51 protein-coding genes and 2 pseudogenes (1 of these 53 only partly in view) are annotated in these 57,522 nt (G+C 64.5%); 18 read left to right on the plus strand and 35 right to left on the minus strand.

Translation table 11 applies throughout. The annotated features are described in order from the left end of the window. Both GCT13_RS32105 and GCT13_RS32110 read left to right on the plus strand, forming a co-directional pair. Positions 1-407, plus strand: a pseudogene (locus GCT13_RS32105) (porin); the annotation flags it as partial. Positions 408-721: 314 nt separating this feature from the next. After that, positions 722-1,387 carry a ProQ/FinO family protein gene (locus GCT13_RS32110; protein WP_152765059.1) on the plus strand — a complete coding sequence of 222 codons (666 nt, stop codon included), beginning with the start codon at positions 722-724 and terminating at the stop codon, positions 1,385-1,387. A 125-nt stretch (positions 1,388-1,512) separates the two neighbouring features. Here GCT13_RS32110 and GCT13_RS50960 read toward each other — a convergent pair whose 3' ends face one another. Further along, positions 1,513-2,070 carry an acyltransferase gene (locus GCT13_RS50960; protein WP_152765061.1) on the minus strand — a complete coding sequence of 186 codons (558 nt, stop codon included), beginning with the start codon at positions 2,068-2,070 and terminating at the stop codon, positions 1,513-1,515. Positions 2,071-2,746: 676 nt separating this feature from the next. Between GCT13_RS50960 and GCT13_RS32120 the strand changes: the two genes are divergently transcribed. From GCT13_RS32120 to GCT13_RS32145, 7 genes are all read left to right on the plus strand, one after another. Then, positions 2,747-3,814, plus strand: a complete 1,068-nt coding sequence (locus tag GCT13_RS32120; RefSeq protein WP_152765063.1) for an LLM class F420-dependent oxidoreductase — start codon at positions 2,747-2,749, stop codon at positions 3,812-3,814. Between the two features lie 134 nt (positions 3,815-3,948). Beyond that, positions 3,949-4,671 (plus strand): NADPH-dependent F420 reductase, encoded by a 723-nt coding sequence (gene npdG, locus GCT13_RS32125; RefSeq protein ID WP_321574758.1) that lies wholly within the window; start codon positions 3,949-3,951, stop codon positions 4,669-4,671. Beyond that, positions 4,668-4,799, plus strand: coding sequence for a hypothetical protein (locus tag GCT13_RS50615; protein WP_265335312.1), 132 nt, complete (start codon positions 4,668-4,670; stop codon positions 4,797-4,799). Before npdG ends, GCT13_RS50615 begins: the two co-directional genes overlap by 4 nt. Beyond that, entirely contained in the window at positions 4,796-5,422 is a 627-nt protein-coding gene (gene cofC / locus GCT13_RS32130) for a 2-phospho-L-lactate guanylyltransferase (RefSeq protein WP_152765065.1), read from the plus strand. Before GCT13_RS50615 ends, cofC begins: the two co-directional genes overlap by 4 nt. Before the next feature lie 111 nt (positions 5,423-5,533). After that, the gene (locus tag GCT13_RS32135; protein ID WP_265335313.1) at positions 5,534-6,562 is read left to right on the plus strand and encodes an NAD(P)H-dependent flavin oxidoreductase; all 1,029 of its coding nucleotides are present in this window, start codon (positions 5,534-5,536) and stop codon (positions 6,560-6,562) included. A gap of 230 nt (positions 6,563-6,792) precedes the next feature. Then, positions 6,793-7,938, plus strand: coding sequence for an acyl-CoA dehydrogenase family protein (locus tag GCT13_RS32140; protein WP_152765069.1), 1,146 nt, complete (start codon positions 6,793-6,795; stop codon positions 7,936-7,938). A gap of 154 nt (positions 7,939-8,092) precedes the next feature. Continuing rightward, positions 8,093-9,661, plus strand: coding sequence for an AMP-binding protein (locus GCT13_RS32145; protein WP_321574759.1), 1,569 nt, complete (start codon positions 8,093-8,095; stop codon positions 9,659-9,661). 316 nt (positions 9,662-9,977) lie between these two features. Here the strand turns inward: GCT13_RS32145 and GCT13_RS32150 are convergent, their stop codons facing one another. From GCT13_RS32150 to GCT13_RS32175, 6 genes are all read right to left on the minus strand, one after another. Then, positions 9,978-10,976, minus strand: a complete 999-nt coding sequence (locus GCT13_RS32150; RefSeq protein WP_152765071.1) for a MurR/RpiR family transcriptional regulator — start codon at positions 10,974-10,976, stop codon at positions 9,978-9,980. Then, entirely contained in the window at positions 10,933-11,997 is a 1,065-nt protein-coding gene (locus GCT13_RS32155) for a C45 family autoproteolytic acyltransferase/hydolase (protein WP_152765074.1), read from the minus strand. Before GCT13_RS32155 ends, GCT13_RS32150 begins: the two co-directional genes overlap by 44 nt. A 10-nt stretch (positions 11,998-12,007) precedes the next feature. After that, positions 12,008-12,748: a glutamine ABC transporter ATP-binding protein GlnQ gene (gene glnQ / locus GCT13_RS32160; RefSeq protein WP_152765076.1), complete on the minus strand. Its 741-nt coding sequence runs from the start codon at positions 12,746-12,748 to the stop codon at positions 12,008-12,010. Next, on the minus strand, positions 12,745-13,401 hold the full coding sequence (gene glnP / locus GCT13_RS32165) for a glutamine ABC transporter permease GlnP (protein ID WP_152765078.1): 657 nt from the start codon (positions 13,399-13,401) through the stop codon (positions 12,745-12,747). The genes glnQ and glnP overlap by 4 nt, the downstream gene beginning before the upstream one ends. A 24-nt stretch (positions 13,402-13,425) precedes the next feature. Next, the gene (gene glnH / locus GCT13_RS32170; protein ID WP_152765080.1) at positions 13,426-14,172 is read right to left on the minus strand and encodes a glutamine ABC transporter substrate-binding protein GlnH; all 747 of its coding nucleotides are present in this window, start codon (positions 14,170-14,172) and stop codon (positions 13,426-13,428) included. A gap of 356 nt (positions 14,173-14,528) precedes the next feature. Then, the gene (locus GCT13_RS32175; protein WP_152765082.1) at positions 14,529-15,434 is read right to left on the minus strand and encodes a LysR family transcriptional regulator; all 906 of its coding nucleotides are present in this window, start codon (positions 15,432-15,434) and stop codon (positions 14,529-14,531) included. A gap of 132 nt (positions 15,435-15,566) precedes the next feature. Between GCT13_RS32175 and GCT13_RS32180 the strand changes: the two genes are divergently transcribed. From GCT13_RS32180 to GCT13_RS32190, 3 genes are all read left to right on the plus strand, one after another. Beyond that, positions 15,567-16,988, plus strand: coding sequence for a M20 family metallopeptidase (locus tag GCT13_RS32180; RefSeq protein WP_152765084.1), 1,422 nt, complete (start codon positions 15,567-15,569; stop codon positions 16,986-16,988). 10 nt (positions 16,989-16,998) lie between these two features. Continuing rightward, entirely contained in the window at positions 16,999-18,309 is a 1,311-nt protein-coding gene (locus GCT13_RS32185; RefSeq protein ID WP_152765086.1) for an MFS transporter, read from the plus strand. A gap of 73 nt (positions 18,310-18,382) precedes the next feature. Further along, positions 18,383-19,453 (plus strand): serine hydrolase domain-containing protein, encoded by a 1,071-nt coding sequence (locus GCT13_RS32190; protein WP_152765088.1) that lies wholly within the window; start codon positions 18,383-18,385, stop codon positions 19,451-19,453. Between the two features lie 93 nt (positions 19,454-19,546). Here GCT13_RS32190 and ppk2 read toward each other — a convergent pair whose 3' ends face one another. The 3 genes from ppk2 to ampC all read right to left on the minus strand — a co-directional run bounded on the left by ppk2 (position 19,547) and on the right by ampC (position 22,296). Beyond that, positions 19,547-20,662: a polyphosphate kinase 2 gene (ppk2, locus tag GCT13_RS32195; RefSeq protein WP_407670892.1), complete on the minus strand. Its 1,116-nt coding sequence runs from the start codon at positions 20,660-20,662 to the stop codon at positions 19,547-19,549. 139 nt (positions 20,663-20,801) lie between these two features. Next, positions 20,802-21,023 carry a YdcH family protein gene (locus GCT13_RS32200; protein ID WP_090872688.1) on the minus strand — a complete coding sequence of 74 codons (222 nt, stop codon included), beginning with the start codon at positions 21,021-21,023 and terminating at the stop codon, positions 20,802-20,804. 154 nt (positions 21,024-21,177) lie between these two features. Continuing rightward, positions 21,178-22,296, minus strand: a complete 1,119-nt coding sequence (ampC, locus tag GCT13_RS32205) for a class C beta-lactamase (protein ID WP_227747118.1) — start codon at positions 22,294-22,296, stop codon at positions 21,178-21,180. Between the two features lie 226 nt (positions 22,297-22,522). On the opposite strand from ampC, the gene GCT13_RS32210 reads away from it, so the two are divergent. Then, positions 22,523-23,476 carry a LysR family transcriptional regulator gene (locus GCT13_RS32210; protein ID WP_227747114.1) on the plus strand — a complete coding sequence of 318 codons (954 nt, stop codon included), beginning with the start codon at positions 22,523-22,525 and terminating at the stop codon, positions 23,474-23,476. A gap of 40 nt (positions 23,477-23,516) precedes the next feature. Here GCT13_RS32210 and GCT13_RS32215 read toward each other — a convergent pair whose 3' ends face one another. The 10 genes from GCT13_RS32215 to GCT13_RS48620 all read right to left on the minus strand — a co-directional run bounded on the left by GCT13_RS32215 (position 23,517) and on the right by GCT13_RS48620 (position 37,738). Next, positions 23,517-25,019: an MDR family MFS transporter gene (locus GCT13_RS32215; protein ID WP_152765092.1), complete on the minus strand. Its 1,503-nt coding sequence runs from the start codon at positions 25,017-25,019 to the stop codon at positions 23,517-23,519. Between the two features lie 210 nt (positions 25,020-25,229). Continuing rightward, positions 25,230-27,464 (minus strand): DEAD/DEAH box helicase, encoded by a 2,235-nt coding sequence (locus GCT13_RS32220; protein ID WP_152765094.1) that lies wholly within the window; start codon positions 27,462-27,464, stop codon positions 25,230-25,232. Next, positions 27,436-28,746: an ATP-binding protein gene (locus tag GCT13_RS32225; RefSeq protein ID WP_152765096.1), complete on the minus strand. Its 1,311-nt coding sequence runs from the start codon at positions 28,744-28,746 to the stop codon at positions 27,436-27,438. Before GCT13_RS32225 ends, GCT13_RS32220 begins: the two co-directional genes overlap by 29 nt. Next, positions 28,743-31,082 (minus strand): tellurite resistance TerB family protein, encoded by a 2,340-nt coding sequence (locus tag GCT13_RS32230; RefSeq protein WP_152765098.1) that lies wholly within the window; start codon positions 31,080-31,082, stop codon positions 28,743-28,745. The genes GCT13_RS32225 and GCT13_RS32230 overlap by 4 nt, the downstream gene beginning before the upstream one ends. 663 nt (positions 31,083-31,745) lie before the next feature. Beyond that, on the minus strand, positions 31,746-32,792 hold the full coding sequence (gene rarD, locus GCT13_RS32235) for an EamA family transporter RarD (protein ID WP_152765100.1): 1,047 nt from the start codon (positions 32,790-32,792) through the stop codon (positions 31,746-31,748). Next, positions 32,789-34,042: an aminotransferase class III-fold pyridoxal phosphate-dependent enzyme gene (locus GCT13_RS32240; protein WP_227747115.1), complete on the minus strand. Its 1,254-nt coding sequence runs from the start codon at positions 34,040-34,042 to the stop codon at positions 32,789-32,791. The genes rarD and GCT13_RS32240 overlap by 4 nt, the downstream gene beginning before the upstream one ends. Then, the gene (locus GCT13_RS32245) at positions 34,032-35,552 is read right to left on the minus strand and encodes a hypothetical protein (protein WP_152765104.1); all 1,521 of its coding nucleotides are present in this window, start codon (positions 35,550-35,552) and stop codon (positions 34,032-34,034) included. Before GCT13_RS32245 ends, GCT13_RS32240 begins: the two co-directional genes overlap by 11 nt. A gap of 8 nt (positions 35,553-35,560) precedes the next feature. Further along, on the minus strand, positions 35,561-36,556 hold the full coding sequence (locus tag GCT13_RS32250) for a heme oxygenase-like domain-containing protein (RefSeq protein ID WP_152765106.1): 996 nt from the start codon (positions 36,554-36,556) through the stop codon (positions 35,561-35,563). Further along, positions 36,556-37,545, minus strand: coding sequence for an iron-containing redox enzyme family protein (locus GCT13_RS32255; protein WP_321574760.1), 990 nt, complete (start codon positions 37,543-37,545; stop codon positions 36,556-36,558). Before GCT13_RS32255 ends, GCT13_RS32250 begins: the two co-directional genes overlap by 1 nt. Positions 37,546-37,591: 46 nt before the next feature. Continuing rightward, positions 37,592-37,738: a hypothetical protein gene (locus GCT13_RS48620; RefSeq protein ID WP_193727803.1), complete on the minus strand. Its 147-nt coding sequence runs from the start codon at positions 37,736-37,738 to the stop codon at positions 37,592-37,594. Between the two features lie 797 nt (positions 37,739-38,535). On the opposite strand from GCT13_RS48620, the gene GCT13_RS32260 reads away from it, so the two are divergent. After that, positions 38,536-39,942, plus strand: coding sequence for an aminotransferase-like domain-containing protein (locus tag GCT13_RS32260; protein WP_152765108.1), 1,407 nt, complete (start codon positions 38,536-38,538; stop codon positions 39,940-39,942). A 45-nt stretch (positions 39,943-39,987) separates the two neighbouring features. Here the strand turns inward: GCT13_RS32260 and GCT13_RS32265 are convergent. From GCT13_RS32265 to hpnI, 6 genes and pseudogenes are all read right to left on the minus strand, one after another. Continuing rightward, a pseudogene (locus GCT13_RS32265) lies at positions 39,988-40,701 on the minus strand (carbonic anhydrase). Between the two features lie 451 nt (positions 40,702-41,152). Beyond that, the gene (locus tag GCT13_RS32270; RefSeq protein WP_152765110.1) at positions 41,153-41,632 is read right to left on the minus strand and encodes a Fur family transcriptional regulator; all 480 of its coding nucleotides are present in this window, start codon (positions 41,630-41,632) and stop codon (positions 41,153-41,155) included. A 210-nt stretch (positions 41,633-41,842) separates the two neighbouring features. Then, positions 41,843-42,907: a lysylphosphatidylglycerol synthase domain-containing protein gene (locus GCT13_RS32275; RefSeq protein WP_321574764.1), complete on the minus strand. Its 1,065-nt coding sequence runs from the start codon at positions 42,905-42,907 to the stop codon at positions 41,843-41,845. A 4-nt stretch (positions 42,908-42,911) separates the two neighbouring features. Beyond that, entirely contained in the window at positions 42,912-43,757 is an 846-nt protein-coding gene (hpnK, locus tag GCT13_RS32280; RefSeq protein ID WP_152765114.1) for a hopanoid biosynthesis-associated protein HpnK, read from the minus strand. Continuing rightward, positions 43,754-45,178 (minus strand): hopanoid biosynthesis associated radical SAM protein HpnJ, encoded by a 1,425-nt coding sequence (gene hpnJ, locus GCT13_RS32285; RefSeq protein ID WP_152765116.1) that lies wholly within the window; start codon positions 45,176-45,178, stop codon positions 43,754-43,756. The genes hpnK and hpnJ overlap by 4 nt, the downstream gene beginning before the upstream one ends. Before the next feature lie 59 nt (positions 45,179-45,237). Beyond that, entirely contained in the window at positions 45,238-46,488 is a 1,251-nt protein-coding gene (gene hpnI / locus GCT13_RS32290) for a bacteriohopanetetrol glucosamine biosynthesis glycosyltransferase HpnI (protein ID WP_152765118.1), read from the minus strand. 141 nt (positions 46,489-46,629) lie between these two features. Between hpnI and GCT13_RS48625 the strand changes: the two genes are divergently transcribed. Next, positions 46,630-46,959, plus strand: coding sequence for a hypothetical protein (locus tag GCT13_RS48625; protein WP_193727804.1), 330 nt, complete (start codon positions 46,630-46,632; stop codon positions 46,957-46,959). 201 nt (positions 46,960-47,160) lie between these two features. On the opposite strand, the gene GCT13_RS32300 is transcribed toward GCT13_RS48625, so the two are convergent. Further along, the gene (locus GCT13_RS32300) at positions 47,161-47,700 is read right to left on the minus strand and encodes a cytochrome b (RefSeq protein ID WP_152765123.1); all 540 of its coding nucleotides are present in this window, start codon (positions 47,698-47,700) and stop codon (positions 47,161-47,163) included. Positions 47,701-47,871: 171 nt separating this feature from the next. Here GCT13_RS32300 and GCT13_RS32305 point away from each other — a divergent pair, with 171 nt between their 5' ends. Beyond that, entirely contained in the window at positions 47,872-48,531 is a 660-nt protein-coding gene (locus tag GCT13_RS32305) for a response regulator (RefSeq protein WP_152765125.1), read from the plus strand. Further along, positions 48,528-49,970 carry an ATP-binding protein gene (locus tag GCT13_RS32310; RefSeq protein ID WP_152765127.1) on the plus strand — a complete coding sequence of 481 codons (1,443 nt, stop codon included), beginning with the start codon at positions 48,528-48,530 and terminating at the stop codon, positions 49,968-49,970. The genes GCT13_RS32305 and GCT13_RS32310 overlap by 4 nt, the downstream gene beginning before the upstream one ends. A gap of 87 nt (positions 49,971-50,057) precedes the next feature. Here the strand turns inward: GCT13_RS32310 and GCT13_RS32315 are convergent, their stop codons facing one another. From GCT13_RS32315 to GCT13_RS32325, 3 genes are all read right to left on the minus strand, one after another. Continuing rightward, a complete protein-coding gene (locus GCT13_RS32315; protein ID WP_152765129.1) occupies positions 50,058-50,309 on the minus strand; it encodes a hypothetical protein in 252 nt (83 codons plus the stop codon). Positions 50,310-50,560: 251 nt separating this feature from the next. Continuing rightward, positions 50,561-51,013, minus strand: coding sequence for an SET domain-containing protein (locus GCT13_RS32320; RefSeq protein WP_152765131.1), 453 nt, complete (start codon positions 51,011-51,013; stop codon positions 50,561-50,563). 141 nt (positions 51,014-51,154) lie between these two features. Further along, positions 51,155-52,156: a nitrilase-related carbon-nitrogen hydrolase gene (locus GCT13_RS32325; protein ID WP_152765133.1), complete on the minus strand. Its 1,002-nt coding sequence runs from the start codon at positions 52,154-52,156 to the stop codon at positions 51,155-51,157. A 96-nt stretch (positions 52,157-52,252) separates the two neighbouring features. Between GCT13_RS32325 and GCT13_RS32330 the strand changes: the two genes are divergently transcribed. Beyond that, positions 52,253-53,131: a LysR family transcriptional regulator gene (locus GCT13_RS32330; RefSeq protein WP_152765135.1), complete on the plus strand. Its 879-nt coding sequence runs from the start codon at positions 52,253-52,255 to the stop codon at positions 53,129-53,131. Between the two features lie 55 nt (positions 53,132-53,186). Here the strand turns inward: GCT13_RS32330 and GCT13_RS32335 are convergent, their stop codons facing one another. The 5 genes from GCT13_RS32335 to GCT13_RS32355 form a co-directional block, all read right to left on the minus strand. Continuing rightward, entirely contained in the window at positions 53,187-54,518 is a 1,332-nt protein-coding gene (locus tag GCT13_RS32335; RefSeq protein ID WP_152765137.1) for an ATP-binding protein, read from the minus strand. Next, entirely contained in the window at positions 54,518-55,255 is a 738-nt protein-coding gene (locus GCT13_RS32340; RefSeq protein WP_321574766.1) for a response regulator, read from the minus strand. The genes GCT13_RS32335 and GCT13_RS32340 overlap by 1 nt, the downstream gene beginning before the upstream one ends. Positions 55,256-55,288: 33 nt before the next feature. Continuing rightward, the gene (locus GCT13_RS32345) at positions 55,289-55,660 is read right to left on the minus strand and encodes a GFA family protein (RefSeq protein ID WP_152765139.1); all 372 of its coding nucleotides are present in this window, start codon (positions 55,658-55,660) and stop codon (positions 55,289-55,291) included. Positions 55,661-55,857: 197 nt separating this feature from the next. Further along, positions 55,858-56,694, minus strand: a complete 837-nt coding sequence (locus GCT13_RS32350; RefSeq protein WP_227747116.1) for a hypothetical protein — start codon at positions 56,692-56,694, stop codon at positions 55,858-55,860. Positions 56,695-56,978: 284 nt separating this feature from the next. After that, positions 56,979-57,522, minus strand: the 3' portion of a protein-coding gene (locus GCT13_RS32355) for an EAL domain-containing protein (protein ID WP_321574767.1). Its footprint extends 275 nt past the window's final position; the window shows 544 of its 819 coding nt (coding positions 276-819); its start codon lies beyond the right edge, outside the window; its stop codon occupies positions 56,979-56,981.

The raw sequence follows: 57,522 nt of genomic DNA on the forward strand, positions 1-57,522 counted from the left end.
TCGACATCACGGCGACGTACACGAACGTGCAGTACATCCCCGGCGCCGGCTCGGCGTTCCACAGCGAGGCGATCTGGAACACGGGCGGCATCGTGCTGCACTGGAAGCCGACGGCCGCATGGGACTTCGCGACGGGCTACAGCTACACGCGCGCGACGAAGGCCAACGGCATCACGAGCAGCGCGCAGTACCAGCAGTTCAACCTGTCCGAGTACTACTCGCTGTCCAAGCGCACGGGCCTGTACGCATTGCAGGCGTATCAGCGCGCGAATGGCCAGACGCTCGGCAACAACGGCGCAGGCAACATCATCAACGCAACGGCGACACTCGGCGACGGCTTCAACTCGACGCCTTCGTCATCGCGCAGCATGGTCGGCGTGGGCGTGGGTATCGTCCATAGGTTCTGACGCCACTTGTTGTGCTTGAAGCGGAACAGGGCGCCGCGCTTGCGGCGCTTTTGTTTTTTATGCGTGAATCTCGCGCAGAATCGCATGCGGCGACAACTTCTTTGTGATTCAAGCGTATCGGGACCACTGTTTGCTTAAGGCGTCGACTACTGCCGCGCGTCGCGCGCTCCATGGCGACAGCACGCATATCGCGAGGAGCATCAAGAAAGGGCCATCAAGAAAGTGCACGATAGGCGCACGGCAGTAGGTGGCCGGCCACGATGAAGATGCTCGCGGCTGCTACAATCCTGCGTCATTGCAATACAGGTGAACACATGGGCTTTGAACAACTGGCGAAGCTGAGGGACGAACTCGCCAAACAGGCAAACGCGCAGCGCAAGCAGAAGCAGGCGGCGGAAAAGCAGGCTGCCCAGGCGGGCGCCAATGATGCCAAAGCGAAGGACACAAAATCCCGGGACGCCAGGCCCGCGGCAAAGGCTGCCGCGAAGCCGGCGGGCAAGCCAATGGGCAAGCCGGCGCAGGCGCGGCCGGCAGCGCGGCAAAATCCCGTCGATCCCGTCGTGCATACCATCGGCAAATTGCAGAAGCGCTTTCCGCTGGCGTTTCCGAAGAATCCTGCGCCGAAGGTGGCGCTGAAGATCGGCATTCTCGAAGATCTGCTTGCGCAAGCGGGCGAACTGAAGCTGACCGAGCAGGAAATCCGCGACGCCGTGAGCACCTGGTGCCGCGGCAGCCGATATTGGGCAAGTCTGACGGAAGGCGCGCCGCGCGTCGATCTGACGGGCACCGAAACCGGCAAGGTCACGGCATCGGATTCGGCGTTTGCGCGTCGTCGCTCGGGTGGACGGACGAAGCCGGCCAAGCCGGAGGGCGAAGCGAATGCCGTCGCGAAGGCAGCGGAGGACGGTGGCAAGCAGGAGCCGGAAAGCGCTGCCGCCGACGAAGCCAAGACGTCTGAAGCGGATCATGCTCGCGGCTGATAGATAGCCGGCTCGCCGGTAAGGCAGCGAAAGGGCGGCGGGGAAATAAGCGACCTGAGCGGTGACGAATCGGGCGACACTTCCTCGCCGCTCATTTCTCCGTCATGCAGCGCGCGTCGCACGCTTCACGTACGCTCGATATCCTTGATTTTCCGTGCCGGCACGCCGCCGACGAGCGTATAGGCCGGCACATCCTTCGTCACGACGGCCCCCGCGGCAACCACCGCCGCCTCGTGAATCGTCACGCCGGGCAGGATCGTGGCGCCCGCACCGATCCACACCTTGTTTTCGATGCGGATCTCCTGGTGGTCCAGTCCGCGCCCGAGCTCGGGCTCGAACACGAGACCATGCGTCGCCGTCTCAAACGACACGCGCGGTCCGATCTGCACGTCGACACCGATCGAGATCCGGCTGTTGCGACAGGCAAGGCGCGTATCGGCGTTCAGATACGCGCGGTCTCCGATCGAAATGCCGCCGATCGTTTCCTGGTTGAGGCTCATCTCGACGCTCAACGGTCCGATAATCGTCACGTCCTTGCCGATCATCATGCCCGCCTTGCGGTACATCGAGGCGCGCATGCGATTGAAAGGGCCGTACGTCGGCATCATGTTGCCGAGGCTCATGAAGATGTGTCGTTTCAGTGCCGTCAGTTGCTTCATCGTTTCGCCTTGATTACCGCGCATCGTGCCATCCTCGCGCGGTCGACCGTCGCCGTGCCCGGTGAGGCACACGCGCGGTCGGGTTGTTCTGACTTCAGCCGTTCTTTGAAGGACATGTCGATAATCCCGGCTCGCTCGATGGGCCGCCGCCGTCGAACCGCCCGGTTGGACTAAAAGTCTGATCTTACCGATCGCTTGCACCCGCGGACCCGCTTCATCCACCAAGTGGCCTATTCCGAGGGGGTTTTGGCGCGAACTCAGGCATCGCGCGCTGCAACGTCGACGCAATCGCGCGGTGCGCGCCGGAATGTTCCCCTTTCGTTTTGATCAGTGCCGCATCGACGCTCTGCCGTCGCATGCAGGTGATCCAGCGTTTCGCCATGCATGACGCCACGCGATTCGCGACAGGGAACACGTAGCCTTGTACACGCCATGTGCCGTTGGCCTGACCACGTTTCGGGCTGAAATTGCGCGCATGCCTTCTGCAGCCCCGGATCAGTCGCTCACCGCTGTCCTGTGACGCTCTGCCGAGCGGTCCGACAACGCGCTGAAAGCGGCGACGAGCGCCGGACTGCTTGCGCCTCTACCCCCTCAAAGGACAGGGTGCGCACAAAACGTATTGGCATAGCATTGCGCCACGAACTGCCAGATAACGTCAGCAATCCCCGAACCCAGTCGAGTCGAACAGGAGACAAGCAGCATGTATATCGGCATCAACATGGGGTACATCGCCACCCTCTTCACACCAGCCCAGGAAATCGAGTTCGCACAGGAAGCGGAGCGACTCGGCTACCGTTCGCTGTGGGTTGGCGAGCCCTATGGCAACGACGCAGCAACCGTCCTCGCTGCGCTTGCGGCCTGCACGAAGCGCATTCAGATCGGAGCGGGCATCTTCGCGATTCCCGGCCGAACGGCAGCCATGACGGCGCAGACGGCCGCGACGCTCGACTGGCTCTCGAACGGACGCCTGCTGATGGGCCTTGGCCCGAGTGGCACGCAAGTCTCGGAAGGCTGGCATGGCGTACCGTTTGCAAAGCCGCTGCTGCGCACACGTGAATACGTCGAAGTGATCCGCATGATCCTGCGCCGCGAAAAGCCGCTCGAGTACCACGGCGAGACGATACGGCTGCCGCTGCCGGGGACGGAAGGCAAACCGCTGAGGCTGATCATGCATCCGGTGCGTCCCGCTGTGCCCATTCTTCTCGCAGCGCTCGGTCCGAAGAACATCGAATTGTGCGGCGAAATTGCCGATGGCTGGCTGCCATTCTGGTTTGCACCCGAGCACGCGGCGATGCTGCGTGCACCGCTGGAGGCCGGCGCGCGCGCGGCCGGCCGCGATCCCTCTGCGATCGACGTCATGGTCAACGTGATCGTTCATATCGACGACGACCTTGCCCGGGCACGCAACACGATGCGGCCGAGACTTGCGTTGTATGTCGGTGGCATGGGCTCGAAGGAAAACAACTTCTACAAGACGCTCGTGAGCTCGTATGGCTATGGCGATGTCGCCGAACAGGTCCAGGAGCTTTATCTGTCCGGTCGCAAGGCCGAGGCAGCAGCGCTTCTGCCCGACGAACTCGTCGACATGGTGACGCTTTGCGGCCCCGCAGACCGGATTGCCCAGCGCCTGCACGCCTATCAGGCTGCCGGTGTCCACACCGTCATTCCGATGTTCGAGACGAGCAGCTTCGAGGAGCGGATGTCGCAACTGCAAGCGTTCGTCGATATCGCGAAGCGCTCCGGCTGCGTGACGTTGAGCCTCGACTGACGAGCGTTTGCGCGGGCACGGGCGGGACTGGCGACACGTCGCCGAAGCGTGACGTGTCCAGGCTCGCGCTGCACGCCGAAATGTGCGCGGCGCCGAGGTGCGCATAGCCAACACGACGCGGCCATTCAGATCGCGTGAATCGAACAGACAACGTGAAGGACAACATGGTGCAACAGGAAAAACCGACGATCGCCGTGCTTGGCGGAACGGGCAATGAAGGCAGCGGGCTCGCATTGCGCTGGGCGCAGGCCGGCTACAGGGTCATCATCGGCTCTCGCAACGCAGACAAGGCCGCGCGCGTGTGTGCCGAACTCAACGATGTACTCGGCCGCACGGCGCTGACGTGGCAGGACAATCTGACCGCCGCGAAAGCAGCGGACATCATCGTGCTGACGGTGCCGTACGCGGCTGCACGCGCCACGGCCGATGAAGTGCGCAGCAGTCTCGATGGCAAGATTCTGATCGACGCCACCGTGCCGCTCGTTCCACCCAAGGTCGCACGCGTGCAACTCCCCGAGGGCGGTTCGGCCGTCGCGCAGATGCAGGCGCACCTCGGCGCAGACGTGCGCGTTGTCGCGGCATTCCAGAACGTCTCGGCACATCATCTGCGCGATCTTGCGCATGAAGTCGAATGCGACGTGCTCGTGTGCGGCGACGACATCGACGCACGTGACACCGTGATCGGCCTCGCCCGCGCGATCGGCCTGCGTGCGTATCATGCGGGGCCCATCTGCAACGCCGCGGCGGCCGAGGCGTTGACGTCGGTGCTCATCGCAATCAATTCACGCTACAAGATTCCGGGTGCGGGCATCCGCATCACGGGTATCGAAGCTGATTGTCACGCGCACGAGCAATGAAACCGCGGCAACCGGAGCAGATCGTCTCGACGGCAATGGCGGCCGTCCCGCTTGTGTCGGCAGGAGACGACCTCGCGGCACTCGTGCTCGATGCACTCGACCGGTCCGGCCTGAGAGCGAACGCATGAAACCTTGGCTCGTCGTACCCGTTCGATCGATACGCGACGGCAAGCAACGCCTCGCCGACGTATTGAGCGAGCACGAACGCGTTCGTCTCAACACGACGCTGCTCGAGCATGTGCTAGCCGAGGCCGCGCGGTTTCCCGGACGCGGACGCACGCTCGTAGTGACGCGCTGTGCGGAAGTGGCGGCTGCGGCACACAGGGCTGGCGTCGAGTGGCTCATCGAGCGCAATCCCACAGGGATGAATGGCGCCCTCGACGAAGCACGCGCCCATCTCCGTACGAACCGCGTTTCACGCCTGATGACGGTGTCGTGCGATCTGCCGTTGCTATGCGCCGACGATCTGATCGCGCTGGCGACGGCCTCTCCCCAGGCCACCGGCGTCGCGCTTGCACGCGACCACGCGGGTTGCGGCACGAACGCGCTATGCCTGCCGCTCGACGTTCCGTTCGCGTTCAGCTTCGGCAAAGACAGCGCAGCACGACACTGCAACGCAGCCGCGCGAAGCGGCTTGCCGGTCGTCGAGGTTCAGCGGCCGGGGCTTGCCGTCGATCTCGACACACCGGCGGACCTGCAGGCGCTGCGTTTCGTCGTGCCATGGCTGTGGCCGCACGCGCGGGCAGCGTAGGGGGCGTACGCGGACCGCAAGCCGAGCGCGGCGCACAGTGCGCCCGCTGTGCCACCTGGACGTGAACATTCCCGAATGCAAACCGAATGCAAACCAATAAGGAGCTCAACTTTGGAAACGCGTATTACACGACTGTTCGGTATCGATCATCCGATCATTTGTTCGGGCATGAGTCATATCGCCGTACCGGAACTCGTCGCCGCGGTCTCCGAAGCGGGAGGGTTGGGCATTCTTGCGACGGCCCCCTTGCCCCCCGAATCGACGCGCGAGTCCATTCGACGCGTGCGGGCGATCACCTCGCGGCCGTTCGGCATCAACATCACGATGTTGACGGCGTTTGCGTCGGGGAACGTGCGCGTCGCGCTGGAAGAGCGCGTGCCTGTCGTGAATCTGTCGCTTGGGCGAAGCCAGCAAATCGCCGATGCGGTTCATGCCTATGGCGGCATGATCGTCAACACGGTTACGACCGAAAAGCATGCGCGTGCCGCGCAAGCGGCCGGTGCGGACGCGCTCATCGTGACGGGTCACGAAGCGGCCGGACATGGCGGCGCAGCGACGTCGCTGACGCTCGTGCCCGCCGTGCGCGACGCCGTGGAGCTACCCATCATCGCGGCGGGAGGGTTCGCTGACGGGCGAGGGCTGGTCGCGGCGCTGGCGCTAGGCGCGGATGCCATCGCGATGGGTACGCGCTTCGCGTTGTCGCTCGAAAGCCCGCTGCACGCACACGCAAAGGATACGGCGATCAGCAAGAGCGTGACCGACACGCTGTACAGCCCGAATTTCGACGGAATTCCATGCCGTGTGATGGACACGCGAGCCGCGCGCAAGCGTGCGCGTCGTGCGATCAGTTTCATCGAAGCTGTGCCGAGTGCGCTGGCAAGCGCCGCCCAGCTCGGCATGTCCTTGCCTCAGATTTTCAGAATGGCGTTCGTTCGACCTGCCAACCTGGTGCAGCAAGTCCAGATCGGCGCATTGACGAAATCCACGCTGCTGTCCATCAGGAAAGGCGACATGGAGCGCGGGATTTTGCCGATCGGCCAGGTTCAGGGATTGATCGACGAGGTGCTGTCCGCCTCGGCGATCATTCAACGCGCGCTCAACGAAGCAGAAGAGATACAGAACCGGATGGTGTCGGCTTGATCGCTTCGTTTTCGAGCTCGATGTGGCGCACCGTTCGATGCTGCAACCCGCATTGAATCGCGGCGCGTGAACTACGACGATGCATCGAGATTAGTAAGGAATAGAAAACAAGATTCTTTCGACGGCGAACGAGATGCGCAAGGGTTGCAGTCATGCAACAGCGCAAACCAGGCTAGAAGCGGCGGAATTCGTAATCCCATATTGAAACGAAACCAACTGGTGGAATGACTATGAAAGACAATTCAGCGGCGTTTCTCAGCGAGCAGGAGCTGATGATTCGCGAAACGGCAAGAAAGGTCGCGGCGGAGGTCGTGGCCCCGACCGCGGCCGAACGCGACAGGACGTGCGCGTGGCCACATGCCGAATTGAATCAGGTAGCGGAGCTTGGATTCCTCGGGATGCTGGTTCCTCCGGAGTACGGCGGGTCGGGGGCGAGCTTCGTCGAGTACTGTCTCGCTATCGAAGCCTTCGCGGCAGCCGATGCAGGATTCGCGACGATCCTGCACGTTCACAACACGATGGGTGGCATGCTCGCCGCCGAGGGCAACGCCGCGCAGAAGGAGCGCTACCTTCCTGATCTGGTGTCCGGCAAGACGATTGGCGCCGGGCTTCTGACCGAACCGCAGGCGGGTTCCGATACGGCGGCGTTCCGCACGTCGGCCCGGCGCGAAGGCGACCATTACGTACTGAACGGCACGAAGCAGTTCATCTCGAACGGCAGCGAAGCCGGCTTCGCGTTTGCGTTCGCCATCACCGACAAGAACGCGGGGAAGGGGGGTGGCAGCATGTTCATCGTCGATCCCACCGATCCGGGCTATGTCGTTGCGCGCGTTGAAAACAAGCTGGGGCAGCGCTCGGCTCACGTCGCGCAGATCCAACTGGATAATTGCCGCGTTCCCGCCGAAAATCTTCTTGGAGAAGAGGGCACTGCGTATAAGCGGCTGATGGGCGGATTCTCCGAGGGGCGTATCGGGATCGCTGCGGTGGCGGTTGGGGTGGCGCGCGCAGCACTGGAAGCCGCAGTGCAATACGCAAGGGAACGCGAAGCTTATGGCGCGCCCATTATCAATCTGCAGGGCGTAGGGTTCGATCTGGCCGACATGGCGACCCAGGTCGCAGTGGCGCATCAATTTGTCCTTCATGCAGCAAGACTGCATACGGCAGGCATCCCGTGCGTGTCCGAAGCGTCAATGGCGAAGCTTTACGCCAGCGAAATTGCCGAGAAGGTGTGCTCGGATGCGTTGCAGATCCACGGCGGCTACGGCTATCTCGCCGACTTCCCCGTTGAGCGCTATTACCGCGATGCACGCGTGACCAAGATTTACGAAGGAACGAGTCACATCCAGAAGCTCATCATCGCTCGCAACCTGGTCTAAGCCCGTTCCGTCGGATCATGATCGGGTGAGCCGATCGTCCTCAGGCAAAAGGTCCAGCATTGATGACCGGGCGGCGTAATCAAGCGTACGAACTGGATCGATACTGCTGCTGAATCTTCCAGAAACCGGATGCACAAACAAAAGGAGACAACGCGTGAAACTCAATTTTGCGAACCTCATGGAGCAGCTCGCTGTCCGGTTCGCCGACCGCGAAGCACTGATCAATATCGAACGGCAGCGGCGCTACACCTATCGGCAGCTGCATCGCCTCACGAACCAGATCGTCAACATGATGCGCGAGCGCCTGATGTTGCGCCGCGGCGACGTGTTCATGTGCCTGCTGGAAAACGACAACCTGTCGCTGATGCATGCATGGACCACGCTCAAGGGTGAGGCGACAGCGGCGTGGACTAATTCTCGCGATTCGGTGGACGAACATTGCCGGCAGTTCGATTTCATTCGTCCGAAAGTCGTGTTCATGGAGAACGCGCTGATCGAGCGTTACTACGACACGTTGCGTAAGCTCGGCATAACCGTGGTCTGCATGGATCCCGTGGACGTCGAGCGCGAAGGTCTGTACTACTTCTGGAATCTCCTCGAAGGCGTATCGGACGCGAATCCTGGCGTCGTCAGCGACGCGTTCAACGACGTCATGGTGTACCGTTTCACGGGCGGTACAACGGGAAATAGCAAATGCGCGCAGTACACGATGGACAACTGGCTCGCCTCGCGCGACTCGTTTTACGCGGAATTCGAGCAGCACTACGAGCCTGACACTCGCTATCTGCACATGGCGCCCATCAGTCATGGCTCAGGTCTCGGTTTGCTGCCGACGCTGTTTCGCGGCGGCTGCTCGGTCACACAGAACTCGCCGGATCTCAAGTTGTGGTGCGGCAATGTCGAGCGCGAGCGGATCACGTTCAGCCTGCTGCTTCCAACGCTGATTTACCGGCTGCTGGAGTTGCCGGAAGCCGCGCAGCACGATCTTTCGTCGCTGCGCACGCTGACCTACGGTGGCGCGCCGATGAGTCCCGCCAAGCTCAGACAGGCACAGCAGCGCTTCGGCAATATCTTCGTGCAGCAGTACGGTTCGACGGAATGTCTCCAGGCCGTGACGTGCTTGACCAAGGCCGATCATCTTGCAGCAAGCGATGGTCAACTCGCCTCCGCCGGGCGTGTCGCGCCGGGCGTAGATCTCAAGGTCGTGGGCAATGACGGCGTCGACGTGGCGCAAGGCCAAACCGGCGAGTTCTGGCTCCGCTCGCGCGCCACGGTGTCGGGCTATTTGCACAATCCGGAGGGCACGGCGGCCGAGTTCGAAGACGGTTACTGGAAATCCGGCGACATGGGTTATATCGACGAGCAGGGCTTCCTGTATATCGTCGATCGCAAGAAGGACGTGATCATCACGGGCGGGTTCAACGTCTACGCGATCGAGGTCGAGGCTGCGTTGAATTCGCATCCGGCCGTGCAGATGTCCGCCGTGGTCGGCGTACCGCACGAGGAATGGGGTGAAGCCGTGCATGCTGAGGTCGTCTTGCGGGCCGACGCCCGGGTGAGTCCGGACGAACTGATCGAGCATGTCAAGAGCCATCTTGGTCGGTTCAAGGCGCCGAAATCGGTTGAGTTTGTTCAATCGCTTCCGGTGAGCGTGGTCGGGAAGGTGCTGCGTCGACAGGTTCGGGAGCGGTACTGGAAGGACCGTGCGCGAATGGTGTCATAGGACTTGAGGAGAACGGTCGGATGCGCGGGCGTGTTTGCGTGAGTTGTATCCGATGCGCGTTCTGAATCTTTGATTATGGCTTCGGCTGTTCGAAGGAATGGTCGAGGCCGTTCAAGCGCTTGCGGTAGGTTTGGGATACGGATTGATGGACGGTCTGTCGTTGTATGCCTTGTATTTGACATAATATCAATTATCAATTTTTCGTTCAGATGTCCGCTTTCCGGACCATCGTAAGCTGACCGGGTCGGCCGCCGGTTGTTACAGCTCTTTCGCAATCTCCGCCATTAACCCGCAACCGGCTCCCCAAACCCCTAAATCACCCCGTCTCAATCCCCAGCGCCGTAATCAACCGCTCGCGCCGCGACAACGCCTGCAACGACCGTTTCCCCAAATGCGTCGCGACCAGATTCAGCAAGCCCTCGCAAAAGATCAGATACGCGCCCATGCTGTTGCTGAAAAAGCTGCTGTCATGCGGAATCAGAAACGCGTGGCGTGCGGGCGGCACCAATGGAGACGCAAGCGTGTCCGTAATCGCGATCACCGTCATGCCGGCCTCGGCGGCAGCCACGGCGGCCTCGGCGACGCTGCGCGTGTAAGGTGCGACGCTCGACACGACCACCACGTCGCCCGGTTGCAGTTGCGCGAGTCCTTCGGCCACGCCGAGTCCCTGCGCGTCGAGCAACGCGACATCCGTACGGATCATCCCGAGCCCATAGCAAAGAAAGCTCGCAAGCGCGCTGAACTGCCGCAAGGCATGCACGCGCACGCGCGGCGCGCCCGCGAGCAAACCCGCCGCGCCGTGCAGATCGTCGGGCGACAGCCGCGCAAGAAACGTCTCGACGTTGCCGATCGATTCGCGCGCGAGTTGCGCGACGACATCGACCTCGGGCGACGATCCGCCATTCACAGGCGTCTGCGTGCGCGCCTTTTTCCCCGCGACGAGCCGCTCTGCCTGATGCGTATAGAAATGCCGATGGCGCTGCGCGAGCGAATCGCGAAACACGCTCTGAAAATCGGCGAACCCGGTATAGCCGAGCTTCGTGCTGAGCCGAGTGAGCGTCGACGCATTTACGTCCAGCGCCGTTGCCAGGTCGGTGATGGTACGCACGGCCACTTCCTCCGGCCGTTCGAGCAGTCGCGCCAGCACCGTATGCGCCTTGCCGCCGAGCGACAGGCCCGCCTCGTCGCGCCCGATCCGCACCACCAGTTCGCGCAGTCCGTCCACGCTGCGCGGCGCGGTTCCCGTCGTGTCCGGCGCCCTCGCCTCGTCGTCATTCAGAGCGATGCGGCGCGTCTTGCGTTTGTCTGTGTCCATCGATCAGTCGATACCGTGGCGGCCTGCCTGGCTGTTCATAAACGTCCCATTCTATGTGAGATGCCCTGATCACGATATCGGCGGTGGCGAGCGTGTTCTCGTCGTCCGGGTCGGCGGGGTCGGCGCGATAGATCGGCAGCGACGTGTCGTGCGTGTCGGCGAGAATCGCAAGCGGATCAGGCGCGCGCCCCTCTTCGCGCGCTTCGTTCAACAGCACGTCGCCGCGTGCCTGCCGGTCGCGCGACGAATCCGTCACGACCTGAGCGAAGCCGCGCATCGACGGATGGATCGCGTGATTCGCATGCAGCGACGGCTGTGCAATCTCTCGCACCGAAACGCCATGCGCGCTGTACTCGACGCTCAGCAGCGCGGGACTCGTGCAAGCCCCGAGCGTCAGATGGAAGCCGCCCGCGCGCGGATTCTCGCGCACCACGGAAAGCGCCGCATCGACACTCGGCGCATTCAGCACCGCGCGCGTGAGCACCATGCGCGGCACGCCCGCCTCGACCCGGCGCTGCCGCAGATTGTTGACCGTCATCGCGATGCCAGCGTCCGTCACGGCGAAGGTATGCCCCGGCAGCGAGCCCGGATACACGAACGCCGCAAAGCCCGGACTGCCGTCGATGCGGCACGCCGCAAGCGCGCAATGTCCCGCGAAACCGGGATCGCCGTCTTCGTTGTGGCTGATGCGCTTTTCCGCAGCGGACGGCAACTGCACCGTCGTGCATCCGTCGGGCGACGCGGCCCAGACGTCGCCGCGGCAGTTCCACAAAAAGAGTTCGTCGAACGGCACGCGCAGGCCGTCGGCGAGCCCCTGCAACTCGGACCAGATGCGCGGAAACCGCTGCTGCACGTGCTCGGCCATCGCGGCTGCCATCGGCGTGCCGCGCCATTGCATCACGTTGCGCCATGCTGGCGTGTGCATCAGATGACGATGCACGGCGTCGGCGCCGAAGCGCCCTAACGCCTGGCCCGCGTCATAAGGCGAACCGGAAATTTCGATGAAACCAAGTGCTGGCATGTGAGCGAAATCATTCGACGTGTTGAAGGAAATCACGCAGGCGCTGATTCGGCGGATTGTCGAGCAGTTCGGCGGGCGGTCCGTCGACGGCGATATGTCCGTGCTCCATGAAGATGAGCCGCGTGCCGACCTTGCGCGCGAACGCCATCTCGTGCGTGACCACGACCATCGTCATGCCCTCTTCCGCCAGCGACTGCATCACGCGCAGCACTTCCTGGCGCAGTTCGGGATCGAGCGCCGAAGTAGGCTCGTCGAACAGCATCAGCTTGGGCTTCACGGCGAGCGCGCGCGCAATCGCCACGCGTTGCTGCTGTCCGCCCGACAGCTCGCTCGCGTAATGATCGACGCGTCCCGCGAGGCCCACCTTCGCGAGCAGTTCGCGCGCAAGCGCCTGCGCTTCGTCCTTGCTCATGCCGCGCACCTGGCGCGGACCGAACGCGACGTTCTCGAGCGCCGTCATCTGCGGAAACAGATTGAACTGCTGGAACACCATGCCCGCTTCCGTGCGGATCTCGCGGACCTTTTTCGCCCCGCCCCGCACGCTGATGCCATCGACGATCAGATCGCCGCCGTTGATATGCTCGAGCGCATTGATACAGCGCAGGAGCGTCGACTTGCCCGAACCCGACGGTCCGATCAGCACGACGACCTCCCCCGCGCGGATATCCAGATCGACGCCGTCGAGCACGATCGTTTGCCCGAAGCGCTTCGTCACCTGCTTGAATTCCACCATGTTGGCGAGCGCATTCATAGAATCCGCATCCTCTTTTCCATCGTGCGCAGACAGAACGTCAGCACACCGATCATGCACAGATAGATGACGGCCACGGCCGTCCAGATTTCGACCGCGCGAAAGTTCGCGGCCATGATCTCCTGGCCCTGGCGAGTCAGTTCGCCGACGCCGATCACGATGAAGAGCGACGTATCCTTCAGGCTCACGATGAACTGGTTGCCGAGCGACGGTGTCATGCGCCGCACGGCGACAGGCCCGACGACGAACGCCAGCACGCGCCACATCGGCATGCCGAGCGCGAGGCCTGCTTCCTTCAGGCCGCTCGGCACGGACAGAAACCCGCCGCGCACGATCTCGGCGATATACGCGCCCGAGTTCACGACGATCGACACGACGGCGGCCGTCATCGCATCGACGCGCACGTTCAGCAGCACGGGCAGCGCGAAGTAGATGAACATCACCTGCACGACGATGGGCGTGCCGCGCACGAATTCCACATACGCGAACGCGATCTTCTGCACGAGCGCGTTGCCGTACGCGCGCATCAGGCCGAACAGAAAGCCGACGAGCAAGCCGCCCGCGAGGCCCACGACGGTAATCATCACCGTGAGCCGCGCACCCTGCAAAAGCGCAGGCAGCGCATCGACGACGACGGACAGATCGAACTGCATGACTTCTCTCCCGAGGACCGCTTATCAGGACTTCGCCGGCTCGACGCCGAACCACTTCTTGTAGATCGCGGCATAGCGGCCGTCGGCCTTGATCTTCGCAAGCGCCGCGTTGACCTTCGGCACGAGCGCACTGCCCTTCGGAAATGCGATGCCGTATTGCTGCGCCATCATCTGCGGACCGACCGCCTTCACGTGGCCCTTGCCTGCCGTGTTGATGTAGTAGAGAACGTTCGGCGTGTCGTGCATGGCCGCGTCGACGCGCCCTGTCTGCAACTCCAGATACGCGTTGTCGATGTTCGGGAACTGGCGCAGGTCCGTGCCCGCGAAGTGCGCTTTCGCATAATCCGCCGACGACGTACCCGTCTTGATCGCGAGCGACTTGCCCTTCAGGTCGTCCGGGCCCTTGATCGTGCTCGCGACGGGCACCATCAGCGTGAAGCCGCTGTCGTAGTAGCCGTCCGAAAAATCGATCACCTTCTTGCGCTCGTCCTTGATCGTGATGCCTGCGAGCGCGACATCGACGTTATGCGTCTGCAGCGCGGGCAGGATGCCGCTGAAGTCCATCGGCTGCAGCTTGTAGTCGATCTTCAGGTCTTTCGCGATGGCCGCCCACAGATCGATGTCGAAGCCGACGTACTTGTCGCCCTGCTTGAATTCGAACGGCACGAACGCCGTATCGCAGGCGACCAGCAGGGTCTCGGCCCGTGCCGATTGACCAAGGACGGAAACGGCGACGAGTGCGGCCGCGGCGAGCTTTGCTACGAGTTTCATGACGACACCTTCTGCGTTGGTTGATGGAACGACGGCAAACCGGAAACGACAGCAAACCGATTTGCGCTGAGTATCTTCTCGCAAATTTATTTGCGCAATAGGGACGTGTGCAAATTGGCTTGCGAATTGGGTATACCCTGGCGTGGGAGCGGCGAAGGCGTCGTGTGTTCGGGTCGGGACGCCGCGATGCGCGATTGCTGCCGAGCCCTACGCGAGTCGCAGAGAAGGCTGGAACCCCATGGTTGAAGGCAAACGAAAGGATGCGTTACGTCTGCGGGCGGGACGCGTGTTCGAGATCTGCTGGATTGCTAACGGGGGCGCGGCGTATTAATGCCTGCGATCATCAACGCCCGCCATCAATCGACAATCGCCGGCTCCTCGATCGCGCGCGTCAGCAGATCGACAAACGCCTGCATCACGTGCGGCAGCGTGCGTCCCGCCATCGTCTGAACCTGCAGCGTTCGCTGATGCAGCTCCGGATTCGTGATCGGCACAGCCGCGAGCCCGTCCGCGTGGAGACGGCTTCTGACCGTCAGATAGCCCGTCAGCGTCACGGCGTCGGTCAGGCGCACGAAGCTCTGGAGCGCCGCATGATAGTTGCTCACGAACACAGGCTCGAAGATCAGCCCTTCGAGGCTGCACGAGATATCGAAGAGCTGCCGGATCGTTACGCCCTGGTTGTCCATCGCGAGCGGCCAGGGCGTGAGATCGCGCAGCGACACCGACTCGCGCGCCGCGAGCGGATGGCCGCGCCGCACGAGCGCGAAGATCGGCGCGCGCTGCGAATAGTGCACGTTGATCTCCTTCTCCGGCGCGATGCTGAAGCACACGGCGATATCGGCCGTGCCTTCCCTCACCCGCTGCGTCGCGACCGATGGCGCCGACACGTCCAGCTGAAAATGCGTCGACGGATGCGTCTTCAGAAAATGCGCGAACACCTGTGGCAGAAAATGCGGCGCGACGCCTTCGGAACTGGCGACGCGTATCGTCGCGCGGCCGCCCTCGTTCAGCCCGCGAATCTCGTCGATCACGCGCTCGCTTTCGAGCAGGCTGCGCCGCGCATGCTCGGCGAGCAGCCGCCCCGCGTCGCTCAGCACCATGCCGCGCGGACGCCGCTCGAAAAGCGGCGTGCCCAGTTCCTCTTCGAGCTTGCCGATCTGCCGGCTCAACGCCGACACGGCCACATACAGCCGCTCGGATGCCTTGCTCAGCGACCCGCTGCGGGCCACCTCCAGAAAGTAACGCAGTGCCGTGCTGTCCATGTCGATGGGTCGTGTGCTTTGCCGTTTCGGCAACGATTCGTGGCAAATATTGTAATTGTGCAGAAATATCGGCGGCCGCACGATCGGCTCAACCGCTTTCGACAAACCCGCGCTTGCAGAGGAGACACGCTGTTGACCCGTGATATCGCCATTCAAAATGCGGCCGGCCAGTACGATTCCGGCCGGTTTCTCGACGACCTCCGGCGCCGCGTCGCGTATCGCACGGAGAGCCAGGAGGCCGACAGCGGCGAGCGCCTGCGCGGCTATCTCGACGACGAACTGACGCCGCTTCTGACGCAATGGGGCTTCGCATGCCGCGTCGTCGACAACCCTGCCAAACGCGCGGGCCCGTTCCTGATCGCGCATCGCCATGAAGACGATGCGCTGCCGACCGTGCTCAGCTACGGCCACGGCGACGTGGTGCGCGGCTACGACGCGCAATGGCGCGACGGCCTGACGCCGTGGGACGTGACCGTCGACGGCGAGCGCTGGTATGGCCGCGGCACCGCCGACAACAAAGGCCAGCACAGCATCAATCTCGCCGCACTGAAGTCCGTGCTCGACGCGCGCGGCGGCAGGCTCGGCTTCAACCTGAAGCTGCTGTTCGAGACCGGCGAGGAAGTCGGTTCGCCGGGCCTGCATGAACTGTGCATGCAGTTGCGCGACGAGCTGGCCGCCGATGTGCTGATCGCCTCCGACGGTCCGCGTCTTTCCGCGCACCGCCCTACCGTTTTCCTCGGCTCGCGCGGCCTCGTCAATTTCAAGCTCGAACTGAAGCTGCGCGACGGCGGCCATCACTCCGGCAATTGGGGCGGCCTGCTGCGCAATCCGGGCGTCGTGCTTGCGAACGCGATCGCATCGATGGTCGATGCGAACGGCAAGATCCTCGTCGAAGGACTACGCCCACCGGCCATTCCCGACGCGGTGCGCCGCGCGCTCGCCGATATCGGCGTAGGCGGCAATCCGGGCGAGCCGGCCGTCGACGCCGACTACGGCGAGCCCGGCCTCACGCCGACGGAGCGGGTGTTCGGCTGGAACAATCTCGAAGTGCTCGCGTTCCGCACCGGCAACCCCGACAAGCCCGTCAACGCGATTCCGCCGCATGCGATCGCGTACATGCAGATCCGCTTCGTCGTCGGCACGGACTGGCGCAACCTCGAATCGATCGTGCGACAGCATCTGGATACGCACGGCTTCGGCATGGTCGAGCTCGAAGTGGAGCGCGGCGCGCCCGCGACACGCGTCGATCCCGACAACGCATGGGTCCAGTGGGCGCTGCGCTCGCTGCGTCATACGACGGGCGAAGAACCCGTGCTGCTGCCGAACCTGGGCGGCACGCTGCCCAACGACGTCTTCGCCGACGTGCTCGGCATGCCGACGCTATGGGTCCCGCATTCGTATCCCGGCTGCTCGCAGCACGCGCCGAACGAACATCTGCTCGGCCCCGTCGTGCGCGACGGGCTGCGCATCATGGCCGGTCTCTTCTGGGACCTCGGCGCGACAGGCTCCGACGCATCCAATCCCGCACCGCATGTTTCGACAACCCTTGCATGAGGACGTCGCAATGAGCATTGACTCCGTATCCGCGCATCACGCCTCCCACGGCGCGCAGGCAGCCTCGCACGCGCCGTCGCGCGCGAGCGTCTCGCGTCTGATCATCGCCACGTCGATCGGCAACGCGCTCGAGTTCTACGACCTGATCGCGTACGGCTACTTCGCGACCACGCTGTCGAAGCTGTTCTTCCCCGTGCACAACGCGACGGTATCGCTGCTGCTCACGCTCGGCACGTTTGCGCTGTCGTATCTCGCGCGGCCCATCGGCGCGCTCGTGCTCGGCTCGTACAGCGACCGCAAGGGACGCAAGGCGTCCCTCACGCTGTCGATCGCGATGATGACGCTCGGCACGGGCATGGTCGCGCTGATGCCGACTTATGCGGCGATCGGCATTCTCGCGCCCATCGGCATTTTCCTGTCGCGGTTGTTGCAAGGCTTCTCGGCGGGCGGCGAGTTCGGCAGCTCGACGGCGTTCCTGATCGAACACGCGCCGCAGCGCAGCGGCTTCATGTCGAGCTGGCAGTTCTCCAGCCAGGGCATGAGCACGCTGCTCGCGTCGGCGTTCGGCGCGGTGCTGACGGGCATGCTCACGCAGCCGCAGCTCGAAGGGTGGGGCTGGCGCATTCCGTTCCTGTTCGGCATGCTGATCGGACCCGTCGGCCTGTATATCCGCCGGCGGATCGACGAGACGCCCGAGTTCGAGCGCATGGAAAAAGCCGAATCGCCCGTGCGCGAGCTGCTCGCGACGCAGAAGTCGCGCGTGCTGGTGTCGATCGGCGCGCTGGTGCTGACGACGACGGCCAACTACATGATCCTTTACATGCCCACCTACGCGTCGCGGCAACTCGGCCTCGCGCCTTCGTCGGGCTTCATCGCGACGCTGATCGCCGGGCTCATCGTGACAGTGCTCACGCCGTGCGTCGGCCACTGGTCGGACAAGGTGGGCCGCACCCGCATCATGCTCGGCGCGGGCGTGCTGTTCTTCCTGACGGTGTATCCGGCGTTCATGTTCATCAACGCGCATCCGTCGCTGCCGACGCTGCTCGCCGCCGTCACCTGGGTCGCGCTGCTGAAGGCCACCTACTTCGCGCCGATTCCCGCGCTGATGGCCGAACTCTTCCCGACGCGCACGCGCACGACGGGCATGGCGATCGGCTACAACATCGGCACGACGGTGTTCGGCGGCTTCACGCCGCTCGCGGTCGCGTCGCTGATCGCGCTGACGGGCAACAATCTCGCGCCCGGACTGTATCTGATGCTCGCCGCCATCGTGAGCCTGCTGACGCTCGTCTGGGCGCGGGCACGGCTCAACGCGCATTGAACCGGCGGGCACGATCGTTCGACGCAATCGACCGCACGCAAACACTCACGAACACGCAAGGAAGCAGGCACGCATGCAACACGATTTGCCACAGGAAGTCCGGGACGCGATCCAGTTTTCCGTCGATCACGAATCCGCATGGGATCGCAACGCCGATGGCAAGTTCGGCGTGCACGTGAATGATCCGCCGCCCTGGAACCGGCTGCTCGGGCCGATTCACGATCGCGGGCCGGTGTCGGGCGCGATTGCCGTCGACGGCCGGCTGGTCGCGACGTGGGGCGAGCCGGATCGCGCCGATCTCACGTTCAGCATCGCGAAGACGTATCTGGCGCTGCTCGCCGGCGTCGCGCACGATCGCGGCCTGTTGCCCGACCCCGACGAGCCCGTGCGCATGCGCGTGCCGGGCATCGGTTTCGACGATGCGCACAATGCGCCTATCACGTGGACGCACCTGCTGCAGCAGACGAGCGAATGGCAAGGCACGTGTTTCGGACTGTCCGATCAGGCCGATCACTACCGCGCGGTCACGTTCGGCGATCCGCCCGACGGCAGGAAAGGCGACTTGCGCCAGTTGCAGCGTCCCGGCACGTACTGGGAATACAACGACGTGCGCATCAACCAGTTGTCGCTCGCGCTGCTGTATCTGTTCGGACGGCCTTTGCCCGAGGTGTTTCGCGAGTCGGTCATGCGGCCCGTGGGCGCGAGCGAGAACTGGCAGTGGGTGGGTTATGACGACGCGTGGGTCGAGATCGGCGGCGCTCGCGTGCAGTCGGTGCCGGGCGGCTCGCACTGGGGCGGCGGGATGTCGGTCAGCGCGAACGATCAGCTGAAGGTCGCGCAGATGCTGCTCGACGATGGCCTGGCGAATGGACGCCGCGTGCTGTCGAGCGAATGGATCACACGGATGCGCACGCCTTGCGCACTCGCGCCTTTCTACGGCGCGCTGGTGTGGCTCAACACGGGACGGCGCGTGTTTTCGAGTGTGCCGGAGTCGAGTTACTTCGGCGTCGGCGCGGGGAGTTCGTTCATGTGGATCGAGCCCGAACGACGGATCGCGCTGATCGTGCGCTGGCTCGATTCGCAGTTCGCGGACTCATTCTTCGGCAAGATGCTTCAAGCCGTCGATGCGGTGTGCTCCCGATAACGCGCGCGAATTGATGTACGCGATGCGCGGCGCCGCCGATGCTTATCGCGGCGCACGCATCACGCGTTGTCTCAAGCGATGCCGCATCGACGGCTACATCGCCCGTCCGACGATCAGCGGGTCCACGGGGCCGATCACACCGAGGTCGCGATTTGCATACGGCAGCTTGTGCAGCACGAAGCGCATCGCATTGAGCCGCGCGCGCTTCTTGCAATCGGAACGCACGACTGTCCACGGCGTGTCCGCCGTATCCGTATGGGTGAACATCGCCTCTTTCGCTTGCGTGTACTCGTCCCATTTGTCGAGCGACGCCAGATCGACGGGACTCAGCTTCCATTGCTTGAGAGGATGCACCTTGCGCTCCTTGAAGCGCCGCGCCTGTTCCTCACGGCTCACCGAGAACCAGAACTTCACGATATGGATGCCGCTTTGCGCGAGGTGCCGCTCGAACGCGGGCACCTGCTGCATGAACGCGGTGTACTCGGTCTGCGAGCAGAATCCCATCACCCGTTCGACGCCTGCGCGGTTGTACCATGAGCGGTCGAACAGCACGATCTCTCCCGACGTCGGCAGATGCTGGACGTAGCGCTGAAAGTACCACTGCCCACGCTCCTGTTCCGTCGGCTTTTCGAGCGCGACCACGCGTGCGCCGCGCGGATTCAGATGCTCCATGAAGCGTTTGATCGTGCCGCCCTTGCCTGCCGCGTCGCGCCCTTCGAAAAGAATCATCACGCGCTGGCCCGTTTCGCGCACCCACGCCTGCAGCTTCAGCAACTCGACCTGCAGGCGATACTTCTGCTTCTCGTACGCCCTGCGCGACATCAGGTTGAGATACGGATAGCCGCCCTCGCGCAATGCGGGAGACAACTCGTCGTCGGGATGCCGGCTCTTCTTTGCCGACCACGTCGCCGGATTGCCTTCCAGCAGCAGACCGCGCAATGCGCTCACTTCGTCGGCGGACATGCCGTCCATCAGGGCCTTGACGGAATGGAGCAGCGTGTCACCGTTCTGGTCCTGGCTTTGCCCCGCGTGTGCTTCAAGCACGGCTTGCACGCTGTTGGCAAGCAGGTCGTTGGCGGCCGCGACGGCGTGGCTCGTCTGCGAGAGCTCCACCGATTTCGCCGTGTGCCCCGGCATCACATCTCCGCGCGATGCGCGGCGCGCACCGGGTTCATGTGGTGCGTGCGCCGGCGAAGGCGCTTGCTGCATCTGTACGTTTGGATTGTCGTGCTGCGCTGTCAACTTCATTGCCTCCCGTTGGCGTTGAACTCCGAACCGCCCGCATGTTGCGGCGCGCCTTTTGCGCGCGCATGCCGGCGCTCACATCTCTTCTTGCCGCTGCCGGCCGTCACGCGGCGGCGCTGGCTTTTCTGAGGATCGCGTACAGGCTGTCCTTGATCCGCAGCTTTTCTTTCTTGAAGGCTTCGATGCGGATGCTATCGGTGGGCGCGACACCCGTCTCCATGTTGTGAACCTGATGATCCAGTTCGTTGTGCCGCTCGAACAGCCGGGCAAAATGCGCGTCTTCGTTCTTCAGGCGCGAGATCAGATCGCGATACTCGGGAAACATGGCCACTCCTCGTACGGTGTCGGTTATTCGCTCGGGATCATTGTCGCACCGGGAATAGCCTTCTCAAATAATACGGATGGCTAATTACTGTGTCACGTGGTCGCATTCAGGACGCTGCAAGGGCAAAGCCGGTGATCTGCATCAACGGATATCGTCACCATCCGGCGCGATCGAGCGCTGTGAGGATCTTGTACGCGGCAGCCACTCTGTCTTCGATCGGGAAATTTCTGTTCGCGAGAATCACGATGCCGAGGCGCTTTGCCGGAACGAAAGCCACGTATGAACCGAAGCCATTGGTCGAACCCGTCTTGTTGATCCAGACGTTGTCCTGCGGCGCGAGAGGCGGCTTGATTTCGGTCACGGGCGTCGCCTTCAGGGCCATCGACGGGCCGTTGCCTTCCAGCAGCGACTTCAGCGCGACGGGATACGGGTACTGTTCCCAGATCAGATCCTGAGTCATCGGCCCAGCTGTGAAGTAGCCGGTGTGCGTATCACTGATCGCGCGTTGCAGCTGCGCGTCGAGTTTGAGCAGCCCCATATTGGCGTCGATGAAACGGAGCATGTCGGCGGCCGTCGACTTGACGCCGTAGGCTTGCGGCGCAAGCACGCCGCCCGCCATCCGGATCGGCTTGCCGTCCTTCGTGTAGCCTTGCGCGTAATCGGCTGCCCGATCGACGGGGACGTCGATGAAGCTGTTCTTCATTCCCACTGCGGGAAAGAATCGCCGCTCGATCAGCGCCGTGAAATCCTGTCCCATGCTCTTCGCCGCGATCAGGCCAAGCGTGCCGATGCCGGGGTTTGCATACGTGCGATACGTGCCCGGCGCATACGTGGGACGCCACGCGTTGAAGTAGCTCATCAACTGGCTTTCGTCGTGGATGTCGTCGGGGACCTGAAGCGGCAGGCCGCCTGGCGTATGCGTGCCGAGATTGAGCAGGCTCACGCGGCCGAACTGGCTGCCGCGCAACGACGGCAGATATGTTCCGACGCTATCCGACAGCGTGAGCCGATGATCGACCTGCGCCCAGGCCGTCAACGTCGCCGTGAACGTCTTGCTCACCGAGCCCAGTTCGAACAGCGTGTCGTTCGTGACGGGCGCACGGGTTTGCGTCGATGCAACGCCGTAGTTGATCACCCACGGCTTGCCCGCGTCGATGATGCCGACCGCGACGCCCGGAATCCTGTTCTTCGCCATCAGCGGACGGATGGCCTCGTCCACCGCGCGCTGGACGCGGCCAGGCGGCGCATCGGCCGCCTGGCTCGCGCCCGGCATCACGCACAGCGCGCCGAGCATCGCGGCCGCGACGGGTAGCGCCGCCCTCCCCGCGCCCAACGCCCGAGATGCAACATCAGCTATCGCACTGCCCCATACCGTCATCGTGAACCGTCGCCGCGTCATCATTGCGTCTCCTTGAAGAGCCGCCACTATCGCGTTTCCGCGCCCCGCTGACAAACGATGATAAATTGGCCGACACCCCAGAAAATCTTATGACTCGATCATGCGACCGTATCTGCCATTGAATGCGCTGCGCGCCTTCGAATCGTCGGCCCGGCACCTGAGCTTCACGCGCGCCGCGCTCGAACTGAACGTCACGCAGGCGGCCGTCAGCCAGCAAGTGAGGATGCTCGAGGAAAGGCTTGGCGCGACGCTCTTCAAGCGCCTGCCGCGCGGGCTCGCGATCACGGATGAAGGACTCGCGCTGCGCCCCGTGCTCAGCGATGCGTTCGACCGCATCGAGGCCGTGCTGCGCCAGTTCGAAGGCGGCCACTTTCATGAGGTGCTGACGGTCGGCGCAGTCGGGACGTTTGCAGTGGGATGGCTGATGCCGCGCCTGAAGTCGTTCCATGACGCGCATCCGTTCGTCGAGCTGCGGATGATGACGAACAACAATCTCGTCGATCTCGCCGCGGAAGGTCTCGACTTCGCGATCCGCTTCGGCGATGGCACCTGGCCCGGCTCGCGCGCGCTGAAGCTGTTCGACGCGCCGCTATCGGTGCTGTGCGCGCCCGAAATCGCGCAGAGGTTGCGCACGCCCGCCGATCTCGCCGGCGAAAAGCTCTTGCGCTCGTATCGCGCCGACGACTGGTCGAACTGGTTCGCCGCGGCGGGCCTCGCGCCGCGTCCCGTGCGCGGGCCCGTATTCGATTCGTCGCGGCTGATGGTCGAAGCAGCGATGCAAGGCGCCGGCGTCGCGCTCGCACCGGCGTCGATGTTCGAGCGAGATCTGGCGATGGGCCGTCTCGCGTGTCCATTCGACATCGACGTGCACGCGGGCAGCTACTGGCTCACGTGGCAAAAAGGCAAGCCGGCGACGCCCGCGATGCGCGCGTTCAATCAATGGATCGTGCATGCAGCGGGCGAAACGAGCCGACCGCCTGAGGACGGCTTCGCGCAGATGACGGCGGCGCTCGATCCCGTCGAGCACAAGCCTCACCCCGGCGATGCATCGTGACGACGCGTGCCGCGAGACCACGAAGCGCCACCAAAGAGGATCACATCTCCGTCAGATGCGCAGCCGCCGACGTTTCGCGCGGCTGTCCGCCGAGCTTGATGGGCGGCACCACCATCACCGACAGCACCGCGCCCAGGCAGATCACGAAGATCGACAGAAACGTCAGATGCAGCGAGTGATGCAACGCCGAGCGCACCAGCTCGTTGCCCGCGAGCGCCGCCTGCGCCGCGCCGGGCGTCGCGTCGAGCAGCGAGCGCAACTGGTCGGTCGTGATCGACATGCCCTTGAAATGGCTCAGCCCGAAGTTCAGCACCGCGCCGAAAATGGCCGCACCGAGCGTGCTGCCCAGATTGCGCGCGAACAGGTTCGACGCCGTCGCCGAGCCGCGCTGCAACGGTTGCACGATCTCCTGGATCAGCATCAGCGAGCTGACGCTCACCATCCCCATCCCAAGGCCCATCACGAGCGAGCCGACGCCCGCCAGCACCGGCGAGCTTTGCGGATTGAGCACGGCGAACGCGATCGCGCCGAGCGGCAGAAAGAAGCTGCCGCCGACCAGCGTGCGCCGCAGCCCGAGCCGATGAAACGCCTTCGCGGCGAAGGTCGCGCCCGACGGCCAGCCGACCATCATCATCGTCAGCGCGAGGCCGGCGACGACGGGCGACTGGTTCAGCACGCCTTGGACGTACATCGGCAGAAAAGTGGTGAGCCCCATCAGCGCCATGCCCGACAACACGGTCGCGACATTGCACGCGGCGATGGGACGATGGCTCCACAGCGAGAACGAAATCATCGGTTCGGGCACGCGCCGCTCGTGCCACACGAAGAGCGCCGAGCTCACGACGAAGAGCGCCACTTCGAACAGCGCGCGGCCGTCGTTTTCCGAACCGGCATCGGTGAGCGCCATCATCAGCGCGCCGATCGCGACGGTGAACAGCAACGCGCCCAGCATGTCGATCGACGGACGCTGATGGCGCTTCTCTTCATGCAGGTACGAGAAGAAGCCGTACGCGGCGAGGATGCCGATCGGCACGTTGATCCAGAAGATCCACGACCACGACAGATCGCGGATCAGCAGACCGCCCGCCATCGGTCCGACCACGGCGGAGATCGCCCATACGCTCGCGAGATAACCCTGGATCTTGCCGCGTTCGCGCGCCGGATACAGATCGCCGACGATGGTCAGCGTCACCGGCTGGATCGCGCCCGCGCCGAGGCCCTGGATCAGGCGGAACACGATCATCGCGGGCATCGACCACGCGAAGCCCGCGCCGAGCGAGCCGATCAGGAAGATCACGATGCCCACGAGCACGGTCGGCTTGCGGCCGTACAGATCGGCGAGCTTGCCGAACACGACGGTCATCGCCGTCTGCGCGAGCAGGAACGACGAGAAGACCCAGCTATAGAGGCGCAGTCCGCCGAGTTGCGTGACGATCTGCGGCATGGCCGTCGATACGATGGTGGCTTCGATGGCCACCATCGCCATCGACGCCATCACGGACGCGATGACGAGGGGACGCCTCGTCTGAGGATGATTCGACATGGGGAGCGATGATGTGGAGTGCGCCGCGCACACAAAAACCGAAAGCCTGCTGAAACCCCGCTGAAACACGGGTTCCGCGCGAGCCATACGGTGCGGGCAAAGAAAAGTATGCTACCGCTTAATTCAGTTTCTTGCACTTGGTTGTGCGTGCATCCATGCGTTCTTTCTTGCGTTCGTTCTTGCGCCCGCAAGTCCCGCAAGTCGCGAGGGTCATGAACACCCCGCCGCGAGCCGACGCGCCAACGCCTGCGCGCCCGGCATGTCGAGACGCAGCGATGCATACGCGCTGCGCTTCACATCGTCGGGCAAAGTCCAGTCCCACTTCTCGTTGTCGATGTTGCCGATTGCGCGCAATGCGTCGCGGGTCTGCGCGGGCGTCAGCGCCGCGATGCGTTGCAGCGCGTCCTTCACCGAATCCGCGCCCGATGTGCGCACGCTGACCGTCGGCCCCTGGTTCCATGCATCGAGCCCTTCGGCGCGCAACAGCACAACGAGCGCATCGTTGATCCAGTCGCCGGACCATGTCGCGAGTATCGTGGTGCCGCCGTGCGTGAACACCGCGCGCGAGGCCAGTTCGTTCGACGCGAAAAAGCGCCGCGCCTCTTCGAGCAGTTCGCGGCCCGTCGCATCGACGAACACGACGGGCTCTCCATCGTTCAGCACATTGAACATCTCGCGCCGCACTTCGTCGTGCACCAGCGAGCCGCCTCCGTCGAACACGGGCGGCACGCCGCCCTGGTCCGGCTTCACGTAGACGGTCTTCTTGCCGGCGTCGACTTCCTGCACACGCCAGCGCTGCCCGCCGAACACGATGCCCTGGCCCGCCGTCAACGGCCGCGACACGGGCAGCGAACCCAGCACCTTCGCGCCGGCGATGATGCGGAACTCGTCGTCGGTCGTGAACGACGCGTAGAACTCGTAGTGATTGACGAGCCGCTCGCCTGCCACGCCGTGCAGCAGCAAGCCGCCCGCTTCCTGCACGAGCAGATCCTTCGCGCCGAGGCTGCGCAGGATGGCCGCGAACGTCGCCTTGTCGATCGCACCGAACGGGCCGCTCGCGACCAGCGTGTCCCACAGTTCGCTCGCCGTCGCGCCGCCGCGTTCGGCGATGATCGACAGCACCTGCTGCACGAGCGTCGACGGATGCATGCCGCTCGCGCGCGGCGGCTCGAACCAGCCGCGCAGCAGCAGATTCACCATCGCCACCGATTGCACGAGGCTTTCGCGCAGCCGGTCCGACAGATCGGCGTCGCTGTGCAGCTCGGCCTCGACGCAATAGCAGCGCAGAATCGCCGCTTCGCCCTTGCGGCGTCCCGAGCGTCCGAGCCGCTGCCGCAAGCTCGCGACCGACGGCGGCGCGCCCACCTGCACGACGCTCTTCACCGCGCCGATGTCGATGCCGAGTTCGAGCGTCGTCGTGCAGACGGCGCTCGCCGGCCGGTCGCCCGCCTTCAGCGCCTGTTCCGTCTGCTCGCGCAATTCCTTCGACAGGCTGCCGTGATGCGGCCAGAACTCGTTCGGATAGCCGTCGCGTTCGCACGCGCGGCGCAACAGGTCGGCGTAAAGTTCGACCTGCCGGCGGCTGTTCGGAAAGATCAGATTGTTCGAGCCGCGCAGCGCCTTGTACATATGATTCGCGACTTCGACGGTGCTGCCGGGCACGACGTCTTCGAGACCGGGATTCTCGATATCGGGCTCGAAGTGAATGCGCGGCGGCTTCTCGACATAGCCCTTGATCAGAATCTTCAGTTCCTGGCCCGCGCTGCCCGATTCGATGATGTGCACGTTCTGTGCCGCTCGCGGCCGCAGAAACTCGGCGGCGAGCCGCATGTCGCCGAGCGTCGCTGACAGGCCGACGCGCGGCACGCTGCGCGCGCACACGCGCTCGACACGCTGCATCAGCGACTGCAGCTGCATGCCGCGCTCGGAGCCGATGAACGCGTGCAGCTCGTCGACGACGACATAGCGCAGCGCGCCGAACGTCGCCGCCAGCGACGAGCCGCGCGTGACGAACATCGCTTCGAGCGATTCGGGCGTAATCAGCAGCACGCCTGCGGGCTTCTTCAGAAAGCGCTGCTTGCGACCCGACGATACATCGCCATGCCAGCCGGTGACGGGAATCTCCAGCGCTTCGCACAGATCGTCGAGCCGCGACCACTGATCGTTGATCAGTGCCTTCAGCGGACTGATGTAGAGCACCGACCCGCTGCACGGCTCGTCGCGCAGCAGGTTCGAAAGAATGGGGAGAAACGCGGCTTCCGTCTTGCCCGCAGCCGTCGCCGCCGCGATGATCACGTCGCGGTCGGCATCGATCAGCGCGGGCACCGCGCGCTCCTGCGCGTCGCGCAGCTCGGTCCAGCCTTCGCGCCAGATCCAGCGGCGAATGCGCTCGTCGAGCAGATCGAAGCTGCGCGAATCAGCTGAGCCGGAAGCTGGCGAGCTCATCGTCGCTGTCGGGAGCGGCGTCGTTGACGATGTCGGCCGCGCCGCCCGTGTCGCGCTCGATGTCGAGGCCACCGATCAGCTCGCGCCAATCCGCCGATGGGTTCTGCTCCAGCACGGCGAGAAAATTGATGAACGCGGTAATCGTCGTACGCGGCGTGCGGAAGTACGCTTCGCCCAGACGCGTCGCGCAGTGCGCCATGAACGCGGGAATCGCTTCCTCGGGCACGAGCGCCTTGCTCGCGTCGCCGAATGCATAGACGAGGCGCAGCTTGTCGAGCAGCACGTAGAAGTCTTCCGGCGTGAGCGCGGCGAGACGGATCACGGGGCCGCTGTAATCGACGAGCCCGTTCGTCGCGAACGCGTTCTCCGCGAGGCGCGATTGCAAGGCGGCATAGCTGTACAGGCCGCGGCGCGTATCGAGCAGAAACTCCGGTGTGCCGCCCAGCACGAAGCCGAGACCTTCCGCCGTGCCTTGCAGCGAATCGTTCAGGATGCGCAGCAGCTGTTCGTAGTTCGCGTTGCGCGCCTGCAGGTTCGCGAGCTTGTACAGGTTCACCATTTCGTCGAGACACACCATCAGGCCGCTATAGCCCGCGAGCCGCACGAAACGGCCAAGAAGCTTTAGCTGGTCGTACATGTTCGCGTCGTCGACGATCGTGCGCACGCCGAGCGCCTGGCGCGCGTCGGTACGCGTCGAGAACTCGCCGCGCAGCCAGCGCACGGCATCGCTCTTGAGCTTCTCGTTGCCTTCGTCGAAGCCGCGGCAGTATGCGGCTATCACATCGGCGAAATCGTAGCCGTTGACCATCTCCGTCAACTGCGAGAGCTGCGCGCGGATCACTTCGTCGCTGGTGCGGCCCGTCGCCTTCGCTTCCGTCTTCGCCTGGCCGATGAACTTCTCGACCACGCCGGAGAGCGCGCCGCCTTCGGGCTTCGTGCGCGTCGCCATGTTCTTCACGAGCTGCGCATACAGCGAGCGCGCCTGGCCGCCCGACGCATGCAGACGCCGGTCCGGGTTCAGATCGCCATGAACGGTGACGAGTTTTTTCTCGAGCGCAATCGCGCGCACGAGGTTCAGGAAAAACGTCTTGCCTGCGCCATACTCGCCGACGACGATGCGAAACGCCGAGCCGCCGTCCGCGACGCGTTCGACGTCCTTCAGCAGCGCTTCGAGTTCGCGCGCGCGGCCGACCTGGATCAGATGCTGCCCGATGCGCGGCACGACGCCGGCGCGCAGGGATTGCAGGACCGCGTCGCGGTCTCTGGGGCGAATCGTTGTCATGCAGCCAACCTTTGTGCGACTTCCTGATTGATTTCGACGGGATCGTCGCCGTCCGTGAGCGGCTCGTCCCAATGATCGAGCGACGCCTCGTTTACCTGTTCGATCGCGCCATCCAGCATCAGTTCGAGATGCGACGCGGCGGTGGCGAGTTCGGCGCGTGTCCACGACGCTCGCGTCACGAGCAGCCGCAGAAAGGACGAGTGCGCCTCGTCGAGGCCGAGGAGCTGGGCTTGCGTTTCATCGTCAGTCCGCGTGGTTTCAGACTGCGCTGGTTCATACGTTTGCTGCGCATCAGGCGCGGACGTTGCCGGTTCGGCCAGCATTTCGCGTTCCTCGTCGCGGACGGTTTGCTCCGCGTTCACTTCGACGGGCGCGGGTTGCTGCGCTTCCATAGGGTGGCTGTGCGCCGCACCGACCTCCCCATGCGCCTCTTCGACGAACACATCCGCCAGCATCGCCGATACGCGCGCCGTTTCCTCTTTCAGCGCGGCGATACGCGTCGCGTCGAGCGCGAACGCCGGCTTCGGCGCGGCGTGCTTCTGCACATCGGCGTGCTTGTGCGCCCTCGCGTTCGCGCCCGCCGTCGATGCCGGCGCGCCGCTCGCGTGCTGATGCAGATCCGTATAAAGACGCTGCGGATCGATGCCGAGCATCCGGTACACTTTTTCGAGCAGCCTCACTTCGTCGCGCGACACGACACCGTCCGCGTTCGCCGTATGCACCAGAAACGATGCGATCGTCGCCTTCACGTCCAGCGGCAGCGGCTCCAGCTTTTTCTTCAGCCCGGCAGCGGCCGTCGGTTGCGCAAGTTGCACGAGATTACGCGCTTTCAGCCGCGCGCGCTGCTGCGCTGACAGATGCGGCCACTGCTCGATCTGCCACTCGATCACGGCCGTCTCGCGTTGCGTCGCGTCGCCGTCCGCGCGTGCAACCGTCGCGGCCAGATCGACGATGATCGTCGCGACGTCGTATGCATCGTCGGTATGCAACGGGGCCGCATCGGGCTCGATCGCGAACAACGCGACGGCGTCCGTCGGCTTCGGCGTGCGCGCGCCCAGGCGCACGTCGGGTTCGACGGCGATGCCCGCCTCCGCCAGCGCCGTGGTGAAGACGACGGCCTTGTCGCGCGTCATCTTGCCGCCCGATTTGAAGCGCGCGAGCACCGCGCCGAACGTGCTGACGGCCGTCTCGTGCGCGATTTCGGCGGCGAGTGCGTCGATTGCATCGTGCGTCGCCTGCGGCCACATGTTCGCGGGCAGCATCAGCGTCGCTTCGAGCGTGCCCTGCGCTTCGGGATAGCGGCCGAGATAGCGGCTGTAAGCATCCAGCGCCGCAGCGCTCTCGTGCATCAGCAATTGCAGCTTGTTGCGCGTGCCGTTGACGGCCGCGATATCGGGCAGCCCGACCAGAAAACCCGGCACGGGCACGCTCTTCAGCGCGCGGAACGACGGCTGCGGCGATGCGTCCAGCTTCGTCCGGTTGGCGGGCAGGATCATGCCGTCGCCGAAGCGCTCACGATACTGACGCATGAACACGCGATCGAATTCCTCGGGGCAGCGCGCGACGGCCGTGCGCCGCACCATCATCGGATCGAGCTTGACCCACGCGAGCGCCCAGTCCGCCGGCAGCGGATGCTGGTCGAGCGCCGCCTGGCCGAACGCGACGCGCACGTTCAGCGGCACCTGATAGCCCGTCGCCAGTCCGTCCGGCGCAGCCTGCAGATACATCCGCGTACGACGCGACGCCATCAGCGAAAGCGCATCTAGCAGACCGCGCACGTGTTTTTGCCATGCGTAGTTCGCATCGAGATTCAGCAGGCGGCGCAGCTCTTTGGCGATTGCGTTGAATTCGTCGCCGCTCACCTTGCCCGCGGCGCCGTCGACGAGCACGCGCCGCTCCAGCCCGTACAGGTAGAAGAACAGATAGCCGGTGTGGATCTCGGATTTCCTGCGATCGGATGCGAGCCATTCGACGTACGTGCGGCGCTGCGCCGGCGTGAGTCCGCCGTAACTGAGCGCGGCGCTGCCGAGGCCCTCGGTCGGGTCCGCGCCCTCGCGAGCGAGATCGAAGCGCGCGTCGATCACGCATGCTTCGATCGAATCGGCGTGCGAGCGCTGCACGTCGCCCGTGTAGAAAAAGCCTCCCTCGACCGCGATGCCGTCGATCTCCACGCGTTCGCCGGGCGCGATCCAGCGCGCCGACGAGCACAGGGATGTATGCACAGACGGCCGCGCGCCGCCGGGCGCGGGCCGGATGCGGTAGGCGTCGGCCGGCGTGCCGGATTCGGTGATCGATGCAAACGGCTCGTCGTCGTATGAGCCGGGAGAACTTGTCATGAAATAGCCTGGCTCAGCGTGAGCCTTGTGAGATCCAGATGAAAACTGCGACGCGAAACGTGACGCCAGAGACGGCAGCGGCGCGGAGGAAGACTCGAGCAGTTCGCGGGCACGCCTTGCAGGGGCACGCGGCACGGCGCGCGACGTATTCTTCGCTGCAAGCCTGATTGGGAACCAACGATAGCCGGCCAAAAGGGCCACGCCAGAACGATCGGATGGACGATCCTCACATGGCCATCCGACGCAAGAACGGCAAGCCCGAACAGCACGCCAATGACGACCGCCGCGCACCTCCCGAGACTGCTTCGCCTGCGGCTCATTCTTCTCCCGTCCGCCGCCGGCAGCCGTCGCCGCCGCGGTCGCGACCTGTTTTAACAGTTGATTATATTATCTTTTCCAGGATCGCTCAGACGCCGTTAAACGCCTGTTTGCGACGCGCCGCGCGGGGAACGCATTACTAATTCGCGCCTCGACAACGAGCATCTGATTACAGGTGACTTGCGTGCGGGAGCGCACGCGGGTCTCATACCCAAATCGCATATTTTCGAGGTTTGTTTCGCGAACTGGAGTAGACTGGCGCTGTGTTGACCGCGCCATCGGATGCGCACAGATCCGATACCGTCGAGTCCGTTTTGCGCCGCATCCGGCGCCCCGCTCGCACGGTCATGCGTCGGACTTTTCACACCGTCTCTCAGGTTCTGGACGGCCCTCGGAATGCCAGAACCTATTCACGCCAGCGGAAGCTGGCGTCTTTTTGTGCGCAGCGAGAAAGGACACGTTCTGTGCCGACGCCCCCGCCCCCTGGCCGGCCGCCGTCGCCGACTCGACGGGACGACGCCCCACTTTCGCATAGGTCGCCAGCGCGAGCCCGCACCAGATCAGCCCATAGCCCGTCAGATCGACGGTCGTCAGCCGTTCGTGGAAAACCGTAAGCGCGAGGACGAAGGTCACGGTCGGTGTCACGTATTGCATCACGGCCGACTCGGTCAGCGAGACGAGCGGCATTGCATATGCGTAAAGCGCGAGCGGCACGACCGTCAGCGGGCCCGCGAGCATCATCAGCACCGCCGCGCCCGCGCCCAACGACGTGAACGCGAGCGCATGATTCGATGACAAAAACGCGAAGTAGCCGAGCGCGAACGGCATCATCACGACGGTCTCCCGCCAGGTGCTGACGATCGCGTTCTTCGTCGGCCACACCTTGCGGACCAGGCCGAGCAGCGAGAACGTCACGGTGAGCATCACGGCAAACACGGGCACGCCGCCGTGCGCGTAGCACTGCACGACGGTGCCGGCCAGTCCGAGCGCAAGCGCCGCAGCTTTCAGACCGTTAAGCCGCTCGTTGAGAAATACGATGCCCAGCGCCGCCGACAGCAGCGGATTCAGGAAATAGCCGAGACTCGCCTGCAACGCATTGCCCGTCACGGACGCGAGGATATACACGACCCAGTTCGCCGACAGCAGCACAGCCGGCAACAGCGCAAGCGCGAACGAACGCCAGCCGCCCATCTGCCGCCTCAACGCGGGCCTGAGCCCGATCACCACCGACAGCACCGCAAACGACCAGAACACGCGATGCGCGAGCATCTCCGGCGCGCTCACTTCCTTCAGATGCCAGTAGTACAGCGGCATCAGCCCCCACCAGCACAGCGCCACGAGCAGCGCAGGGTAGCCGGCGCCTTCCTTGTGCTTCCGATTGTGTGCGTTCATTCCCGTAGCGCCTCGTCGAGTCGGTCCATCAGAAATTCCACTTCGTCCACGCCGAAGATCAGCGGCGGCGACAGGCGCAGCGAACCCGGCGACGCGGAATTCGGCATCGCCAGCACGCCGGCGTCGATCAACGCCAGCCACACATCGGCCATGTTGATGTCGCACTGCGCGTCGGGCGTGAGGCTCAGCGCGAGCCCCTTGCCGTGCAGCGTCAGACGCCCGCCGAAGCGATCAGCGATGCGTCGTTCGATCAGCGCGCCCATCGCCGCCGCGTTATCGACGAGCCGTCCGCTTTCGACGAGATCGAGCACGATCAGCCCGCACTGCATCGCAAGCCGGTTGCCGCCGAACGTCGAGCCCTGCACTTTCGCCTTGCCAGGCGCGCCGAACACGGCGTCAAAATCGCCGTCGTTCATCAGTACGGCCGACAGCGGCACGAGCCCGCCCGTCAGGCCCTTCGATACGACGATCATGTCGGGCGCCGCTCTCGCGACATCGTTCATGCCGATCGCGTCGATGCCGAACCAGGCACCCGCGCGCCCGAGCCCGCAGTACACCTCGTCGGCGATCAGCTTCGTGCCCGTCGAACGGCACAGCGCGGCGAGCCGCGCCGATGTTTCCGCCGTCCAGTGCTGCGCCGCTGACGAGCCCGCCACCGGCTCGAACACGACGGCCGCGATCTTGCGGCTCGCCAGCATGTCTTCGAGCGCGGCGAAGTTGCCGGCATCGACGTGATGCACGTTGCCCGGCTTCCAGGGCAACGCCTCTGTCCAGAACGGATTGCCCGTCATGAACGACGCGAACATCGACAGCCCATGAAACGAATCGCGAAACGCGACGACGTCGCTGCGGCCCGTGCCTGTCATCGCGAACTTCACGGCGCTTTCCACGGCTTCGGCGCCCGTGGTTGCAAAGAACACTTTCTGAAAGCGCCGGCCGCTCAGCGCGAGCAGCCTGTCGGCGAGCGCGAGTTGGGATTCGGCGCATTCGAACGGAAACACGTTCAGCGACGTGCGCTGCAACGCATCGGTAAAACGCGTGCTCAGCGTCGGGTGCGCGTGACCCAGGTTCGCCGTGCCGAAGCCCGCGAGACAATCGAGCAGCACGCGTCCGTCGGCCGCTTCGATGTAGCAGCCGTCGCCGCGCGCGCCCGTCATGTCGAGGCCCAGTTCGTCGAGAAACGTCTCCCAGTACGGATTGACGCAAGCGAAGCGCGAAGGCGCGCCGCCCGACTCGCGATCAGACTTCAAGCGCCCTCCTGCCTTCGTGGAGCCCATGAAACTCAAGTTGCGTCTGACAGCCATAGAAGTACGCGACCGATTCCAGTTGCCGCATGTTCACTTCGAGCATGAATAGCGCCGCTTCGAGGCTGTAGCGCTGCTCGGCCGCCGTCACGTGCGGCACGTCGGCGAGGAAGAGCCGCGACAGGCTCGGATGATTCAGCTCGTCGTTCGTCTCGCCATGCTTCGCGGCGATGTCGCCCGCGTGCAGCGCGCTTTCGACGAGCGCGGCGATGTGCGCGTGAACGGGACTGTGCTGGTCGCGCAAGCCCTCCGTGACCATGATCGACGCGAAGAACGCCGTGGGCATACGATGCGCGAGCACCGTGTACGCATCGATATAGAGCGCCGTCAGCGGCAGCGGCACCGATGCGCGCACATCGGTTTCGCTCATGCCGAATGCGACGCAAGTGGCAAGCTCGAACGCTTCGTGGCCGAACTCCTCCTGAAAGTACTGGAAAAGCCGTGCGCGCAGATTGCGTTGCACACGACGCGACAGCAGCGGCCCGAGTATCTCGACGAAGCGGTCCGTCACGTGATACTGCTCGATGTACAGGCCCTTCACGAGCGGCGTGATCTCCTTGCTCGCGAGCGCCGCCGACGCATACGCGTTGCTGCCAAGCTGATCGAGCGCCTTGATCAACAGCCGCTCCGCGCGCGCCGCAAGCGTGAGGCCGCTGCATGCGTCGCCAAAGCGCGCGGTATCGACAGACGTCATACGCCGGCCGACACGCAACGGCGCAAGCTCGACGAAATGCGCGAACGACAGCAGATACATTTCGAGGTCCACGGGATCGAGCGAAGCGACGCTGCGGAAGTTCTCCAGCGCGGCGTCTTTCTGGCCGCGCGCTCTCGCCGTCGCGTGCGCGGGAAACCAGCACACGTGGCGGAACACTTCTCCAAGCACGCGCTGCCACGCGATCAGGAGTTCGGGCGCGTTCCGGCGCGCGTACGCAAGCTGAAAATGGAGAGCTTGCAGCGCGAAGTTATCCGCGAACGGGCCCGCTGGTTTGCCCGAGAACGGAAACGCGCCGGGCGGCGCGTCGCGTCCGTCGTCATCGTCGGCGAGCATCTCGTGAACGACCGCGAGCGTGTCCTTGTACATTGCGAGCCGCCGCTCGACGACAGCGGCCAGACGTTGCCCGACTTCCGCACACATCGCGATCGCGCGTTCGGCGCCCGACGTCACGCTGTCGATGCCCGAGTCGGTCTCTTCGATCAGCGACAGCGCGTCGAGCTGCACCATCAGCGCGCGAACCCACGCGGGGCACGCGCCGCGATTGAGCTTCGTCCAGATATCGGACGAAGGCAGCATCAATTGCGCGACGACATCCGCCACCTCGTCGCGCGCGACGCCTTCGAACGACAGATCGACGGCATCGTCGCCGACGCCGATCGTCAATACGTCGTCGCCGCCCAACGCAACCTCGCACGGCACCAGCGCCGGCCGTCTGTATCGATCGATATCCCAGCGTTCCATGACAGTGCTCAGGCAAAGATGCGCGGCTTCACGACGGGCTGCCTGCCGTAGTAATCGAGAATCTGATTCTCTTGCAGCACCATCGTTTCGATCGCGAGCATCACGTGCTTTTTCACGGTCAGCTGCTCTTCAAGTGACACGGCGTCGATCTCAGCGAGCAGTGTGAGCGAGATGTCGTCGTGATCGAACTCGTCGTTGATTGACGCGTGACGGGCGATCGGGCGCCAGAAGCCTTCCGGGATGCCCGTCTCGCGGCAATAGTCGGCCAGTTCGACATGAAAGCTCACACCTGGCTGCTCGAACAGGAACAACAGCGCCTTGAAGCTCAACGGATGCTGACGCGCGTACACGCCGAGCGACGCGCACAGCGCGAATGTGGCGGGCAGCGGCACCAGATAGTCGAGGTTGTTGGTGCGAATGGACACGGCATGCAGTGACTGGCGCAGCATCTCATCGTGATTCAGCTCCGACGCGAGAAAGCCTTGCAGCAGCTTATGCACCTTCAAGGGTTCGGCGTGGCCGAGCGCGGGCGCAATCAGGCCCGGCGCCTCGCGCACGATGTAGAAGTATTCGAGCGCATAGCCGATCAGCGCGCTGCGCGGCAGCGTCCGGTCACGCAGGCCCTGATAGAAGCGCGACTTCGATTTGCGCTCGATCGTTTCGGCGGCGAACTTTCTCAGCCGGTGGTAGAACTCCTCGCCCGACAGGCACCCTCGCGGGGTTGGAAAAGTGCTCTCCGTGAGCAGCCCGAGCCGGTCGAATTCCTCGATCAGCCCGTCGATCTCGGGCGCGAGATCGGCATGCCGGTGCTTCAGTTCGGCGACCGTCGCGTCGCCCTGCTTCAGCGAATCGGCGAACGCCTGCAACGAGCCCTGCTTGTCAGCGACGACGGAGCACGACTGCTCGCGATAGTCGATCGTCAGGCCGTTGTGTTCCTGAACCAGCTGCACGCCGGGACGAAAACGCGGCGCGGAAAAGAGATCCGATGCGGTGGTGGCCTGCATTACGCCTCCTCGTCGACATCGAGCTTGCGCAGCAGCGTCGGTGATGTCGAATAGTGTTCCCAGATGCCCGTATAGAACTGGTCGTACAGTTCGATGAACAGATGCGTTTGCGCGCGCATGCGCCGCATGTCCGCTTCCGCGATGGCGGGAATGCGCGAGAAGATCTTGCGCGTCAGGCTGCCGTGGCCGCCGTGCAGATTGATATCGGAATGTACCTTCACGGGCCTGAGCAACGCGGGATCGACGCCGATCCGGTACGCGGCATCGAGGAAAGAATCCTGCTTGATGTCCTTCCCTTCGAGAATGCCGAGCGTCGAAAAGAAAAAGAGCGGATCGCTGTGCGCCCAAAACGCGAGCGCATTGCACAGCGCCATGGTCTGCGGCAGCGGCACGGTGCGCGCGAGGTCTTCGCGCGTGACGCCGAGCGTGGTCAGCGCCTTGAGCAGCAGTTCGTCGTGACCGTACTCTTCCGCGTAAAACTCGTTCATCGCGAGCCGCACGCCCGTATTCGCGACGTACGAAAGAACGGGCGCGTCGAAATAGCTTTCGCGGAACAGGAAATGGTAGTTCTCGACGATCATCCCGTGGATCACGTTGAGCGGTATGTCGTCGCGCGTGCTCGCCGATGCGCACTTCTCCCAGAACACATTCGTGTAGAGCGTGCGGTACAGCAGTTCGTTGGCGAGATCTTCGAGTTCGAGCAGCACGTCGAGCCCGCTGCGGGCGAGCGCAGGCTTCACCGCGCGCACCAGTTGCAGTTCCTTCAGACGGTCGAACACCTTCTGTTCATAAGCCGAGTAGCGCGCCAACACCTCGTCGGCCTTGATGCCCGAGCGCAGCGCGCTGATGAGGGGCGCTGCGTCTTCACCGTCGGCGCACGCCGGAAATTCGTATTGATGCTCGTCGTCTTCGATGACGAGCGAAGGCGACGTGCTGAGACACTTTCCCGCCAGCACGAACGCGTGTGGTTCAAAGATGTCGTCGATCACGACAGCCTCCGTTCGTGGCCGGCACGCGAAGGTGCCGGCCCGCTCGTTACAGGTGGACGGGAATCAGCACGGGGCGGGCTTTGCGCGGCTTGACCACGACCGTCACCTTCCTGTCGTCCTGTCGGTCCGTTTGCGACTGGGCCTGGGACTGCTGTTGCGGCTGAACCTGTTGAACCTGCGTTTGCGTCGTCATTTCAATCTCCTTTGGTTAGCGGTTTAACTCTGCACTGCTTAACAATCTGCCCACTTAAAGTGGTCAGTTCTGCGCACCCGGAGCCAGAAACCCGAGCCATGTGACGGGCAGCACCGCGCCGCCGCGGCGGCAAGACGATGAGCGCAACAGGCTTATACATGCAGCCCCGTTCTTTGTCGTGGATCCCGACACCAGCGGCTTCTTCGTGTCCGTTCCGGTTGAGTCAGACGTGTGCGTGCTTATCAGCCCGATGCCATAAGTGGCAGCAAAAAACGGTCGCAGCAAAACGACCGCGGCAAAGCGATGGCGGCGCAACGATTGCGCAAATCGCGCTGTGATCGAATGCGTGCCCGAGTGTCGCACTGAGACCGCAGACTGAACGCTCGACACGCAAAACGGGCGCTCCCGCAGTGGGGAGCGCGCTCAAAGGTCGATTTCAGACTGGTCGGTCCGGTCGGAGTCTCGTTAGCGGCCGCCGTTCGATGGTTTCTCTCAGGTTCGGTTCTCTCAGGTTCTGCTGGACCATGTCGTTTCGCACGGCCTCGGAAGTTCTTTCGATACAGTTCTGCTTTCGTACGATCACCCAAAGTGTTCGGCCGTCTTCACCGGCTGTTGGCGGATTCGCCAAATGCTAAGCAAGCTATTGATTTTAAGTGCTTTTCAGCTAACAATCTGCGCGAAGAATTCTCTTCGTCGGACCTATTGTTCCGGTAAACTCCGACGACTGGAATGAACACTTTCGATCAATTTGCGCGAAGTGTTCGGTGAACTTGCGCGAACACTTTAACGGGAGGCGAATGAAAATTACCCTCGACGTCGCAACTTCCACCCCGCTCACCGAGCAGATCGTCGGGCAGGTGGAGGCGTTGATCCTGTCGCGCGAGTTGCGCGTCGGCATGCGTCTGCCGTCCATCCGCAAGTTCGCGGCCGAGCACAATATCAGCCGCTTTCCCGTGATCGAGGCCTATGACCGGCTCGCCACACGCGGCCTGCTCCAGCCCAAGCACGGCTCCGGCTATTACGTCGCGGAGCAGTTCGACAGGGCGCCGCGCGCCACGCGCGGGCTCGACGCGATCCGCGCAACGCCCGAATCCGACCAGATCCTGCGCCAGTTCGAGCGGCCCGACGAGGCGCTGAATCTGTCGATAGGCTTCATTCCCGAAGCCTGGCGCGATGTCGAAGGAATCGCGCAGGCGATCCGCCAGGCGTCGCGCACGGACGCCCGCAGCCTGATCGATTACGCGATTCCGCAAGGCGACCCGCAATTGCGTCTGCAGATCGAACAGCGGCTGGCGTTTGTCGGCGTGGCGGCGGAACCGCAGAACATCATGGTGACGAACAGCGCGAGCGAGGCGCTCGATCTCGTCGTGCGGATGCTGCTCAAACCCGGCGACACCGTGTTCGTCGAAGATCCCGGCTACTTCAACCTGTTCGGCCTGCTCAAGCTGCAAGGCATCGAGCTGGTCGGCGTGCCGCGTCTGTCGACGGGGCCGGATGTCGAAGCCGTCGAAGCGCTGCTGAAGGAGCACCGGCCCAAGCTCTTTTTCCTCAACACCGTCTTTCACAATCCGACGGGCACGAACGTCGCGCCGCACGTCGGCTTCAGGCTGCTGCAGCTCGCGCAGGAGCACGACTTCATGATCGTCGAAGACGATGTCTACGCCGATTTCCAGGCCATTCCGACGCAGCGTCTGGCGTCGCTCGACCGGCTGACGCGCGTCGTGTACATCGGCGGATTTTCGAAGAGCCTGTCGTCATCGCTGAGGCTCGGCTACATCGCGGCCGAAGCGGGGCTCGTCAAGCATTTCGTCGAAGTGAAAGCGCTGACGAGCCTCGGCGGCACGCGTTTCAGCGAGCGCGTGGTGGCCGCGCTGCTCGAGCGCGGCACCTATCGCAAGCATCTGGAGCGGCTGCGCCGGCGCGTGAACGGCGCAATTTCGACGGCGGTGGAACTGCTCGCGAGCGTCGGCTGGCAGGTGTTCGACGAGCCTTGCGGCGGCACGCTCGTGTGGGCGCGCGTGCCCGGCGTGCCGAATTCGGATGTGTTCGTCGCCGAGGCGGCCCGCTCCGGCATCACCGTGCAGCCCGGCAGCTACTACCGGCCGCACGGCGAGCCGACGCCGTGGGTCCGCTTCAACACGGCGTATCTCGACAACGAGCGCGCGATGGGATTTCTGCGGCGCGCGGCGGCGCTGGGCGGATGAATGATCGACGATCGCCGGCAGCGGTGAATCGAAGGCTAAGCCGACTCAGCCGCGCTGTCGCAGTGCGCGCTGCTGGAGCCGCTCACGCGCTTCACGCACGGTCTCGAACTGGTCGTTTTCGTCGTTGAGGACGGTGATGCGCCCGTGCCCGATGTCGTACACCCAGCCCTGCACGTCGAGGCGCCGTTGCGCGAGCCGCCCCGCGACGGACGGATGCGTGCGCAGATGCATCAGTTGCAGCCGGATGTTCTCTTCGACGAGCGCCTGCACGAGCTGATCGCGGCCCACGTTGCGCGCCTGCACGACGCTGCGCGCCGTCTCGGCGTTGCGCAGCCACGCGTTCACAGTCGGCATGTCTTCCGCCGTCATCGGAGCCGTGCCCGCGAGGCCGCGCATCGCGCCGCAATCGCTGTGTCCGCACACGACGATCTGCCGCACGTTCAACGCGAGCACTGCATATTCGACGACGGCCGACACGCCGCCCAGCATCTCGCCGTAAGCGGGGACGATATTACCGATGTTGCGGCACACGAATAGCTCGCCGGGATGCGTCTACGTAATCATTTCCGGCGACACGCGCGAATCGGCGCACGTGATGAAGAGCGTATGCGGCGCCTGCCCTTGCGCGAGGCTCTCGAAGAGCGCCTGCGTGGCGGGAAACACCTGGTCGCTGAACTGCTCGACGCCATCGAGCAGATGCAGCAGATCCGAGTTCGCCGGATCGCGAAGGCGCCTCGTGTTGAGCAGATCGTCCGGCATGAAAATCGTCCCCTTCGCGGCGCGCCTCGATGATGATTGAAGGAGAGTGTACGACCGGTTGGTGTCAGCTGACGGACAGGTGCGGTCCGACGCAGGCGGGACAACGCAGCGGATCGCGGTGCTCAATGCTGCCAGGCATAAACGCAGCGCAGAAAAAAAGCCCCGGCCGGACGTGATCGGAGCGGCGCGGGGCTCGACAAAAGCTCGCCTGTTCTCAAGAGGCGATCTCACGTTACCCGCATCAAAAAACCGGATCAATCGAAAAAAACCCCGGTCTCCGGGTGCCGGAGACCGGGGGAAGCTCTCTCGCGCGCGAAGGGACCACCGCGCACACGAGTCACTTTAGCCGTTCCCGCGCCGCGGTTTAATCCGTCCCGTGGGAACAGTCCTTTCCTGCATGCGCAAACGCGTGCCAGCGTGGCAGGGGTTCATCGTCTGCCCTCTTCTTTTGCTACGTCCGCGTGCGAGGCGGATGCGTGCGAGGCGGATGCGTGCGCGCCGTGCATTCAGCGCAGACACCCTGCAACGCCAACGTCCTGCCGACAAAGCGCATCCCGAACTTCTTCGCGATCGCATTGCGCCGGCGATCGAACGCCGGATCGGAGAATTCCTCGACCCGTCCGCACACGACGCATACGAGATGATCGTGCGCCTTGCCCGTATTCAGCTCGTAGAGACTATGGTGCTTGCCGAGCGGGACGCTCGCGACGAGTTCGGCGTCGACGAGCTGATTGAGCACGCGGTAGGTGGTCGACAGATTCATCCGCTCGCCGCTCGCCGAAATGCGCCGATGAATCTCTTCCGCACTGTAGTGGCCGTGCTCCGCATGCTGCAGATAATCGAGCACGGCGGCCTGTGCGGCCGTGCCTGCGAGGCCCGCGCACGTGAGTGCGTCGAGGGGATGTATCGGGGATGGGGAACGAGGCGGCATGCTCAGCCGTTCTGTATCGATTGGAGAGAGCGGGATTCCAGCCTATGACATCGGCTCGCACATTTCCGGAACCTGGTTAATTGCGATTCGCATTCGGGAAAGCGCGCGTTGCGCATGCGCTTGACCCACTTGACCCACTTGAACCACCGCGAGAACCAGCGGACGCAACCCGCATCGCACGGATTGCGCGCTGCCGATACACACGGTCAATCAGCGCGAAGAATGTCGGCGCTCGACGGCATCGCGAGACGGCACGCGATGCTCGGCCCGCCTGAGCGACGGGTTCTCGCGCCATGCGTCCCGGCGATTGCGGACGCGGTTGCGAACAAGCTCCGCCGCCTGCCACGACGCAAGCGCCACGCAGCCGAACACGACCTCGCGCATCCGCTTGATGAGCGCAAGCGAAAACGCCGTCTGCTCGTCGACGCCGAACATCCGCGCGAGCAGCACGACGACGGCCTCCTGCACGCCGAGCCCCGACGGCACGAAAAACGCTGCGTGCCGGGCGGCTTGCGTGAGCGCCTCGACAGCGATCGCGCCGCCGATCGAAACGGGATGCCCGAGCATCCAGAGCGCGAGATACACCTCGGACGCGCCCAGCACATACCCCGCGAACTGCCACAGAAACGCGCGCAGCAGCAGGCCGGGTTCGCGCAGCAACGCATCGATGGCGGCATCGAGCCGCGCGCCGCCCATGCGCTCGACGCCCCAATGCTCGCTCATCGGCAGACGCGCAGACCATCGCTCGATCGCATGAAAGAGCCCGCCGCGCCGCAACAGCACGAACACGACGACAGGCAACGGCAGCGACAGCACGAGCGCCGCGCCGACCGTCACGAGCATCGCGTCGTGCCCCGTCTGCGCGACGATCGTCACGAGACCGATCGCCGCGAACACGTATTGGACGGCCATCGTCACCAGCACCTCGACGATCACCGACGCGCCGACCACACTCGCGTCATCCGTGCGCCAGCGCGCGAGCCGCACGCCGACGAACTCGCCGCCGATGCTCGCCACCGGCAACAGCCGGCTGACCGCCTCGCGCACCGTCGCGACCCACCACAGATACGCGAGGGGCGCGCGCTTGCCGAGCAGCAGCCGCCATGCCTGCGCATCGAGCAGCAGCGGCAGCGCATGCAGCGGCACCAGCCACAACAGCGCAAAGCCCGCCGCGCCGATCGCTCGCAACACATCGTCCATGCCGCCGTGCAGCGCCAGCGCGATCAGCACCGCGATGCCCGCGGGCAACCCCAACCATTTGAGCCACTTCATCACTTCATCATACGTAAGTCCGCTGCGAGAACACGTCGGCGAAACCGCCCGTGATTGCCCCGCTCGCGGCAATTGCCGATGCAACGCGCCCGGACACCAGCGCGTCGAATTCGTCGCTGTGCCGGTACGTCTGCATCGTGGGCGCGATCGCCCCGTCTCCAGCCACGGCCGGATGACCGTAAATCTCTCCGACCCCTTCCGGCAGCCGCGCGAGCACGGCAAGCAGCGCCGCTTCGTCGAGCCGCCCTGTCTGCGACATGCCGATCACGTAATCGTTATGCGCGATTCCTGCATTATCCAACTGCTTGCGCACATGAGCCATCCACGGTCTGATCCACGCCGGCGCGCCGGGTTCATACGGCAGACGCATCGCGTTCAATCCAAAGTCGCTGCCGACCTCGATGATCAGCGCGAGCACCGTCGGATGCAGGTGAAAGTGCTTGTGCGTGTTCACATGATCGAGCTTCAGCCCCGTGTGCGCGAACGCCTGGAACTGCGCGCGTATTTCCGCCTTCAACTGACGGCGCACTTCCGGCAGAAAGAAAAAACGAAAGCCGTCACGCACCATCCGGTCGCCGAATCGCCCGTGGCTGTCGACGAGCGCCGGGACGAGATGCGTTGCGAGCATCGGCAGGCCATCGGCCAGCACGATATGCAGGCCGACGCGCAAGGTCGGATTGTGCTGCGCGCGCCGCACGGCATCGGCGGCAGCGGGCGCCGACACCATCAGGCTCGCTGCCGTGAGCACGCCGTCTTGATGCGCGCGCTCGACGGCTTCGTTGATACGCGTATGCAGGCCGAAGTCGTCGGCGGTAACGATCAGTGCACGTCGGGGCCTGCCCGGCTGCGTCATGCCTCGTGAGCCCGCAGGAAGCGGAAGAACTCGACGCCTTCGCGCAGACGCCGCTTCATCATGTCCCAGCTCATCAGCATCTCGCGCACGATTTCCCAGATTTTCGACGGCCGGAAATAGAACTGGCGATAGAACTGTTCGAGGTGGTGATAGATATCTTCGCGCGACAGATGCGGATAGCCGATTGCAGCAAGCTGCACGCCTTCCTTGCTGACGAGGTTGATCACCTTGTTCTCTTCGAGCCAGCCGTTTTCGACGGCCTGCTGGTAGAGCGTCGTGCCGGGATACGGAGCCGCGAGCGACACCTGAATCGTGTGCGGATTGATCTCCTTCGCGTACTCGATCGTCTTCTTGATCGTCTCCTGCGTCTCGCCCGGCAGGCCGAGAATGAAGGTGCCGTGAATCTTGATGCCGAGCTTGCGGCAGTCCTCGGAGAAGCGGCGCGCGATGTCGGTGCGCAGGCCCTTCTTGATGTTCAGCAGGATCTGGTCGTCGCCGGACTCATAGCCGACGAGCAGCAGACGCAGACCGTTTTCCTTCATGATCTTCAGCGTCGAATACGGCACGTTTGCCTTCGCGTTGCACGACCATGTGACGCCCAGCTTGCCGAGGCCGCGCGCGATCTCTTCGACGCGCGGCTTGAAGTCGGTGAACGTGTCGTCGTCGAACATGATCTCCTTCACTTCGGGCATGTTGTCGCGAATCCACTTCACTTCTTCGAGCACGTTCTCGACGGAGCGCGTGCGATAGCGATGGCCGCCCACCGTCTGCGGCCACAGACAGAACGTGCAGCGCGAGCGGCAGCCGCGTCCCGTGTAGATCGACACATACGGATGCTTCAGATAGCCGATGAAGTAGTTGTCGATCTTCAGGTCGCGCTGATAGACGGGCGCGACGAACGGCAGCTCGTCCATGTTCTCGAGGATCGGGCGCGCTTCGTTGTGCTCGATCGAACCGTCGGCGGCGCGATAGCTCAAGCCCTTGATCTGCGCGAGCGGCAGCCCTTCGGCGAGTTCCTTGCAGGTGAAATCGAATTCTTCGCGGCAGACGAAATCGATCGCGTCGCTCGCCGTCAGCGAGTTGTGCGGATCGACGGCCACCTTCGCGCCGACCATGCCGACCATCATCTTCGGCGCGCGTGCCTTCAACTGCTCGGCGAAGAGCGCATCCGTCGGGAACGACGGCGTGCTCGTATGAATGACGACGACCTCGTATTCCGCCGCGATCGCAAGCGTCGCCTCCACCGACAGGCCATCGGCGGGCGCATCGAGCACGCGGCTACCCGGCACGAGCGCGGCCGGTTGCGCGAGCCACGTCGGATACCAGAACGAGCGGATCTCGCGCTTCGCCTGATAGCGCGACCCCGCGCCGCCATCGAAACCGTCGTACGACGGTGCCTGCAAAAATAACGTCTTCTTCATAGTCGTTTTCCACGAGTTTCAATTGAGCCGAACGTGCCACTGCTGCCGATGCAGCGCGTTCAGCGGCCGTCGGATACTTCGAGTGCCTTGACGGGCTCAGGCCGGAACACGGCCGCCGTGCCGTCCTTTTCCTCGACGGGCATGCGCACGCCGCGCCACACCACAGTCGAGCCGAACGATCCCGCCAGCCATTGCGCGAACATCAGCGCATCGCGCACCGGCGTCAGCGCGAGATCGCGCCAGAACATGTTTCGCTCGGCGCTCATCATCGCATGCAGGATGACGCGCGCCGAAATTCCCGTCACCGTCGCGACGATCAGCGCGATCGACACAGCGGAATGCGCAAGCGCGCCATGCGCCAGGCCCGGCGAATACACGCCGCCGTGCAGCGCGAACGCGAGCCACGCGCTGCACAGCATCCACGGCAGCGTGATCGTCACGAACAGGAACGTGAAGCCCGCGCGGTTCACCGAGCGGATCGTGCGCAGCCAGCGCGTCTCGCGATCCCATAGCGCGGGCAGCGTGCATTCCGTCACATCGGTTTCGACGACGACGGGCGACAGCGCCGTGCTCAAGCCGAGTTCGCGCACGTGTCCGGCGAGCCAGTAGTCGTCGGCGAGCGTGTTCCTCAGACGTTCGAAGCCGCCGATGCGCTCGAGCGTCGCGCGCTTCAACGCGAGCGTCGCGCCGAAGCCGAAGCGCGTCGAACCGAACATATGCGCGACGCGCACGGAAGGCACGAACCATTCGTTGATGAACTGCGCGCCCACGCGCGACCAGAACCCGGCGATGCCCTTCGCGCGATACAGACACGTGACGATGCCGACCTGCGGATCGTCGAGCGGCGCGCACACGCGCTCCAGATAATCGGCTTCGACAGCGATATCGCTGTCGGCGATCACGAGCACGTCGTGCCGCGCCCATTCGGCCATGTTGATCAGATTGCTCACTTTCAGATTCGTGCCGTGGATGCGCGGATCGATCACGAGTGAAATCTGGCGTTCGGGATAAACGGTCTGCAAGCGATGGACGATCGCAACGGCGGCATCGTCGGCGCGCGATACGCCGCAGATCAGCTCGAAGCACGGATGCGTCTGCTCGCAAAACGTGGCGAGATTCTCGAACAGTCTGGGCTCGGCGCCGCATAGCGGCTTCAGCACGCTCACAGGCGTCGGCGCGACGCGCCGTTCGGCCGCCGCGACACGCGACATCGACACGATCGAGGCCACCACCGCGATGACGGCATACACCGTTGCCCCGAGCGCTAGCGCTGTCGGCAGCCAGTAGATGTGCAGCAGCGCGTCCTGCATGATTTCAGTTGCTCCGGCTAAAAGACTTGAGAAGCTGGCTGTCTCGCCGACAGCCGCGCATAAACGGGTGACGCACGTCACAGAGCGCGTTCACCACCCTGTCCGGTTGACGGGAACGTAAGGCATGCCGGTGAAATGCAGATGAAGAATAACAAGTCTGCGCGCCGGACATATGGAGGACACACAAACCGCATCCTCCTGCGGCCCGACGAAGCGCGCATGACGCCGCCGGATGGCCGCGCGGAACGCGATATGCGCCGCGTGGCGCGTTGCGAGAACGGCAGCGAGCAACAAGGTGAACGTAAGCTCACGGAACGAAGCCGTCTCGAACATCGACTCCGGAAATTTGCAGAAGAAAAGCAGGCTGACGACTGCCACGTCAATGGCCGTCGCAGCAACGGAAGCCGTGACGACGTGTGCCCGGATCATCTCTACAGTGGTTTGCTTCATCACACAGCCAGCCCTACATGACGCGCACCGGCCCGCTGTACCTACTCCCCTCGCATGAAGTTCGCGTGACGGTGCGACGAATTCGAACGTGCCCGAACCTCGCCGGACACGGCACCCCGATGGTAGCGACCCGATTCTGAAGGGAATATTAAGCCCCTTCGGTGCAGTGCCCGTTTCAGATGCCTTGCGCCATATTGCTCGCGGCTTACGGTAACTGCGGCATTACGGGAGCATGCGTTGCAGCACGTCGTCCTTCAGGACGATGCGATGAAAGAGCGCCCCGCCGATGTGCAGCACGATCAGCGCGAGCATCACCCAGGCGAGCCATCCGTGCACGTCGCCGAGTGCGTGGCCCGTCTGCGAGCCGTTCTGCGTCAGATCGGGATAGCGGACGACGCCGAACAGCTTGACCGCCCAGCCGCGCGACGACGCGTTCGCCCAGCCCGCCAGCGGCACCGTGATGAGCGTGGCGTACAGCAGCGCATGCGTCGCGCGCGAGACGAAGCTGAGCGTGGGCGTCAGCTCGGCGGGCGGCGGCTGGTGCGTGACGCGCCAGAGAATCCGGCACGCGACGGCCGCGACGATCGCCGCGCCCACGCCGAGATGCCACGCGATCAGCCCGTCGGGCACGGTATCGCGATGCACGTCCGGCATCGTCCAGCCGAGCACGAACTGCGCGGCGATCAAAAGCGCCACCAGCCAGTGCAGCATACGCGCGATGCCATCGTAGGCGCGGCGTTGCGTTAGAGCGTTCAGGTTCATTGTCTACCTCGTCGTGAAGGGGCGGCGCCGTTGCCGCAAGCGGGTACGGCGCGATGCTAACGGCTAAATCTGAAGAAATGCTTAAGCCCCGTCGATGCCGCGATGCCCACGTATACATATGCCATACGCGATAGACTCTCATCAAACAGACCCAGAACAGATTTAACATCTATGCGCATCCTTCTCGTCGAAGACGACGACCTGATCGGCAGCGGACTCGAAGTCGCGTTGCGTAACGCCGGCTTTACGGTCGATTGGGCGCGCGATGGCCTGCATGCCGAAGTGGCGCTCGCGACCACGCCCTATGTGCTGCTGATCCTCGACCTGGGATTGCCGAAGCTCTCCGGCATGGATCTGCTCAAAGGGCTGCGCCTGCGCGGCAACGACATTCCCGTGCTCGTGCTGACGGCGAGAGACACGGCCGCCGACAAGGTGCGCGGCCTCGACGCCGGCGCCGACGACTACATCGGCAAGCCATTCGATCTCGCCGAGCTGGTTTCGCGCTGCCGCGCGCTGATCCGCCGTTCACAGGGCCGCAGCACCGATGTGATCGCATGGCGCGGCCTGACCGTGGACCCGGTCGCGCAAACGGTCTCGAAGGACGGCGCGCGCGTGCCGCTCACCGCGCGCGAGTGGGCCGTGCTGATCCACCTGCTCACGCATGCGGGCGTGCCGCAGCCGCGCTCGCGCATCGAGGAAAGCCTGTACGGGTGGCACGAGGAAGTCGAGAGCAACGCGATCGAAGTGCACGTGTCGAACCTGCGCAAGAAGCTCGGCGGCGACGTGATCCGCACCGTGCGCGGCTTCGGCTACGTCGTGGACAAAGCATGACGGGAACGCGCTCGACGTCGATCCGCCGCCGGCTGATGTGGCTGATTCTCGTCAGCGTCGGCGCCGTATGGGCGGTGATGTTCGCGTGGAGCTTCACGAACGCGACGCGCGAAGTCGACGAATGGGACGACGCCCGCCTGATCCAGCTCGCGCATCTGCTGATCCAGCTCGATGCGTCCAATCTCGCGAAACTGGCCGCGACGGGCATCGACGTGCGCAACGAATACACGCGCGCGTCGCCCGCCGTCTACGACGACAGCGATGCGCAGCCGCGCTATGCGCTCTTCGAGATGCGCGATGCGGCAGGCCAGCTGATCGTCGAAAGCCCCGGCCTCGTGGCGCTGAAAACGTCCATCGAGCCGGGCGAGACGGCCGAAGGCGTGCACCGGCTGACGATCGGCGGACGCATGTGGCTCGCCTATGCATTGCGCGACAGCGCGACGGGCCGCACCGTGCGCGTGCTCGAGCCGGCCAATATGCGCAGCGATCTGACGACGGGCGTCGCGAGCCGCATCGCGCGTCCGATGGCCATCGCCCTGCCCGTGCTCGCGCTCTTCGTCTGGTTCAGCATCGGGCACAGCTTCAGGCCGCTGTCGACGATCTCGAAGGCGGTGCGCACGCGCGACGCGCGCAACCTCGATCCGATCCACGTCAATCCGTCGCCCGCCGAAGTGAAGCCGCTCGTCGACGCGATCAATCAGCTGCTCGCGCGGCTACAACACTCCATCATGCGCGAGCGCGCGTTCACGGCCGACGCGGCGCACGAGCTGAAGACGCCCCTTGCCGCGATCAAGGTCCAGGCACAAGTGGCACTCGCCGCGCAGGACGGCGCACAGCGTCAACAGGCGATGCATCGGGTGGTCCAGGGTGTCGACCGCAGCGCGCGTCTCGCCGAGCAGCTGCTGCTGCTCGCGCGGCTCGACGAACGCGAGACGGTCACGACCTTGCCCGTCAAACTTCATGAAGTCGCGAGCGAGGCGATCGCGTTCCGCGCGCCTCATGCCGAAGAGAAGTCGATGGCCGTCGTGCTCGCCGGGGACCGCGACGCCGAAGTGTATGCGGATCGCGTGCTCACGCGCACGCTGATCGACAATCTGCTCGACAACGCGATCAAGTACGGCGATGTCGGCGGGCGCGTGCATATCAGCGTGCTGGCCGATGCGCAGAGCGTCGCGTTGACGGTCTCCGACAACGGCCCGGGCGTTTCCGACGAAGAGCGCCTGCGCCTGACCGACCGCTTCTTCCGCGGCTCGGCGGCAACGGCGAGCGGCAACGGCAGCGGACTCGGGCTATCGATCGTCGCGCGCATCGCCACGCATTTCGACGCGCAGATTCACATCGGCTCGGGGATCGGGCGGCGCGGGCTCGCTGTGCAGATTGCGTTTCCGCGCGTGCAGCACGCGCGTGCCGGCCAGGCTGTCGAACCGCTCAGGCCATAAACGACGCGCGTCGATGCGGCGCGTGCGCACGCCGTGCAGGCCCGCGTGTTCAGCGGAGCGCTAACAGGCTGAGTCCGGGTTCAGGGTTCAGGGAAAGAGCGGCAGCGACATCGGCATGTCGGCGCCCGGCGCTTTTTTTCGCGCGGGCCGCTCCACTCGCGGCGCGCGTTGCCGGATCGGCGCGCTCGCGCGGTCGAGGCAGCGGTACACGCGAACCAGCGCGGATGAGAAAGCGGCAGGCTGCGCCATCAGGCACGGCAGCGATGCTTCCAGTTCGATGAGCAACGCCGGCAAGGTCGGAGCCGGGGACTGCGTGGTCTTCCGTGGTCGTTTTGTCATGGACGCCTCTCTGGAACGCTGCGGGCACTGTATCACAGCCCGATGACACAGCCCGACGACACAACAGCTCCCGGCGACACAGCCCGACGACACAGCCCGACGACACAGCCCGGCGACACAGCCCGACGACACAGCCCGACGACAGATCCGCCCAGACGGCGCGTACGACCTCGGACCGCACGCGCGACGCGCATGGTCAGCGATCGTCAGCCAGCTTTATCGACAGGTGGGTGCAGGGAAGCGCCGCTGCGTCAGGCGTGCGCGTCGTCGGCAACGGCGAGCATCGTGCCTCGGCATGCGGGCGATCCGCACCGGCATCTGTACTGGCGGCGCGTTTCTTCGTCTTGCGGATCGTCGACGGACAGACCATACGAGATCAGCAGTTCTTCGCCGCACTGGATATCGACGGCGGCTTCGATAAAAACGCGTCCGTCGATTTCGACCGCCTCGCAATTGGCCTTGCATGCATGGTTGAGCCAGCGCGCGCTATTGCCGCCGACGCTGCCGTCGATCACGCGCCCATCCGACAGGCCGAACACGAACGTATGCCCATAGTCGCCGCTGCGCTCGATGCGCCGCGCGGCGCGCCGCCATGACGTCACTTCACCTTTGTATTCGATGATGCGCTCGCCGGCCGCGAGCGCGCACAGCGCGAACACACCCTTGCCATGAATGGGCGACCGCCTGACTGATAAACGACGCATGGCCTGCTTTCGAAGAGGATTCATCCACTAAGTATAGGGCGCGAAAAAAATGCGCTGTTATCGATGTGCGTATGTCGGTCCTCTTGCATGCATCGCAAGCGTGCATCGGATTGGGATAACGAATGCAGGCGTCGCGTTCGCTCAGCCCCGCGTCCGTTCGCGTCTCACCATCGCAAAGCTCACGGGCACCGAGCCGCGCGCGCGGGCCGTACGCGGTTCGAATGCGCGTGCGTCCAGTTGCATCTCGCGCACGCGTCCCGTTGCCAGCCGCGCGTACAGATCGGGGCGTCTCGCATCGAGCCAGCGATGCCCGGGGCTCGTGCCGATCAATGCCGGGTCGAGATCCGCGACGATCATCTCATCGCCGCGTATGCCCTGCCCGTCTTGCACGATCACATGGCCGCACGGATCGACGATCGCGGCCGCCCGGCCCTCGCCTGCATCTTCGCCCTCGCCCGCTTGAATCTCCTCGTGAACGCCGTCGTGAACGCTGTCGCTGTAGACGACGAACATGCCGTTGTCGATCGCGCGCGCCGGCAACGCGCGGCGCATCCATTCGTTGCTCGCGGCGTCGCAGGCACCCGTGCGCGCATGCGGCGCAACGAGCAGCTGCGCGCCGAGCAGTGCCGCCATCCGCGCGTTTTCGACCAGATAGTTGTCGCCGCCGATCAGCACCGCGAGCCGCCATCCCCAGCGCGTGTCGAATACGGTGAAGCGGTCGCCGCGCGCGAGATGGCGCTCGCCGTCCGGCTGCAGCTTGCGATGCACGTGCCGCTCGCCGCCCGGCAGGCACACGACATAGCTGCTGAACATCTCCCCGTTCGGGGCGGCTTCGATCAGGCCGACGCCCGCAGCGACGCCCGTGCGCTCGACGGCATCGGCGACGGCGAGCACGGACGCACTGTCGACGCCCTGCGCAAGCTCCCTCAGCTCCGTGCGGCGCATCTTGCGCGCATCCGATGAACCGGGGCCGCCGATACCACCCGTCAGACACGCTTCGGGAAACACCGCGAGTCCGACGCCGTCGCGCGCGGCCCGCTCGATCGCGGCGACGGTTCGCGCAACGTTATCGGCCGTCGCGCCACGGCGTGACGTGAACAGCATCGACGCGACACGCAGCGTCGCGATGGACAGAGAGGACATGATGGACCCGGTATGAATCGATGAAATTCCTCCATTGGACCCCCAGCCATTCGATACGTAAAATGAATAATTCGATCGAAACGATAACGGTGAAGAATGGAAATCCGGTTGCTGCGCGCGTTCCTGACGGTCGCCAACCTGCGCCATTTCGGCCGTGCGGCGCAGGCGCTGCATCTGAGCCAGCCGGCGCTCAGCAAGCAGATCGTCGCGCTCGAGGAAAGCCTCGGCGCGCGGCTCTTCGAGCGAGGCCGGCACGGCGCGGAACTGACGGCCTTCGGCACCGCGTTCCTGCCCGATGCCGAAACGCTCGTGCGCGATGCCGACGACGTGCTCGCCCGCGCGCGCGAAGCGAGCAGCGGCCGGCGCGGCCATCTGCGCATCGGTCTGTGTTTGTCCGCGCTCACGCTTGCGCCGGCCCTGATCGCCGCGTATCGCAGGCTCAATCCCAACATCGGTGTCACGCTGAATGACCTGTCGTCGGCGGAGCAGACGCGGCGCATGTTCGCCGGCAAGCTCGACGTCGGCTTTGTCCGCCTGCCCGCGAGCGCGGGCCTGTCGGCGTTTCGCGTCGTCGACGAGTCGCTTGCGCTGGCCGTGCCGCCGCACGCGACGTGGAAGCGCGTGCCCGCGAACCTCGACGAACTCAACGAACTCGGCTTCATTGCGCTCGCGCGCAGCCGCGGCCCGGGGCTGTCGGGCATGATCGACGCATGGTGCGCGGAGCGCGGTTTCGTGCCGCGCGTGATCCAGCAGGCCGACGATATCCAGTCGGTGCTGGCCGCCGTTGCAGCGGGTGTCGGCACGGCGTTCGTGCCTTCGCGCGCCGAGCATCTGCTGCGCGACGCGCGCGTGTTGCGGCTGAAGGATGCGTCCGCGCAATGGCGCGTCGGTCTCGCATGGCAGACGGAGCGCGACGATCCCGTCGTGACGCGCTTCGTCGATTATGTGCGCGCGTCGGTGAAGCGCGCCGCGTAGGGCCCACGAAGCGTCTTCACAGGTTCGAAGCGCGCCTTACGTACGAAGCGCGCCTTCAAAGCGTGAGGCGCGCTTCGAGGCCGCCGCTTTCGCGATTGCGCAGCGTCAGCGTCGCGCCCATCGACTGCGCGAGCTGCTTCGCAATCGCGAGCCCGAGACCCGTGCCGCCCGTCTCGCGATTGCGCGACGTCTCGACGCGATAGAACGGCTGGAATACCGCGTCGAGCTGCGACTGCGGAATGCCCGGGCCGCGATCGAGCACGGCAATCGACACGTGCCGCGCGCGCGTAGCGTCGGCGCTCATTTCGACGGTCACTTCGTCGCCGCCCGAGTACTTCAGCGCGTTGTCGATCAGATTGCCGAGAATGCGGCGCAACGCCTGCGGCCGCGTCGTCACCGGCTCGCCGACGCGCCCCGTCAGCGACACGCGGTCGCCCGCATCCGCATAGTCGCTGACGATGCTCTCGATCAGCGCGTCGGGATCGATGCGGCAGGGATTCTCGTCGGCGCCATGCAGCGTGCGCGCATACGCGACGCCTTCGCGCACGAGCAGCTCCATCTCCTTCAGATCCTTTTGCAGACGCGCGCGCTCCGTTTCGTCGTCGAGCAGGTCGGCGCGCAGGCGCATGCGCGTGATGGGCGTTTGCAGATCGTGCGAAACGGCCGCGAGAATCTGCAAACGCTCGCGCATATAGACACCGATGCGCGTCTGCATCGCGTTGAACGCCTTCGATGCGCGCGCGACTTCTTCGGGTCCGTCCTCCGGCAGTGCGGCGGGCGCGAGGTCGGGGCCGAGCGTGTCGGCCGCCTGCGCGAGACGTTCGAGCGGCCGCGTCGCGAGGCGCACCGCGACCCACGCGCAACCGCCGAGCAGCGCCAGTTGCGCGGCGAGCACGAGCGGCAGCCACGGCGACAGCGGCGTGCCGTGCACCGGATGCATGTCGATCGTGAGCGGCGAGCCGTCGCTCAATGTCATATGCACTTCGAGATGTTCGCGCTCGCCCGGCACCGCATTGGCCGTCACGTTGTAGCGCGCGCCGACGTCCTTCGCGATCGATGCGCCGATCTGCTGGGACAGCGTCGCATCCGGCGGCATGCCGCTCGTGCCTGGACCGAGCACGAAGCGATAGCTGCGCCGCGCGAGCTTCGGCAGCCATTCGACACGCTCGGCGGGTGTCAGCCGGTCGAGCAGCGCGACGGAGCTCGTCACTTCCTGGCCGATATAGCCGACCATCATGTGTGTCATCGACTCGTTGCGCTCGGTCATCGTCAGCCAGAACGACAGCGTCTGCGCGGCGATCAGGCCCGCGAAGAAGATCAGCGACAGGCGCACGAACAGCGTGCGCGGCGGCCACAGACCGCGCAGACGGCCGGCTGCATCGTTCATCAGGCGCTGTCCTCCGGCGTGACGAGCGACGAGAACACATAGCCCTCGTTGCGCAGCGTCTTGATGTAGCGCGGCTCGCGCGCGTCGTCGCGCAGACGCTGGCGCACGCGGCTCACGAGCAGATCGATCGAGCGGTCGAACGGTTCCGTCTGCCGCCCTTGCGTGAGCGTCAATAGCTGGTCGCGCGTCAGCACGCGTTGCGGATGATCGAGAAACACGCGCAGCAGCCGGTATTCGGCGCCGCTCAGCGCGACCATCGTGCCCTCGCTGTCGATCAGATTGCGGCCGATCGTATCGAGCCGCCAGTCGCCGAAGCACAGGAAGTGCGACGTGCTCGCCTGCTCGTTGCCGGGCGGCATCATGCGCGCGCGGCGCAGGATCGCGCGGATGCGCGCAAGCAGCTCGCGTACGGCGAAGGGCTTCGCGAGGTAATCGTCGGCGCCCATCTCTAGGCCGACGACGCGGTCGGTCTCTTCGCTCAGCGCCGTCAGCATCAGAATGGGGATTGTCTGGAATTCGCCCGCGCGCAGCTCGCGGCACAGGTCGAGGCCGCTTTCGCCCTGCAGCATCAGGTCGAGCACGATCAGGTCAGGCCGCTCGCTGGCGAGCGCGGCGCGCATCTGCCGTCCGCCCGAGGCGAGCGTCGCGCGCACGCCGTTCTTGTTGAGATAGGTGCCGACCAGTTCGCGGATGTCGCGGTCGTCGTCGACGATCAGAACGTGATCCGTCTTTTCCACACAAGGCTCCTTAGCCCGCCGTTTTCCTCGATATTACGCGTCGTCGACCACCGACAGGCTCGCGCCGTCCGATACGGACGCTTCGAGCGCATACGGATCGACGCCGTCCAGACAGCCGAGGTTCACGCGCCACAAGTTCGGGTCCTTGCGCGTCTGATGAAAAGGATAGACGCCGCAGTGCTTGCAGAAGTAATGCTTCGCGACGTGAGTGTTGAACTGGTACAGCGTGAGACTGTCCTCGCCCGACAGGATGCGCAGCGCGCTTGCGGCAAAGAACGGCGACATCAGCGCGCCCCTGCGCCGGCACAGACTGCAGTTGCAGCGCGCGGCGGGCGTGACGGGCGTTTCGACTTCGAAGGTGACGGCGCCGCAATGACACGAGCCGTGATGAAGGTTGGACGTCATGGCTTGCTCCCGATTGCAATGCCGACTTTATACCGTAACGTCTCCCCTGCTTTGTGTCCCAATGTATCTGGCCGGTACGGCGATACAAAATGGGTGGGTGATGGGTTTGCCGGTGATGCCTCGACTCCTCTCGCCGAAACGGCGAACCATTCCGCCCGACATGTTGCATGCCATCGCAGAACGGTTCAACGCGCCCATTACCCCCGGCACTGATCCTTGTCGCCGGGCGCGGTCGCCGCATTCAGATCGAAGTCCGCTTCCTGTAGCCCTTTGGGGCTCGTCGCGACCCAATGCAAGGCCGACGGCGAGCGCACGAGCCCGATGCTGCCCGTATAGGTCCATTTGATCGGCGACGGCTGCGTGCCCGCGAGTTCGATCGACGAAGGCGTGAGCTTGAGATGCAGCAGCCGTCCGTCCTGCGACGGTGTGAACGCGCGCGCGCCGATCACGGCAATGCCCGCCTCGCGCACCGATGCCGGCATGCAGCCGAGCGTCGCCGTCGTCTGCCCGTTCGCATCGATGAGCTGCGCAAAGCCTCTGCCCTGGTCGTCGGTAGCGACGACAACGAAGCGGTCGACGGCAGGCAACCAGGCGGCCGCGTACGTGTAGTACTGCAGGCGATCCGCGATCACATGCGGCTCGCTGAGCGCGCCCGTCGCGGGGTCGAGCGTCGCTACCTTGAGCCGCGCGTAGGTCTCGCCGTTCACATACTGCTGCCACACGAGCAGCGCGCGCGTCGGCGAACCGGCGATCATCGGCCACCATTCGCGCACGCGCGGCGCCACGTCGATCGCCTGCACTAGTGCGCCGTCGGCATTGTAGGTCTTCACATAGACGCCGTCGCCCGTGCCGAGATTGTCGACGCCGCCGCCGTCGATCCAGTCGTTCGAATAGAACACGACGAACCGCGAGCCGACGCCCGCGACGTGACCCGAGTGCCCGCCCGACAGCACATCGTTCGGATACGGCTTCACACCCTTCAGGTCCGACGTATAGACGCCGTAACGCTGGCTCACCTGGTTCGGCGTGTGCATGTGTTGCGTCGCCAGGCTGCGTGTGCGTGTCTTAAGCTGACTTGACAGGCTGTGCCCTGCCGCACATTCGCGGCTCCGAACTGTCGGCGACTGTACATTCAGTCATGCTTCTGCTTGCACGCGCAAGCATTTTTCCCCGTACAACAAGTGGCTTTCTCATGCTTGCCGCGCGCGATCTTGCGCGCAAATTGATGCATTTCTGAAAGGCTTCAGCAGTGATTCGCGCGTAAAGAACACGTAATTGCATGGCGCGATGGATGGGTCGGCCCTCCGCGAATCTCACGTCAGGCAGCGCAACGTTCCTGTACGAGGACGCTTGCGTAATCGAAAGTCGGGCGCGCGTAGAAAAAGCCTTGCGCGAGTACCTTCGGCCATTGCGCGAGCCATTGCGCTAGCGCCTGCGTTTCGACGCCCTCTGCGACCACCGTCACGTCAAGACGTTCGAGCATCGACAGCACGCCGGACGCCACCGCCGACGCGCGAGGGCATTCCGGCACGCTCTTGAGCACTTCGCGCGCGACCTTCACTGTATCGACGTCGATCGTACTCAGCAGCGCAAGCGACGAATAGCCGGTGCCGAAGTCGTCGATGGCGAGCCGCATGCCGGCTTCGCGCAAAGGTCTCGTCAAAGGCCGCGCGGCCAGCAGACGGGCCGCGTCTTCCGTCTCGACGAGCTCGAGTTCGAGCAGATCCGGTTCGATGCCGTGCAACTGCGCGATCTGCACGACGGTCGCCGCAAAGGCCTCGTCGGCCACGACGCTGGGCGGCACGTTCACAGCGACGGGACATACCGGTTGTCCCAGACGCCGTGCGTTCGCAAGCGCCCTG

The organism is Paraburkholderia franconis (assembly GCF_009362735.1).
Classification (GTDB): Bacteria; Pseudomonadota; Gammaproteobacteria; order Burkholderiales; family Burkholderiaceae; genus Paraburkholderia; species Paraburkholderia franconis.

What these genes read in the sequence shown, in the direction of transcription:
- ppk2 (WP_407670892.1), bottom strand. Translation starts at nt 20,662, where the DNA reads ATGCAGCAAGCGCCTTCGCCGGCGCACGCACCACATGAACCCGGTGCG.
- rarD (WP_152765100.1), bottom strand. Translation starts at nt 32,792, where the DNA reads ATGAACGCACACAATCGGAAGCACAAGGAAGGCGCCGGCTACCCTGCG.
- GCT13_RS32220 (WP_152765094.1), bottom strand. Translation starts at nt 27,464, where the DNA reads ATGAGCTCGCCAGCTTCCGGCTCAGCTGATTCGCGCAGCTTCGATCTG.
- GCT13_RS32140 (WP_152765069.1), top strand. Translation starts at nt 6,793, where the DNA reads ATGAAAGACAATTCAGCGGCGTTTCTCAGCGAGCAGGAGCTGATGATT.
- cofC (WP_152765065.1), top strand. Translation starts at nt 4,796, where the DNA reads ATGAAACCTTGGCTCGTCGTACCCGTTCGATCGATACGCGACGGCAAG.
- GCT13_RS32200 (WP_090872688.1), bottom strand. Translation starts at nt 21,023, where the DNA reads ATGTTTCCCGAGTATCGCGATCTGATCTCGCGCCTGAAGAACGAAGAC.
- hpnK (WP_152765114.1), bottom strand. Translation starts at nt 43,757, where the DNA reads ATGACGCAGCCGGGCAGGCCCCGACGTGCACTGATCGTTACCGCCGAC.
- GCT13_RS32245 (WP_152765104.1), bottom strand. Translation starts at nt 35,552, where the DNA reads ATGGAACGCTGGGATATCGATCGATACAGACGGCCGGCGCTGGTGCCG.
- GCT13_RS32185 (WP_152765086.1), top strand. Translation starts at nt 16,999, where the DNA reads ATGAGCATTGACTCCGTATCCGCGCATCACGCCTCCCACGGCGCGCAG.
- GCT13_RS32225 (WP_152765096.1), bottom strand. Translation starts at nt 28,746, where the DNA reads ATGACAACGATTCGCCCCAGAGACCGCGACGCGGTCCTGCAATCCCTG.
- GCT13_RS32320 (WP_152765131.1), bottom strand. Translation starts at nt 51,013, where the DNA reads ATGCGTCGTTTATCAGTCAGGCGGTCGCCCATTCATGGCAAGGGTGTG.
- GCT13_RS32120 (WP_152765063.1), top strand. Translation starts at nt 2,747, where the DNA reads ATGTATATCGGCATCAACATGGGGTACATCGCCACCCTCTTCACACCA.
- GCT13_RS32260 (WP_152765108.1), top strand. Translation starts at nt 38,536, where the DNA reads ATGAAAATTACCCTCGACGTCGCAACTTCCACCCCGCTCACCGAGCAG.
- GCT13_RS32250 (WP_152765106.1), bottom strand. Translation starts at nt 36,556, where the DNA reads ATGCAGGCCACCACCGCATCGGATCTCTTTTCCGCGCCGCGTTTTCGT.
- GCT13_RS32350 (WP_227747116.1), bottom strand. Translation starts at nt 56,694, where the DNA reads ATGCACACGCCGAACCAGGTGAGCCAGCGTTACGGCGTCTATACGTCG.
- hpnI (WP_152765118.1), bottom strand. Translation starts at nt 46,488, where the DNA reads ATGCAGGACGCGCTGCTGCACATCTACTGGCTGCCGACAGCGCTAGCG.
- GCT13_RS32345 (WP_152765139.1), bottom strand. Translation starts at nt 55,660, where the DNA reads ATGACGTCCAACCTTCATCACGGCTCGTGTCATTGCGGCGCCGTCACC.
- GCT13_RS32330 (WP_152765135.1), top strand. Translation starts at nt 52,253, where the DNA reads ATGGAAATCCGGTTGCTGCGCGCGTTCCTGACGGTCGCCAACCTGCGC.
- GCT13_RS32155 (WP_152765074.1), bottom strand. Translation starts at nt 11,997, where the DNA reads ATGCCAGCACTTGGTTTCATCGAAATTTCCGGTTCGCCTTATGACGCG.
- GCT13_RS50615 (WP_265335312.1), top strand. Translation starts at nt 4,668, where the DNA reads ATGAAACCGCGGCAACCGGAGCAGATCGTCTCGACGGCAATGGCGGCC.
- GCT13_RS32335 (WP_152765137.1), bottom strand. Translation starts at nt 54,518, where the DNA reads ATGAACGATGCAGCCGGCCGTCTGCGCGGTCTGTGGCCGCCGCGCACG.
- GCT13_RS32310 (WP_152765127.1), top strand. Translation starts at nt 48,528, where the DNA reads ATGACGGGAACGCGCTCGACGTCGATCCGCCGCCGGCTGATGTGGCTG.
- GCT13_RS32300 (WP_152765123.1), bottom strand. Translation starts at nt 47,700, where the DNA reads ATGAACCTGAACGCTCTAACGCAACGCCGCGCCTACGATGGCATCGCG.
- GCT13_RS32110 (WP_152765059.1), top strand. Translation starts at nt 722, where the DNA reads ATGGGCTTTGAACAACTGGCGAAGCTGAGGGACGAACTCGCCAAACAG.
- glnH (WP_152765080.1), bottom strand. Translation starts at nt 14,172, where the DNA reads ATGAAACTCGTAGCAAAGCTCGCCGCGGCCGCACTCGTCGCCGTTTCC.
- GCT13_RS32215 (WP_152765092.1), bottom strand. Translation starts at nt 25,019, where the DNA reads ATGTCGAATCATCCTCAGACGAGGCGTCCCCTCGTCATCGCGTCCGTG.
- GCT13_RS32315 (WP_152765129.1), bottom strand. Translation starts at nt 50,309, where the DNA reads ATGACAAAACGACCACGGAAGACCACGCAGTCCCCGGCTCCGACCTTG.
- glnP (WP_152765078.1), bottom strand. Translation starts at nt 13,401, where the DNA reads ATGCAGTTCGATCTGTCCGTCGTCGTCGATGCGCTGCCTGCGCTTTTG.
- GCT13_RS32175 (WP_152765082.1), bottom strand. Translation starts at nt 15,434, where the DNA reads ATGGACAGCACGGCACTGCGTTACTTTCTGGAGGTGGCCCGCAGCGGG.
- GCT13_RS32150 (WP_152765071.1), bottom strand. Translation starts at nt 10,976, where the DNA reads ATGGACACAGACAAACGCAAGACGCGCCGCATCGCTCTGAATGACGAC.
- GCT13_RS32210 (WP_227747114.1), top strand. Translation starts at nt 22,523, where the DNA reads ATGCGACCGTATCTGCCATTGAATGCGCTGCGCGCCTTCGAATCGTCG.
- GCT13_RS50960 (WP_152765061.1), bottom strand. Translation starts at nt 2,070, where the DNA reads ATGCGCGGTAATCAAGGCGAAACGATGAAGCAACTGACGGCACTGAAA.
- GCT13_RS48620 (WP_193727803.1), bottom strand. Translation starts at nt 37,738, where the DNA reads ATGACGACGCAAACGCAGGTTCAACAGGTTCAGCCGCAACAGCAGTCC.
- GCT13_RS32305 (WP_152765125.1), top strand. Translation starts at nt 47,872, where the DNA reads ATGCGCATCCTTCTCGTCGAAGACGACGACCTGATCGGCAGCGGACTC.
- GCT13_RS32190 (WP_152765088.1), top strand. Translation starts at nt 18,383, where the DNA reads ATGCAACACGATTTGCCACAGGAAGTCCGGGACGCGATCCAGTTTTCC.
- GCT13_RS32230 (WP_152765098.1), bottom strand. Translation starts at nt 31,082, where the DNA reads ATGACAAGTTCTCCCGGCTCATACGACGACGAGCCGTTTGCATCGATC.
- hpnJ (WP_152765116.1), bottom strand. Translation starts at nt 45,178, where the DNA reads ATGAAGAAGACGTTATTTTTGCAGGCACCGTCGTACGACGGTTTCGAT.
- ampC (WP_227747118.1), bottom strand. Translation starts at nt 22,296, where the DNA reads ATGCCGGGCGCGAGCCAGGCGGCCGATGCGCCGCCTGGCCGCGTCCAG.
- GCT13_RS32270 (WP_152765110.1), bottom strand. Translation starts at nt 41,632, where the DNA reads ATGCCGCCTCGTTCCCCATCCCCGATACATCCCCTCGACGCACTCACG.
- glnQ (WP_152765076.1), bottom strand. Translation starts at nt 12,748, where the DNA reads ATGAATGCGCTCGCCAACATGGTGGAATTCAAGCAGGTGACGAAGCGC.
- GCT13_RS48625 (WP_193727804.1), top strand. Translation starts at nt 46,630, where the DNA reads ATGAAGAATAACAAGTCTGCGCGCCGGACATATGGAGGACACACAAAC.
- GCT13_RS32325 (WP_152765133.1), bottom strand. Translation starts at nt 52,156, where the DNA reads ATGTCCTCTCTGTCCATCGCGACGCTGCGTGTCGCGTCGATGCTGTTC.